Below are 55809 nucleotides of genomic sequence, written 5' to 3'. Positions count from 1 at the left end.
GCGCGCCGCATGAATCGTGGCATCCAGCGTGCGCTGGCCGGACGCAGCATCGAATCACTCTGATTGACGGAACACCGCGCAATGACCCAGATCGTCGTATTGCCCCATGTCGAGCTGTGCCCGGACGGTGCGGTGTTCGATGCCGAGCCCGGCACCACCATCTGCGACGCGCTGCTGGCCAATGGCATCGAAATCGAACATGCGTGCGAGAAGTCGTGCGCCTGCACGACCTGTCACGTCGTCGTGCGCGAAGGCTCCCGCAGTCTCGAGCCGGCCGAAGAGCTCGAGGAAGATCTGCTGGACAAGGCCTGGGGACTGGAGCCGAATTCGCGCCTGTCCTGTCAGGCGGCAGTGGCCGGCGAGCCGCTGGTGATCGACATTCCCCGCTACACGATCAATATGGTCAGTGAAGGAAAGAGGTGAGCACCATGAAATGGACCGATTCGCTCGAGATTGCGATTGCGCTGACCGAGGCACACCCCGACGTCGACCCGGGCAACGTGCGCTTCACCGACCTGATGCAGTGGGTGCTCGATCTGCCCGACTTCGATGACGACCCGAAGCGCTGCGGCGAAAAGATCCTCGAAGCCATTCAGCTGGCCTGGATCGACGAGGCGGACTGACGCCAGCCGAGGCAGCCCGGTCAGGGTCGTATTTGCCTGGCGGTCGGCTTCAAGCTGCGGGACTTTTCCGGTAAACTAGGAATTTCCCGCTGCAGTGCAATAAATGACAAAGTACGTGTTCGTCACCGGCGGTGTGGTGTCCTCGCTAGGCAAGGGCATCGCAGCCGCGTCACTGGGCGCGATTCTCGAATCGCGTTCCATCCGTGTCACCCATCTGAAGCTTGACCCCTACATCAACGTCGATCCGGGCACGATGAGCCCGTTTCAGCACGGCGAGGTGTTCGTCACCGAAGACGGCGCCGAAACCGACCTCGATCTGGGTCACTACGAACGCTTCACGCACGCCCGCATGGGCAAGCGCAACAACTTCACCACCGGCCAGATCTACGAGGCGGTGATCAAGAAGGAGCGCCGGGGCGAGTATCTGGGCAAGACGGTTCAGGTCATCCCGCACATCACCGACGAAATCAAGCTCTACATCAAGCGCGGCGCCGAAGGCGCGGATGTCGCCATCGTCGAGGTCGGCGGCACGGTCGGCGACATCGAATCGCTGCCCTTCCTCGAAGCCATCCGGCAGATGGGCATCGAAGAAGGCCGCGCCAACACCTGCTTCATCCACCTGACGCTGGTGCCCTACATCGCCACCGCGGGCGAACTTAAAACCAAGCCGACCCAGCACTCGGTCAAGGAATTGCGCGAGATCGGCATCCAGCCCGACGTGCTGCTGTGCCGCTCCGACCGCGTGGTGCCGGACGACGAGCGCCGCAAGATCGCGCTGTTCACCAATGTGCTGCCCGAGGCGGTCATTTCGGTGGTCGACGCCGACAGCATCTACAAGATTCCGGCCATGCTGCACGACCAGATGCTGGATGAAATCGTCTGCCACAAGCTGAACATCCTGGCCCGCGCGGCCGACCTGAGCACCTGGAAGCGCATGATCGACGCGCTGGAAAATCCGGAGCGCGACGTCGATATCGCCTTCGTCGGCAAGTACGTCGACCTGACCGAATCGTACAAGTCGCTTTCCGAGGCCTTGATCCACGCCGGCATCCAGACGCGCTCGCGCATCAACATCCACTACATCGATTCAGAAGCCGTCGAGCGGTCGACCGACGGCGGGCGAGCATTGCTCGATCCGATGGACGCGATCCTGGTGCCTGGCGGCTTCGGCCGGCGCGGCGTCGAGGGCAAGATCGGCGCCATCCGCTATGCGCGCGAAAACGGCGTGCCGTATCTGGGCATCTGTCTGGGCATGCAGCTGGCGGTGGTCGAATACGCCCGCAACGTGGCCGGTCTGACCGGCGCGCACAGCACCGAATTCGAGCGCGACACGCCGCATCCGGTGATCGGCCTGATCACCGAGTGGATGAGCGCCGAAGGCAAGCTGGAGCGGCGCGACGAGTCGTCCGACATCGGCGGCACGATGCGCCTGGGTGGTCAGAACTGCCAGCTGGGCGAAGACAGTCTGGCGCGGGAGATCTACGGCAAGGCACAGATCGTCGAGCGCCATCGCCACCGGTACGAAGTGAACAACCAGTATCTGGCGCAGCTGGAAAAGGTCGGCTTGCGCGTGTCCGGCCGTTCGCTCGATTCGGTCGACCCGCTGTGCGAAATGATCGAGCTGCCGGACCATCCGTGGTTCGTCGCCTGTCAGTTCCACCCGGAATTCACGTCCACGCCGCGCGCCGGACATCCGCTGTTCACCGCCTTCGCCCGTGCTGCGCTGGCCCGTCAGGACGCGCGCGGCATGGTCAAGCGCTCGTCGCACAAGGTGACCTCATGAAACTGTGCGGATTCGATGTCGGCCTCGACAAGCCCTTCTTCCTGATTGCCGGTCCGTGCGTGATCGAATCGCGCGACATGGCGTTCGACACCGCCGGCCAGCTGAAGGAAATCACCGCGCGTCTGGGTATCCCCTTCATCTACAAGTCGTCGTTCGACAAGGCCAACCGCAGCTCGGGTACCAGCTTCCGCGGCCCGGGCATGCAGAAGGGCCTGGAAATACTGGCCGACGTGAAGCGCGAACTGGGCGTGCCGGTGCTGACCGACGTGCACACCGCGGAAGAGGCGCCGATCGTTGCGCAGTATGTCGACGTACTGCAGACGCCAGCCTTCCTGTGCCGCCAGACCGACTTCATCCACGCCTGCGCCGCCACCGGCAAGCCGGTGAACATCAAGAAGGGCCAGTTCCTCGCGCCGGGCGACATGAAGCACGTCGTCGCGAAGGCTAAGGAAGCCAATGGCGGCGCTGACACCATCATGGTGTGCGAGCGCGGCGTGTCCTTCGGCTACAACAATCTGGTGTCCGACATGCGTTCGCTGGCCATCATGCGCGAAACCGCGTGCCCGGTCGTTTTCGACGCCACCCATTCGGTGCAGTTGCCGGGCGGGCAGGGTGCGTCGTCCGGCGGTCAGCGCGAATTCGTGCCGGTGCTGGCACGCGCTGCCGTGGCGGTCGGCATCGCCGGGCTGTTCATGGAAAGTCATCCGGACCCGGCCAAGGCGATGTCGGACGGGCCGAACGCCTGGCCGCTACCGATGATGGCCGCGCTGCTCGAGCAGTTGCGCGACCTCGACGCGGTCACGAAACGCTACGGCTTTCTCGAATCCGCGCTCGCCTGAGTGCGCGCCGATTATTCATAATTTGTCTTCTTACCCAGGAACCCAGCGACCATGAGTGCAATTGTCGATGTCGTCGCGCGCGAGATTCTAGATTCGCGCGGCAATCCCACCGTTGAAGCGGACGTGCTGCTGGAGTCCGGCATCATGGGTCGCGCCGCCGTGCCGTCCGGTGCCTCGACCGGTTCGCGCGAAGCGATCGAGCTGCGCGACGGCGACAAGGACCGCTACCTCGGCAAGGGCGTGCTGGCCGCGGTCGAAAACGTCAATACCGAAATTTCCGAAGCCATTATCGGTCTGGACGCCGAAGAACAGGCCTTCATCGACCGTACGCTGATCGAACTCGACGGCACCGAAAACAAGGGCCGCCTCGGCGCCAATGCGATGCTTGCGGTGTCGATGGCGGTGGCCAAGGCGGCGGCCGAAGAAGCCGGACTGCCGCTGTACCGCTATTTCGGTGGTTCGGGCGGCATGGCGATGCCGGTGCCGATGATGAATGTCATCAACGGTGGCGCGCACGCCAACAACAGCCTCGATTTCCAGGAATGCATGATCATGCCGGTCGGCGCATCGAGCTTCCGCGAGGCGCTGCGCGCCGGCGCGGAAATCTTCCATGCGCTGAAGAAGCTGACCGACAAGAAGGGTTTCCCGACCACGGTCGGTGACGAGGGCGGTTTCGCGCCCAACGTCGGCAGTGCCGAAGAGGCGCTGAACATGATTCTCGATGCGGTCAGCGCGGCCGGCTACGAGCCGGGCACCGACATCGTGCTGGCGCTCGACTGCGCAGCGTCCGAGTTCTACAAGAACGGCAAGTACCACCTCGAAGGTGCCGGCCTGACGATGGAATCGGCGCAGCTGGTCGATTACCTTGCGACGCTGGCCGACAAGTATCCCATCGTCAGCATCGAAGACGGCATGGCGGAAAACGACTGGGATGGCTGGAAGCTGCTGACCGACCGTCTGGGCAGTCGCGTGCAGATCGTCGGCGACGACCTGTTCGTCACCAACACCAAGATCCTGAAGGAAGGCATTTCGCGCGGCATCGCCAATTCCATCCTGATCAAGATCAACCAGATCGGCACGCTGACAGAAACCTTCGCGGCGGTCGAAATGGCCAAGCGCGCCAGCTACACCGCGGTCATTTCGCACCGTTCGGGCGAAACAGAAGACAGCACCATCGCCGACATCGCGGTCGGGCTGAACGCAATGCAGATCAAGACCGGTTCGCTGAGCCGTTCGGACCGCATCGCCAAGTACAACCAGCTGCTGCGCATCGAGGAAGATCTCGGTGATACGGCGTGGTATCCCGGTGCTTCCGCGTTCTACAACCTGCGCAAGTAGCCATGACGCGCCATTGGCCTGCCTTGATGCTGGTGGCGCTGATTGCGGTGCTGCAGTACCCGCTCTGGCTCGGCAAGGGCGGGTGGCTGCAGGCTTGGGAAGCCGGCCGCGCGCTGGACGCCCAGCGCGACCTCAACACCCGGCTGGAAGCGCGCAATGCCGCGCTTGACGCCGACGTGAAGGATCTGAAAACCGGCTTCGACGCGGTCGAAGAGCGGGCGCGCACCGAACTCGGGCTGATCAAGCCGGGTGAGGTGTTCGTGCAGATTCCGAACGACAGACCCTGACCCTCATCACCCCTCGCGCCTGAGCGTGCGCAGGCCGCTGATGCGTGCGGCAAACCAGCCGCTGTCCAGCCTGTCCGTCCGTACATATTTCCCGCGTGTGCTCGGTGCATGGATGAAACGCCCCTCGCCGGCGTAGATGCCCATGTGCGAATGCGGCGTGCCATTGGTGTTGAAGAACACCAGATCTCCGGGTGCCAGCGCACTGCGGTCGATCGGCCGCGCGATCTTCGCGATCTGCGCGGCATTGTGCGGCAGCCGCACGCCAGCGACCTGTTCGTAGATCCAGCTCACCATGCCGCTGCAGTCCAGCCCGCTGTCCGGATTGCGGCCGCCGAACTGGTAATGGTTGCCGATCAGGCCGAGCGCGTAGATCACCGCATCCTGCGCGTGCGTGTCGTCGGCGAGCTGTATCCGGCCGGCCGGGCGAGGCGGTACGGCGGGTTGTTCGGCCGGTGTGCCGGCCGTTTTTCCGGACGGCGGCAACGCCGCCTGTTCCGGCAGGCTGCCGCAGGCGGTGAGCAAAAACGCCAGCGATAGCGCAGTGAGCCTGCGATTACCGGCGTTCAATCTCGATCTGTCCGCTGATCGATACCGCCACGCGCGACTCGCCGGCTTCGACCGGCATGTCCGCCATCGCTTCGGCCATGACCGCCTTGCTGCGCATCATCATCGGACGCGGTGTCGGCATGCCGCCGGTGTGATTCACGTTCATGTGCAGGATGCGCCACGACTTGCCGAGGGAATCGGCGACGATTTTCGCACGTGCATTGAAGGCGGCGATGCCGTCGGCGATCGCGTCGTTCTCGGCCTGCCGCGAAGCCTCTTCGCTCGGCTCCAGCGTCAGCTGGCCGACCGCAAGCTGGCTCTGCAACTTGCCCAGCAGTTCGGAAATGGCGGCCTGATCCTTCGATTCGAGCAGCAGTTCCGAACGCATGCGCCAGCTTTCGATGCTGCGGCCGTTCTTGCCATAGACCGGATAGGTCGACGTATTGCCGCTGCGCACCTTCACACTCGAATAGGGCTTGGTGGTCGCAATGGCCGACTGCATGACCGCATTGACCTTCTTCGCCAGCGCGCTCGGCGTGGCGTCACCCATTTCGATGTAGGCCTGGGCGCGGGCAAGGTCATTCGGGGCGAGGCGGGAGGCTTCGGCATTCAGGTCAACCACGATGCCGGCGCGTTCGACGGCGGTGTGGTCGGCGGCCTGGGCGACCGAAAGCGTGGCGGCAAGCAGCAGCCAGAACGGATGTTTCATGGGGGACTCCCGCGATGTGATCAATGCGGGAGTATAACCAGCGCGCTGCGGGCGTCTGTCAGCGCTTGCGACGTACCGGCCGGTCGTCTTCGGTGTCGATGCGGATCGGCGCGCCGAGGTGTTCGCGGTCATCGGGCAGGTGACGCTCGTCGCCCATGGCCGATAGCAGAGCAGCGCCGATCAGCGCGAAGTAGACCAGTACGGCCAGTCCGGCCGCTTCGCTGTTGAAGGCGACCATGATGGCGGGCAGGGCGTGCGCGCCGGTGAAATAGAAGGTGGTGCGTTCGGCCATGTCGATCTCCGCGAGTGAAGTTCTCAGGGGAAATATCGACGCCGCCCGGCGGAACTGAAGTGCGATCAGTCGCGCGGCACGATGGTCAGACCCGATCGGTAGTGCCGCGCCTTGTCGACGTATTGCGCCGAGCCGGCCATCAGTGCCGCGACTTCTTCGTCGCTCAGTTCGCGCACGATGCGGCCGGGCGAGCCGACCACGAGCGATCGGTCGGGAATGACACGGCCTTCCGGAATCAGCGCATTGGCGCCGATCAGGCAGTTGCGGCCGACGACGGCACGGTTCATCACCACCGCCTTGATGCCGATCAGCGATCCGTCACCGATGGTGCAGCCGTGCAGCATGGCCTGATGACCGACCGTGACGTCGTCGCCGATGGTCAGCGGCACACCCTCGTCGATGTGCAGCACCGCACCGTCCTGCACGTTGCTGCGTTCGCCGACGACGATGCGGTCATTGTCGGCCCGGATGACGGCGCCGAACCACACGCTGCTGTCGGCCTTGAGTACGACTTCGCCGATCACGGTCGCGGTGGACGCGATCCACGCGGAAGGATGGATGTCGGGCTGCTGGTCGTCGATGCTGTAGATGGTCATGCTTGCTTCCGTTTGCCTGTGAAGGCGGTGAATCAGGACACTCTGGACAAGCGGATACGCCATCGCCGTCCGAACGCTGTTTGCGCATTACACTCTTGTTGCAATGCAAACAGGGCGCGATTGTAAGCGCAAGCGCACAGGGTCTTGCAAGCAAGGGGTAGTTTTACCGTCGTGCCGGAGAATGCAGATGAACGAAAAACTGGGCAGGTCGCTGGACGATTTCGAAGCCGGGCGCATCGACATGGATGCCCTGATCGCCACCTGGCGCCTCCACGGCGTCGAGGACGCGCATGTGCCGGCAAAGTGGCGCGAAGTGCTCGACGGCCTGCTGATGCGGCTCGAATCCGCCCGGTTGTTTTCGCAGGACAGCTGCTCGTTCAGCCGCAGCGAACTGCTCGCAACGATGCGCGAATGGCTCGCGCGGGCCCAGGCCCAGGCCCAGGTGCAGGCGCAGCAGTGAGGCGGGGCGGGAGTTTGGGGTGTTGGGCATCGCTGCGCTCACCCCAACCTACGGGTGAGGCGGTTTGAATGGGCGGGCTGTGTGCGCGGCGTGTGCGGGTGCGGCGTGCGGGTGTTGGGCATCGCTGCGCTCACCCCAACCTACGGGTGGGTGCGGTTTGAATGGGCGGGCTGTGGGCGGCGCGTGCGGGTGGGGCGTGTTGGTGTTGGGCATCGCGGCGCTCAGCCCGACCTGCGGGTGAGCAGCCGGAGTGTCTGGACTGTAGGTTGGGGTGAGCGCAGCGATGCCCAACATGGGCTCGTGATCGAGCGCCGACGACTTTCGCCCGCGCGCGAAAAAAAAGGGCGCCCGAGGGCGCCCCTTCATGAGCAGGCAGAAGCCTCAGAGCTTGCTCTTGACCACTTCGACCACGCGATCGGCTTCCGCCACCCACTTGGCCAGCAGCGCGTCGGTTTCGGCGCGACGCGATGCGGCGAAGTCGGCGTCCTTGATGCTGGGCACGTTGATGTCGACGTTCAGCGCCGCCGAACGCAGCGCCGCCTGGGCGGCCAGCGCCGCCACGCCGGCGTCTGACACGACGTTCCTGTTGCCCTTTTCCGCCGCGATCAGGCTCAACGCGATCACGTCGGCGCAGGCGCGGGCGCAGGCCAGCGGTGCGTCGGTGGCCATCTTCAGACCGTCCTGGATCGCGGCCGAGCGTGCAGCCTTCTGCTCGTCCGTGTCCTTGGGCAGGCCGTAGGCGGCCATCAGGCCGTCAAAGGCTTCGACGTCGGCGCGGATGAAATCGGTCAGCGTTGCACGCAGGCCTTCGGCTTGTGCCAGCAGGTCCTTCATGTCGCCTTCCACTTCCGCGTACGCCTTCTTGCCGATGGTCAGGTTGCACACCATGCTGACCAGCGCCGCGCCCATGCCGCCCATGATGGCCGCGGCACTGCCGCCGCCCGGCGTGGGTGCGCTGCTGGCCAGTTCGTCCAGAAAGGTGGTGACAGGCTTGTCCTTGATCATGGTCATCGCTCAGCCCACCATCGTCTTGGCCATCGCGTAGATTTCCGGCGCATCCAGCGTGATGTCGTTGCTTTCGAACAGCTTGGCCACGCAGGCGCGCTGCAGCGCGATCTTCAACGCACCGAAACCGATGGCGCCGAATACGATCTTGCCGTGCTTCACCGCGCCCTTGTCCATCATGTCGATGCCTTCGATGCCCAGCGGCGGTGTGGCATTGGCGTCAGCCATCATTTCCAGCGTCGGGTTGTCCTTCCAGTGACGCTCTTCGAGCAGCTGGATGCCGCCGGCGCCGGTCGCGATGACGATGTTCGCGCCTTCGATCGCTCGACCGCGCGCATCGTTGTCGGCCGCTTCGGCCACGCCGACGTCGAGGTTGAACGTGGCCTTCAGCTGCTTCGCCGCGTCTTCCGCGGTGGCCAGCTTGCGCGACACCAGCGTGACCGTCGCACCTTCGCTGGCCAGCATGACGGCGGCGCGCGTGCCCACCGGACCGGTGCCGCCGAGGATGACGACCTTCTTGCCCTTGAGCGGACCGCGGTGACCCAGCCACGCGACGCAGGCGGCCGCGGTGGTGTTCGAACCGTTGCTGTCGAGCATGACCGACACGCGGAAGTTGCTGAAGAACTTCTTCTTCACCGCCTTGAACAGGGCTTCGCCTTCGGCCATGTTGCTGCCGCCGATGAAGATCGCGGTGTTCTTCTTGTCCTTCGGTGCGCGCGTGAAGATGGCGCCATCGACCATGGCACCGACGTTGTGCGGATGCACGCCGCCGTAGCCGATCACGTGATCGGCGCCGCCGTCGTTGCACACCACGTTGTCGAACACCGACGGATGTTCGTCGGTATCGAATTGATAGAGCAGTTTTTTCATTGTCGTCTCTCGCTGTCTCGATGAACGCCGCGCCGCCGACAGGGGCGCGGCGAACGGTTTTCAGGTCACGGTGTTGACCGGGCTGCCCTTGACGTAGGCTTCCACATTGTCGATCAACTGGTCGGCCAGGAACTGCATGGCGCCGTCGGACGCCCACGCGACGTGCGGCGTCAGGATGAAGTTGGGCAGGCGCAGGTCAAGCAGCGGGTTGCCTTCCTTCGGCGGCTCCTTGGTCAGCACGTCGAAGCCGGCACCGCCGATGACGCCTTCCTTCAGCGCGGTCACCAGATCTTCCTCATGCACCAGGCCGCCACGCGCCGTGTTGATCAGGATGGCGCTGCGCTTCATCTTCCTGAACTGCGGCATGCTGAACATGTTGCGGCTGTCCGCGGTCAGCGGGCAGTGCAGCGAAATGATGTCGGACTCGGCCAATACCTGTTCGACCGGCGTGAATTCCACACCCGGCGCCTTCGGGCCTTCGTGGTCGGCGAACAGCACCTTCATGCCGAAGCCGCGTGCGATCTTCGCCGTGCCCTGGCCGAGCGCGCCTTCGCCGAAAATGCCGATGGTGCTGTCGAACAGGTCATGGATCGGGTGATCGAAGAAGCAGAACTGATCCACTTCCTGCCAGCGGCCGCGCTCCACGTCCTGCCGATAGGCCAGGATGCTGCGGCGCAATGCGAGGATCAGCGCGAACGCGTGTTCCGGCACCGTATGAACCGCGTAGTTGCGGATGTTCGACACCGTGATGCCACGCTCGCGGCAGGCCGGAACGTCGATGACGTCGTAGCCGGTGGCGGCGACGCCGATCATCTTCAGGTTCGGCAGCTGGGCCAGCACGTCGCCGCGCAACGCAACCTTGTTGGTGATGGCCACGGTCGCATTCTTGAGGCGCTCGACCACCTGGGCGGGGGAGGTGGTCTCGAATTCTTCCCAGGTGTGCTCGAACGACGGCCGACGCACGGTGGCTTTCAGCGTCGAACGGTCCAGAAACACGACGTGTTGCGACATGCTTTTTCCTCGCAGTGTTTGTAAATGCAAAAAAGGCCGGGCGAACCCGGCCGTTCAAGAGGGGTAAAACGGACGGCGGGCCCTTACTTTACCTGCTGCGTATGGGTACGCCAGTAGGTCGAAGCGGCCGCGACACCGGAACCCGGGGTCACGTTGATGCCGTTGTCGAGCATCGACATTTCGGCACCGGCGATCGCGCTCATCAGCGACAGCAGGTTCAGGTCACCGACGTGGCCGATGCGGAACACCTTGCCGGCGACCTTCGACAGGCCGGCGCCCAGCGACAGGTTGTAGCGAGCGTAGGCGTTGCTGATCACCTTGGCGGCGTCGAAACCTTCCGGCACCAGAATGGCGCTGACGGTGTTCGAATACCACTCGGGCGCCTTGGCGCACAGATTCAGCTTCCAGCCTTCGTGGATCGCGGCGCGCACGCCGTTGGCCAGATATTCGTGGCGGGCGAAGATGTTCTCAAGGCCTTCCTCGAAAATCGTGTCCAGCGCTTCACGCATGCCGTACAGCATCGGAATCGACGGCGTGTAGGGGAAGTAGCCGGTGGCGTTGTTCTTCAGCATGTCGCCGATGTCGAAGTAGCAGCGGCGCGAGGTCGCTCCTTCCATCGCCTTGATCGCCTTCGAGCTCATGCCCAGGATGCCCATGCCGGCCGGCAGCATGAAACCCTTCTGCGAACCGGACACGGTGCAGTCGACGCCCCACTCTTCCATGCGGAAGTCGATGCTGACCAGCGAACTGACCGTATCGACCATCAGCAGCGCCGGGTGACCGGCATTGTCCATGGCCTTGCGCACCTTGCCGATGTCGCTCGAGACGCCGGTGGCGGTTTCGTTCTGGCAGGCCAGCACGGCCTTGATCTTGTGCTCCTTGTCGGCGCGCAGGACTTCTTCGTACTTGTCGTACGGCACGCCGGTGCCCCATTCGGTGTCGATGACCTGCACCTCGAAGCCGAGGCGCTGCGCCATGTCTGCCCACAGGTGGCTGAACTGGCCGAAGCGCGAGCACAGCACCTTGTCGCCCGGCGACAGGGTGTTGGTCAGCGCGGCTTCCCACATGCCGGTGCCCGACGCCGGGAACGTGACGATGGTGCCTTCCGTGGTCTTGAACACCTTCTTCAGGTCGGCCAGAACCGACAGCGTCAGTTCCGGGAACTTGGGCGAGCGGTGATCTTCCTGTGCCACCACCATGGCACGCAGGATACGGTCCGGCGTGTTGGTGGGGCCCGGCACGTACAGATGGTTACGGCCTGCGATACGCATATGTCAATCTCCTGAAATGAATGTTTCTAAGTCTTGAAGGTTCTGAAATCGGGAATTCCCTGGCGGCGTTCATGGCGCTCACGCTCAGGCCTTATTTGCGTCCGTAGACCGGCAGTGCGGTGCACAACCGGGTGACGTCAGCGACGACACGCGCGATCACGGCGTCGTCGTTGGGTGCTTCGAGTACGTCGACGATCAGGTTGGCAACCTGCTTCGCCTCGGCTTCCTTGAAACCGCGGGTCGTCATCGCCGGGCTGCCGATGCGGATGCCGCTGGTGACGAACGGCTTCTGCGGATCGTTCGGGATGGCGTTCTTGTTCACCGTGATGTGGGCGCGGCCCAGTGCAGCTTCCGCTTCCTTGCCGGTCACGTTCTTGGCGCGCAGGTCGACCAGGAACAGGTGCGACTGGGTGCGCCCGGACACGATGCGCACGCCGCGCTCGACCAGGGTCTCGGCCATCACCTGCGCGTTGTTCAGCACCTGCTGCTGATAGGACTTGAATTCCGGCGTCGAGGCTTCCTTGAACGCGACGGCCTTGGCAGCGATCACGTGCATCAGCGGTCCGCCCTGGATGCCCGGGAAAATCATCGAATTGATCGGCTTTTCGAACTCGGCCTTGCCCATGATCACGCCACCGCGCGGGCCGCGCAGCGTCTTGTGCGTGGTCGAGGTGACGAAGTCGGCGATGCCGATCGGGCTCGGGTACAGACCGGCAGCGATCAGGCCGGAGTAGTGCGCCATGTCGACCAGCAGGTAGGCGCCGACCGAATCGGCGATTTCGCGGAAGCGCTGGAAGTCGATGTGCAGCGAATAGGCCGACGCGCCGGCGACGATCATTTTCGGCTTGTATTCGTGCGCCAGCATTTCGACCTGCTTGTAGTCGATGGCTTCGGTTTCCGGGTCCAGACCGTAGGCGACGCCCTTGTAGATCTTGCCGGAGAAGTTCACCGACGAACCGTGCGTCAGGTGACCGCCGTGGGCCAGCGACATGCCCAGGATGGTGTCGCCCGGCTGCAGCATCGACATATACACAGCGGCATTGGCCTGCGAGCCCGAGTGCGGCTGCACATTGGCGAATTCGGCGCCGAACAGCGACTTCAGGCGATCGATGGCGAGCTGTTCCGCGACGTCGACAAACTCACAGCCACCGTAGTAGCGCTTGCCCGGATAACCCTCTGCGTACTTGTTCGTCAGTACCGAACCCTGCGCTTCCATGACCGCAGGGCTGGCGTAGTTTTCCGACGCGATCAGCTCGATGTGGTGTTCCTGACGTGCGTACTCCGCTTCCATGGCGGCCCACAGTTCGGGATCGGAATGGGCGATGGTCTGTTTCGGGTCAAACATGGGATGCCTTTCGGGGAAGTGAGCGTCTGGCCCGGTTTCGGGCGTTGGCGCGTGAACTAAAACAAGACAAATCAACTATATCGTACGAATGCAAGCCCTCGTATCGGACTTTCTTATCGCCGAGATAAGTATAAGTGAAGCTTAATTCAAACAGCCTCACCCATAATCAAATCCATAGGTTTGCGTTTCGGACCTCCGTGCTGCCCGACGTCGGGGCGCCGGTGACGCGGCGGCAAACAGTCCTCTGAATTCAATCTGACGGAAGGTGGAGCATGGACATTCACGAATACCAAGCGAAAGAGTTGCTGGCCGGTTTCGGAGTTCCGGTGCCGCGCGGCAGCGTGGCCTACAGCCCGGATCAGGCTGTCTACACGGCGACCGAACTGGGCGGCTGGCACTGGGCGGTGAAGGCCCAGGTGCACTCCGGCGCGCGCGGCAAGGCAGGCGGCATCAAGCTGTGCAAGACCTATCACGAGGTCGATGCGGCGGCGCGCGAACTGCTCGGCAAGCGTCTGGTGACGGTGCAGACCGGCCCGGAAGGCAAGCCGGTGCAGCGTGTCTACGTCGAAGTCGCCGAGCCCTTCGAACGTGAGTTGTATCTGGGCATCGTGCTCGACCGCAAGGCCGAGCGCGTGCGCGTGATCGCTTCGGCCGAAGGCGGCATGGACATCGAGGAACTGGCCAACACCGCACCGGAAAAGATCATGCAGGTCGTGGTCGAACCGGCGGTCGGTCTGCAGGCCTTCCAGGCCCGGCAGATCGCCTTCGGCCTGAAGCTGAACATCAAGCAGGTGTCGCGTGCGGTCACCGCCATCATGGGTGCCTACCGCGCCTTCCGCGATCTCGACGCGACGATGGTCGAAATCAATCCGCTGGTCGTCACCAAGGACGACCGCGTGCTGGCGCTCGACGCCAAGATGTCGTTCGACGACAACGCGATGTTCCGCCAGCGTGCCGTGGCCGACATGCGCGACCCGTCGCAGGAAGATCCGCGCGAAGTGCAGGCGGCCGAGCACAACCTGAACTACGTGGGTCTGGACGGCGACATCGGCTGCATCATCAATGGCGCCGGTCTGGCCATGGCCACGATGGACACCATCAAGTACGCCGGCGGCGCACCCGCCAACTTCCTCGACGTCGGCGGCGGCGCCTCGCCCGAGCGCGTGGCCAATTCCTTCCGCCTCGTGCTGTCGGACAAGAACGTCAAGGCCATCCTGGTGAACATCTTCGCCGGTATCAACCGCTGCGACTGGGTCGCCCAGGGCGTGGTGCAGGCGTGCAATGACATCGATATCACGGTGCCGCTGATCGTCCGCCTGGCCGGTACGAACGAAGAAGAGGGGCAGCGCATCATCCGCGAAAGCGGCCTGCCCATCATCAGCGCCAGCTCGCTCACCGAGGCGGCGAAGAAGGCGGTCGAAGCGGCGCGCGCCCACGCGGCGAGCTGAGTCAAAGGATACCCACGCTCACTTCGTTCGCTGCCACCGAGGGCGGCACCCGCCCTCGGGGCGGCCTGGCGGGCGGCGCGTAGCGGATAACCGATGCACAAGAGGATTTAGATATGAGCATTCTGATCAACGAAAAGACCAAGATCATCGTCCAGGGTTTCACCGGCGACAAAGGCAGCTTCCACGCCAAGGAAATGATCGAGTACGGCACCAACGTGGTCGGCGGTGTCACGCCGGGCAAGGGTGGCTCGACCCATCTGGGCAAGCCGGTGTTCAACACGGTGGCCGAAGCGGTCGAGGCGACCGGTGCCGAAGCCAGCATCACCTTCGTGGCGCCGGCCTTCTGCGCCGACGCCATCATGGAAGCGGCCGATGCCGGCATCCAGCTGGTGTGTTCGATCACCGACGGCATCCCGGCGCAGGACATGATGCGCGTCAAGCGCTACCTGATGCGCTACCCGAAAGAGCGCCGCACGCTGATGGTCGGCCCCAACTGCGCCGGCATCATCAGCCCGGGCAAGGCCATGCTGGGCATCATGCCCGGCCACATCTACAAGCAGGGCACGGTCGGCATCGTGTCGCGCTCGGGCACGCTGGGTTACGAAGCGGCGGCGCAGATGAAGGCGCTCGGCATCGGCGTGTCGACCTCGGTCGGCATCGGCGGCGACCCGATCAACGGCTCGTCCTTCCTCGATCACCTGATGAAGTTCGAAGAAGATCCGGAAACCACGGCGGTCGTGATGATCGGCGAGATCGGCGGCCCGCAGGAAGCGGAAGCGTCGGCCTGGGTGAAGGAAAACATGAGCAAGCCGGTGGTTGGCTACGTCGCCGGCCTGACGGCACCGAAGGGTCGCCGCATGGGCCACGCCGGCGCCATCATTTCGGCCGCCGGTGATTCGGCTGCCGAAAAGTCGGAAATCATGCGTTCCTACGGTCTGTCGGTCGCCCCGAGTGCGGGCGAACTGGGCACCACCGTCGCCGCCATGATGGCCCGGCTCTGATCGAACGACGTCTGATCCCGGCGCCATCCGCTGCGCTGCGCTGTCCGTCGGGCCGCTGCGGCCCGGCGGATGGCGCCCAACCTCGACCAGCGAAAGTCCATCGTGGTGAGTGATCCCGTTTCCGTCCCGGCGTCGTCCGACGCTTCGGGGCACGATTTTTCAGAGAAGGCCGTCGACCTGCTGTTCGCGCTGCTGCGCGAGGTGGTCCAGCGCCATCATCCCGAATTGCTGAACGTGCTGTCCGGCGGCACCTCGGGCGCCGGGCTGTCGCCGCAGATGCTCGGTCGCGCCATCCAGGCGCAAGGCATCCTGTTCCAGCTGCTGTCGATCGCCGAACAGAATGGCGGCATGCGCAAGCGGCGTGAAGTCGAGCGGCTGCAGGGGCGCGAATGTCTGCCCGGCACCTTTGCCCATGTGTTCGCCGCCGCCCGCAAGGCGGGCCTGAACGCCGACGCGGTCCGCGCCGCATTTGCCGGCCTCAAGGTGCGACCGGTGCTGACCGCCCACCCGACCGAAGCCAAGCGGGTGACCGTGCTGGAGCGGCACCGCCGCATCTACCGCCTGCTGATCGATCTCGAATCGCCGCGCTGGACGCCGCGCGAGCGCACCGGGCTAGAAAGCACTCTGCGCAATGAAATAGAGCTGCTTTGGCTGACCGGCGAACTGCGGCTCGAAAAGCCCAATGTGTCGCAGGAAATCGCCTGGGGCCTGCACTTCTTCAACGAAACGCTGTTCGACGTCGCCCCCGATGTGCTGGCGCGCGCCGACGAGGCGATGGCCGAACACTTCGGCGCCGACGAAGCCGGGCTGCCCGGCTTTCTAGAATTCGGTTCCTGGATCGGCGGTGATCGCGATGGCAACCCCTTCGTCACCAACGCCATCACGCGCGGCGCGCTGACCGAATGCCGGCTGGCCGCGCTGCGCCGTCACCGGCAGAGCGTGTTCGATCTGGTGCGCAGCCTGTCGGTGACCGAAGCGGCGCTTGCGCTGCCGGACGACTTCCGCGACGCGCTGACGCTGGCGCTGGAAGAGCGCAGCGACGGCAATGCGATCGCCGCGCGCAATCCGGGCGAGCCGTTCCGCCAGTTCCTGGTGTGCATGCTGGCCCGGCTCGACGACAGCATCGCCGATGCGCTGGGCGAGCCGAATGACGCCGGTGCGCGCCACGGCTACGAATCGGCCGAACGCCTGATCGCCGATCTGCGCACGCTGGAAACCGGTCTGGCGGACTGCGGTCTGGCCGAGCTGGCCGGCAGCGAAGTGCGTCCGGTGCGCCGCCAGGTCGAGGTGTTCCGCTTCAGCACCGTGCGGCTCGACCTGCGCGAAAACTCCACCCGCGTCACCCAGACGCTGGAAGCGCTGTGGCGCGCCAGCCGCGGCGAGCCGGCCGATGCGCCGGCACCGGAGCAGACCGGCACCGAATGGCGCGACTGGCTGCTGGCCGAACTGGCGCAGCCGCGCAGCGGCCCGCGTGACTTCGACGAACTGCCGGCGGTGGCCAGCGAAACGCTGGGCCTGTTCCGGCTCATCGCCGAACTGCGGCCGCGCCTGGGTCGCGACGCCTTCGGCAGCTTCATATTGAGCATGACGCGCAATGTGTCGGACGTGCTCGGCGTCTATCTGCTGGCCAAGGAAGCCGGGCTGTACGCCGACCCGGGCGGCGTCGAGCGCTGTGCGCTGCCCATCATGCCGCTGTTCGAAACCATCGAGGACCTGCGCCGCGCGCCGGCCATCATGCGCGAACTGCTGGCCATGCCGCTGATCAAGCGCTCGGTGCGCGCGCTCGGCGGCGTGCAGGAAGTGATGATCGGCTACTCGGATTCGAACAAGGACGGCGGCTTCCTGTCGTCGAACTGGGAACTGTACAAGGCGCAGATGAAGCTGACCTCGGTCGGCGCGGAAGCCGGCGTGAAGATCGCCTTCTTCCACGGCCGCGGCGGCTCGGTCAGCCGCGGCGGCGTGCCGGCCGGGCGCGCCATTGCGGCGCAGCCGGCTGGTTCGATCCAGGGGATTTTCCGCCTGACCGAACAGGGCGAAGTCATTTCATCGAAGTACGCGAACAAGGGTACGGCCGCGTTCAACCTCGAACTGCTGGCCGCCAGCGTGTTCGACCATGCGCTGAAGTCCGGCCGCAGCGACGGCATCACGCTGGTGGCCGAATTCGACGACGCACTCGAAGCGCTGTCGGGCGCGGCGCACGCCGCCTACGCGAACCTGATCGGTCATCCCGGTCTGGTGAGCTACTTCCAGGAAGCCAGCCCGCTCGACGAAATTTCGCTGCTGAACATCGGTTCGCGCCCGGCACGCCGCTTCGGCGCGCGTTCGCTGTCGGAGTTGCGGGCCATTCCGTGGGTGTTCGCGTGGGCGCAGAACCGCCACCTGATCACCGGTTGGTTCGGCGTCGGCTCAAGCCTGGCCAATTTCACGCGCGTGCGCGGGGCGAGCGGCGAGGCGCTGCTGACGCGCATGTTCAACGAGTCGCCGCTGTTCCGGCTGATCGTCGACGAGGTCGAAAAGACGCTCGCCGTGGTCGATCTCGAACTGGCGCGCGAATACAGCCTGCTGGTGGCGGATGCCGGCGTGCGCGAAGAGGTGTTCGGCATGATCGTGCGCGAGCACGAAATCACCTGCAGCCAGATCCTGCGGCTGTCCGGTTCGCGCACGCTGGCCGAGCGCTTCCCGGACTATCGCCAGAAGCTGGGCCACCGCCTGCCGGTGGTCAATCAGGTCAGCCGGCAGCAGATCGGGCTGCTGCGCGCCTACCGCCAGACCGACGACGCGGCCCGCAAGGAGGAATTCCGCAAGGCGCTGCTGCTGTCGATCAACTGCGTGGCCGCCGGTTTCGGCGCCACCGGCTGACCGACGGACCGCCATCCATCGTTTTCACACCATTCATTCAACATTCGCACCATCACCGGAGGAGACATCCATGAGCTTCACGATCATCGAACAAGCCACACCGCGCCTGCACCGTTCCGAACTCGCCGTGCCGGGTTCCAACCCGGGCATGTTCGAAAAGGCCGCCAAGTCGGCCGCCGACATCATCTTCCTGGACTGCGAAGACGCGGTCGCACCGGATGACAAGGAACAGGCACGCAAGAACATCATCCAGGGCCTGAACGAGATCGACTGGGGCACCAAGACGATGATGGTGCGCATCAACGGTCTCGACACCCACTACATGTACCGCGACGTGGTCGACATCGTCGAAGCCTGCCCGCGCCTGGACATGATCCTGATCCCGAAGGCCGGTGTGGCGGCCGACGTGTACGCGGTCGACATGATGGTCACGCAGATCGAGGCGGCGAAGAAGCGCACCAAGCGCATCGGCTTCGAAGTGCTGATCGAAACCGCGCTCGGCATGGCCAACGTGGAAGCGATCGCCCAGTCGTCGAAGCGCCTGGAAGCGATGAGCTTCGGCGTGGCCGACTACGCCGCCTCGACGCGCGCCCGCACAACCGTGATCGGCGGCGTGAACAAGGACAGCGTCGTGCTGAGCGACAAGGACGAAGCCGGCAACCGCCAGGCCTTCTGGACCGACCCGTGGCACGCTGCGCAGACGCGCATGATGGTGGCCTGCCGCGCCTACGGCCTGCGCCCGATCGACGGCCCGTTTGGTGACTTCAACGATCCGGACGGCTATATTTCAGCCGCGAATCGCGCCGCGGTGCTGGGCTACGAAGGCAAGTGGGCCATTCACCCGTCGCAGATCGAACTGGCGAACACGGTGTACACGCCGTCGGCCGCCGAAGTGACCAAGGCCCGGCGCATCCTCGAAGCGATGGCGCAGGCGGCGAAGGAAGGTCGCGGCGCGGTGTCGCTCGACGGGCGCCTGATCGACATCGCCAGCATCCGCATGGCCGAAGCGCTGATCGCCAAGGCCGACAGCATCGCCGCAGCGACCTGATCGCTGCATATATATATAGAGGGGGCGCGCATCGTCACTCGCCGGTCGCGCCCGCATCCGATTCATGACCACATCTCGACTACACGGAAAAAACCGATATGGCATCCGATATTGAAATTGCACAGCAGGCCAAGATGTTGCGCATCAGCGAGGTCGTGTCCAAGCTGGGCATCCCGGAAGACGCGATCGAGCCGTACGGCCACTACAAGGCCAAGGTGTCGCTCGAATACCTGAACACGCTGAAGGACCGCCCGGACGGCAAGCTCATCCTGGTCACCGCGATCAGCCCGACGCCGGCCGGCGAAGGCAAGACCACGACCACGGTCGGTCTGGGCGACGCGCTGAACCGCATCGGCAAGAAAACCATGATCTGCCTGCGCGAACCGTCGCTCGGGCCGGTGTTCGGCGTGAAGGGCGGGGCGGCCGGCGGCGGCTACGCCCAGATCGTGCCGATGGAAGATATCAACCTGCACTTCACCGGTGACTTCCACGCCATCGGTGCCGCGCACAACCTGCTGTCGGCGCTGATCGACAACCACATCAACCACGGCAACGAGCTGCGCATCGACCCGCGCCTCATCCAGTGGAAGCGTGTGGTCGACATGAATGACCGCGCACTGCGCAAGATCACCATCGGCCTGGGCGGCACCGCCAACGGCTTCGTGCGCGAAGACGGCTACGACATCGTGGTGGCCTCGGAAGTGATGGCCATCCTGTGTCTGGCCGGTTCACTGTCCGACCTGAAGGAACGCCTCGGCCGCATCATCATCGGCTACACGATGGGCGACAGGAAGCCGGTGTATGCGAGCGACCTGAAGGCGCAGGGCGCCATGGCGACGCTGCTGAAGGACGCGATCAAACCGAACATCGTGCAGACGCTGGAAAACAACCCGGCCATCATCCACGGCGGCCCGTTCGCCAACATCGCGCACGGCTGCAATTCGGTCACCGCGACCAAGGCCGGCCTGAAGATGGCCGACTACGTCGTGACCGAAGCCGGCTTCGGCGCCGACCTGGGTGCCGAGAAGTTCATCGACATCAAGTGCCGCATGGCCGGGCTCAACCCCGCCGCCGTCGTGCTGGTCGCCACCATCCGCGCGCTCAAGTTCCACGGCGGCGTTAAGAAGGAAGAGCTGAACCAGGAAAACCTGGCCGCGCTCGAAAAGGGCATCTGCAACATCGAGCGCCACCTGAAGAACATCAAGGAGCACTACGGCCTGCCGTGCGTCGTGTCGGTCAATCACTTCACCTTCGACACCGACGCCGAAATCGCGCTGCTGAAGAGCCGCATCGAAGCGCTCGGCGGCAAGTTCGTCATCGCGCGTCACTGGGCGAGCGGCGGTGCCGGCGCAGAAGAGCTGGCCCGCATGGTCGCCGACATCTGCGACAACGCGCCCGGCAAGCACACCTTCGTGTACGACGCCAACGCCACGCTGCAGGACAAGATCACGACCATCGCCACCAAGATATACGGTGCCGGTGCAGTGACCTTCGCCGACGCCGCGCGCAAGCAGCTAGAGGGCTGGAATGCCGACTACGGTCACTTCCCGGTGTGCATGGCCAAGACCCAGATGTCGTTCTCGGCCGACGCCAACGCCAAGGGTGCCCCGAGCGGCCACACCCTGAACGTGCGCGAAGTGCGCCTGGCCAACGGCGCCGGCTTCGTCGTCGCCGTCTGCGGCGACATGATGACCATGCCCGGCCTGCCCAAGGTGCCGAGTGCAGAGAAGATCGACATCGACGACAACGGCAAGGTGTCGGGGTTGTTCTGATAGTTGTTTCCGGATGGAAAACGCCGCCTTCGGGCGGCGTTTTTTTTTGGAGAGGCGGGTCAGTCGTTGCAAGGCACGAGCTGCCTCCGAGTGACGTGGCTGCGTATCGAGCACGTCACCCTGACGACATATGATCTTCTGGTATGGACGCTATCGTCCGGCAGGCTGATGGTGTGTTGCCGTTGGATCACTCAGCATCAATGCCTTGCGGCCCTGCCTCTACGGAACGCGTTGTTCGGTTTCGGGACGGAGGCAAAGAGAGGCGAGTAGGGGACAGAGGCAGGTAGGGACAGACCACGAATAAATACTCTGCGTTCGAACGAGTATTCGAGTATTCGTAGTCTGCCCCTGTTTTTTTCTAAACAGGATTTGATGGTGCGATGTCATGCATATTGATTCGGTCTGCACAGTGGTGAAAAAATTGGTCATCGCTTCGTCGGCATTAATCTATCTGAGTGCTCTGAGCGGGTGCATGACCGGATTCGCTTTAGTTACATCACCTCATATCGCGACGTTGGAAAAAAGTGCTGACCACTACATGGTGATGGAAACCGACGTTGAGATTGAAGGGGCGTTGAGAAAAATCGAAGTTGATTGGCGGTGTTTTCAAAGCCCATCCTTTTCGGCAAACGCTGGTTGGTACATGCGATGGCAGAGTGATCCGCAGATTGGCTTTGTTGCGAAAGCGTTGCCATCGGGGAAATACCTGGTCATGGGCGTGGGCGGTATTCACTGCTCGAATCTGAGTTCCCCTGAATTTGATCATGGTCAGAACGTAGGAATCCTGGATGCGGATTTCTCCACCTTGGAGATATTGTCGAACAAGGAATATGGAAAAGCGCGTGACGAACGCATAAGAAGAAGCATTATTCGCGTAATTTCGGCCCCAGGAGAAATTTCGCGTTCGCCAGATGAATTGGATGTGGCCGAGAAGTTTTTGAGTGATAGCCCTTCCTATGCAACGATTCCGGTCAATGTCTGGGAGGCCGACGTCTGGGGGAGAGACCCTTCTGCAACGGCAAGGGTAAAACCTATAGATAGTTTGGCCTTTGCAAGTGATCTTCGTTACCCGACGAGCATCAATGGCGGCGGGTTCGGTTCCTTTGCTAACCGCGATGGGCTGCTTCCGGGTTTTACCACTCTTCCCATCGTTAATGGTAAGTTAGATTTAAATGGCAATGAACTCATACGACCTGGAAAGAGAATCTTTGGTCGTACTCCAGGAAGAGGGCGTAATTTCGAGAACTTCGAGGTTTGCTACAAAGGTGAGTGTTGGAAATTAAAAATAGGGAGCGGTGGAGAGGATCAAATATATGACCCTGAAACCAAGAGAGTCATCCAGATCGGTTGGCCGATTACCTCGATCGGCCGAAACCTGAACCAGTTTCTCGAATAGAGTTTAATCGGGGGCAGACCACGGTTGCTGCCTCTGCTGAAGCACTGAAGCAGGAAACGTGGTCTGTCCCCTATTGATCCATGTCGCGCAGTCCGCAGCACCCGGAAGACAAGCAGATCGCCGCCATCGCACTGATCCATGACCTGACGCTCGTCACGCGCAACACCGCAGACTTCGCATCGACCGGGGTACGGCTGCTGAATCCGTTCGTGGGCTGACTCTGCCGTCGTACCATTGTTCGCCCCCTTCACCCGCGAGCGTCGCCATGACTTATCAGATCGTGTATTCCTCCCAGGCCACCGGGCCGATGACGGCGGCGGAGCTGGAGCAGATCCTGGTCGATGCACGCGCTGGCAACGCCGCCCGCAACGTGACCGGTGCGCTGGTGTTCGTCGATGGCGTGTTCCTGCAGATTCTCGAAGGCGACGAGGCCGTCGTGCGGACGCTGATGGCGAGCATCGCCCTCGATACGCGGCACGATACGGTCACCGTCTTCCACGAGGCCGAGGTGGACGCGCCGACCTTCGGCACCTGGCGCATGGCCTACGTCAGTGCGACGCCGGAAGAGATGTCGGCCTGGGCAGGGCTGCCCGGCACCGCGACGGTCGATGCGCTGCTGCAGGACATCGGCCGCGACCCGCAGCGCGTGCCGCAGATTCTGGCCAGTATCCTGCGCCACCTGGCGGGATGACGCAGGCGCGTCAGCGGTGGCGCCGGCCCGGCCTCGCTCGCGACAGACCGGCGACCAGCGCGAGGCCGGACATCATCATCATGATCGACGCGGGCTCGGGCACCGGGGCGGCGAACAGTTGCGTGCCAGATGAATTGGTGACCACATAACCCGCGGGCAACTGCAGCGACACCGACGCCGTGTTGTAGAAGTCGATGCTCCCTTCGAGCAATCCGGGAACCGACATCGACAGTTCGACTACTGCCCGCAGCGGCCGTCCGGCTGAGTAGGGCAGCACGATGCTGCCGCTGAAGCTCTGGCTGTAATTGCCAACGGTGGTCAGGCGCCCCGTCGCCTGGAACACATTGAACGAGAAGGGCTGACCGAAGTTCAGGCTGTAATCCAGGAAACGGCCGAAACCCGGGTTGAACACGGCGCCCGGCGAAATGCTGCCGTCAAGCTGCAGCGTGACCGGGATGGTGATCGATCCGGACGGCGTGCCCGCAGCGACGGAAATGTCCCAGAAGTCGCGCAGGCTCACCGAGGCGGCAGTCTGGCTGCTGCCGCCCGCGCTACCGGACGCACTGGCCTTCAGTCCGATCGAGGCGCTGGCCGCATCGCCCTTGATGTCGGCGCTGGCCGAGCCGCCGGCACAGGCCGTGGCGCCGCCCAGCACGAAAACATCCTGCGCGGTGCTCTGCGGAATGATCCGGCTGTCGCTGCAGCTGCCCTGACCCGAATTCATCGAAACCGCGCCACCCGTGGTGGCGACGGCGGCGGCGTTTCCTGCCATCAGGAGCGCGCTCAAGGCGAATCCGAGCGACTGCAGGGTGCGAATGGGTTTCAAGGGGGCGCACCGGGGTATCGAGGAGAATCGAGTCTAGGCGCCGGCAATGCTTCGCGACACGAAGATGAGTGCGATAAGTAAAATACGTTGGCGTGCGTGACGCTTACGCGAGCGCGGTCGGCGCAATCAGCCGGCCACGCTGTCAGCCCGCCATGTTCCGCATGTGGTCGGCAAGGTCGGACAGCGCGCCGTACAGCTGGGCGTTGGAATCGTCCGGCGGCAGCACTTCTTCCATCGCCATGCGCATGCACATGAGCCACTGGTCGCGTTCCGCCTCGCCGATGGTGAAGGGCAGGTGGCGGGCGCGCAGGCGCGGGTGACCGTAGGCTTCGATGTACAGTTGCGGGCCGCCGAGCCAGCCGGACAGGTACATGTAGAGCTTTTCGGCCGAGCCCGACAGGTCGGCCGGGTGCAGCTTGCGGATGCCGTAGGCCTCGGGCAGCGTGTCCATCAGTTCGTAGAAGCGATCGACCAGCGTGCGCACGGCGGGCGCACCGCCGATGTGGTCGTAGAAGGTGGTGCTGGCGGAGTGGGTCTGTGTCATGGGGTGGTGAGCGTGTTCAGTCGGCTACCGGTGGTGGCCTCAAAGCGTGATTTTATATCGCTCCGGCCCGCCGGACTTTGGGCATCGCGCGGTCGTTTTTCGCGCGGACGACGGAGCGGGCGGCATAGAATCTGCCCCGGCGCACTCCCATCCACCGGAAGGATTTCAATGAAAACGCTGCTTTTCTACGACAGTGTGGTCGTCCTGAACCGCGACACCCATCGCGACCTGCACCTGAAGCCGCAGGACAACCTGCGTTTCGCCGCGAGCACCAATTGCGTGCCGCTGGCGCTGGTCGAGTTTGGCGACGTGGCGCGCGAGTATCCGATCGTGTTCGCGCGGCTGCCGGGTGGCCTGGTACCGGTGGCGCTGCTCGGTCTGCGCGATGCGGAAAACCTCTATCTGAACGACGAAGGCAAGTGGGACGCACGCTACGTGCCCGCCTTCGTGCGCCGCTACCCCTTCGTCGCGGTGCAGGACAACACGGCACCCGACAAGCTGCTGGTGTGCATGGACGAGCAGTTTCCCGGCTTCAACAAGGAAGAGGGCGAGCGACTGTTCGACGAGAACGGCGCCGAAACTCCCTTCCTGAAGAATGCGCTGGCGTTCGTGCAGGGCTACCAGAACGAGGCGCAGCGCACGGCCGAATTCTGCCGCGAGGTCGAACAGCTCGGGCTGCTGAACGAAATGAGCGCGATGGCCGAACTGAAGGACGGTCGCAAGTTCCGGCTAGACGGCCTGTGGGTGATCGACGAGGCGAAGCTGCAATCGCTGTCGGCGGCGGCGGCGGTCGATCTGTTCCGCCGCGGCTGGATGGGTCTGGTGTATGCGCAGCTGCTGTCGCTCGGTCACCTGCGTGTGCTGCTCGACCGCACGGCGCAGCGCAGCGGCGAGGCGCCGGCGGCGCCGGCTGATGACGCGGCGGTCGCAGCGGCCGAATCAGGCAGCGTTCACTGACCCTGTCTGTCGCGGCTGGCCGCTGCCGGTGGGGCGAGCGGCAGCCGCAGGCGGGCGACCAGCCCGCCGCCCTCGCGCGGCAGCAGTTCGAACCGGCCGCCGTGCGCGCGCAGGGTGCGTTCGACGATGGCCAGACCCAGCCCTGCGCCGCTCTGGCCGGTGCGCGCGTTGTCCAGGCGCGTGAAGGGCCGCTTCAGGCGGTCGATCTGCTCGGGCGGTATGCCCGGGCCACGGTCGCTGACGTCGATGCAGGCGTCCGGTCCGTCGATCACGCATGACAGTTCGACCGGCTTGTCTTCACCGGCATGGCGCAGTGCGTTGTCGACCAGATTGTTCAGGCAGCGGCGGATGGCGAGCGGACGAAATCGCATGGCAGGCACCGGATCGAGCCGCGCGGCGCTGACCGCGAAGCCGTGCCGCGTGTAGGCCTGGGCTGCTTCCAGCACGAGGCTGGCCAGATCGCCTTCGACCGGTTCCTCGCCGGTGGTCATGCGGGCGAAGTCGAGAAACTGGCCGATGATCTTGTCCATGTCATCGATGTCGGCGCTCATGTCGCGCACCGTGTCCGGGTCGAGCCCGGCCATTTCCATGTCGAGCCGCAGCCGCGTCAGCGGCGTGCGCAGGTCGTGCGAAATGCCGGCCAGGATGAGCGCGCGCTCGTCTTCCATGCGAGCCAGATCGTCGGCCATCTGGTTGAACGCGTGCGCCACCTCGGCGAGTTCTTCCGCACCGTGCTCGGGCAGCGGCGCCGGGCGCTCGCCGCGGCCGATCGCTCGGGCTGCGCGCTTCATCGCTGACAGCGGCCGGGTCACCCGGCGCACGATCAGGAAGGCGCCGCCGAGCGCGAGCAGCAGCGCGGCGGTACCCCAGCCGACCACTTCGAGCGCCAGCGGGCGCTCGATGCGGTTGCGCGGCAGCATGAGCCAGTAATCGTCGATGCCTTCGCCGTCGGAAATGCTGAAGCTGACGAACAGCCCGGTCTGGATGCCGCGCGACACGACGATGCGGGTGCGCGGGTCGAACCGCTTGCGCAGTTCATCCTCGATGGCGGCCAGCGAGCGGTCGCCGGGGATGGGGTCGAAACCCGGAATGTCGCCGTCGAGATAGATGCGCAGACCTTCGCGCATCGACAGGTCGGTCAGCAGTTCGACGCGTCGCTGCGGGTCGGCGCTGACCAGCGAAGCACGGGTGAGATTGATGACGCTGATGATGATCTGCGCGGCCTGCTGCGCGCGCGGCGCGCGTTCCAGCCACGCGTAGATGCCGGACCAGGCGAGTACCGAGGCGGTCAGCAGGCCGGCCAGCAGCAGGAAGGTGCGGGCGAGCAGTGTGCGGGGCAGCAGCGGAAAGCTGCGCAGCGGCGCGCGCAGGGCCTGACCGGTCAGACGGGCGAACCTTCCGCGGCGACGCGCGCGCTTTACCACGGGTGAAACGCCGGCGCACAGCCGGTCGAAGTGTGACCGGCCGCCGCAGGGGCGTGATCAGGCATGCCGTGTACCGTCAGGTACGAATACATAGCCGAAGCCCCACACCGTCTGCAGGTAGCGCGGCTTGGCGGGGTCGTCTTCGACCAGCTTGCGCAGGCGCGACATCTGCACATCGATCGAGCGATCGAAGGCGTCGTATTCGCGGCCGCGCGCCAGTTCCATCAGCTTGTCGCGCGACAGCGGCACGCGCGGCGACTCGAGCAGCACCTTGAGCAGCGAGAATTCGCCGGTCGTCAATACCTGTTCCTGGTTGTCGCGCGTGAGCGTGCGGGCGGCCAGGTTGACCTCGACCTGACCGAAATGCACGACCCTTTCATCGAGGGCGGGTGCGCCCGGCGGCGGTTTCGGCGCCTGACGACGCAGCACGGCGTTGATGCGGGCGACCAGTTCGCGCGGATTGAAGGGCTTGGGCAGATAGTCGTCGGCGCCCATTTCGAGCCCGACGATGCGGTCGACCTCGTCGCCCTTGGCGGTCAGCATGACCACCGGAATCGTGTTGTCCTGGGCACGCAGCCGGCGGCAGATGGCGAGGCCGTCTTCACCGGGCAGCATCAGGTCGAGCACCATGAGGTCATACAGTTCGCGCGCCAGGGCACGGTCCATCTGCGTGCTGTCGGCCACGGCCTTGACCGCGAACCCCTGTTCTCCGAGGTAGCGCTCCAGCAGGGCGCGCAGGCGGGCGTCGTCATCGACGACCAGGATCTTGCGTTTTTTTTCTTCCATGTCGCGATGCTACCCGAGCGTGTCTGCAGTATTCAATCTGCCGGTGAGCGCATGTAAGCGGCACGGCTGGCGTTAACGTGCGCTTACAAACCCTGCGGGTCTGCTCACATCCGGCTAACAGCGGTTGTTCAGGCTTCGTCCATCAACCAGTCAAGGCGGGAAACGCCACAGGGAGGCAGTGATGAAAGGGTTCGGAATGATGGTCGGGGCGTGTCTCTGCAGCGCATCGTTTGCCGCGTCGGCGGCCAGTGCGGTGTCGCCCCCGGTGCAGACGGGCGGTGCGGCGAAAGTCGGAGCGCAGACACCCTTTGAATCGATTCCGGCCCGGGCTTCGGATACCCTGAGTCGTGATGGGGCAGGTACTGCATCGTCGGACGTGGCTCAGGGCAAGGATCAGGCAGCACATCTGGCGCGGCAGTACGCACTTCACCGCGCCAGTCTCTACCTCTACAATCCGGGGCGCATCGGGCCGATGGCGCGAGCGCCCGGCGGTGCCGCAGTTGAACAGTAGCGACGGCAAGGAGCGAACACGAATGATGGGTGCAGATCTGACCAGCGTACGACGGCGACGCGCCGTGCTGTGCTCCTGTATGGGCGCGGCGGTCATTGCCTCGACGACAGTCGAGGCCGCGGGCGGCGACCCGGTCGGGCGACGCGACTTCGTCGGTGGCCAGTACATGGAACGCATCATGCCCGCCAGTGGCGAATTGCCGCCGATGCGCCGCTTCGACGGCGAAGATCCGACAGCGGCGCGCCGTGCCAACTACGGTGACCAGCGTGGCCCCGGGCTGACGCCGGAAGAGCGCCGGCAGCTGCGGCGCGACATCCGCGACGCATCGCGCGAGCTCTATCGCGACGCGCCGGATCGTTAGTCACTCACCCCCGCAGACCTGCCCGACAATCGATGGACAGACGCCATTTCCTGCAGTGCGCTGCGGCAGCGCCGCTGGCAGGGGGGCGCGTCGGGGCTGCCGAAGCGGCCCCGCTCGGCCGACTGCTGATCGTCATCGATCTGGTCGGTGGCAACGACGGTCTCAATACCGTCATCCCCGTTTCCGATCCACGCTACACCGCGCTCAGGCCGACCATTGCGATCGACCGCAACAGCGCGCTGCCGCTCGATGACCGCAATGCATTGCATCCGTCGCTTCGGCCATTGATGCCGCTGTGGTCGGCCGGCGAACTGGCGGTCATGCATGGCGTGGGCAGTGCCGACGCCAGCCTGTCGCACTACCGTGCGGTCGAGCTGATGCAGGCTGCGTTGCCTGACTTTCCGGCAGCGGATGCCGCCGACACACTTCAGTCGCTTTCCTTTCCGCCGCCTGCATCCGCCCCGTCCTCACTCGCGCAGGCGCTCGAGCAGATCGCATCCGGTGCGCCGCTGCATTCGTTGCACCTCGCGCTGCACGGCTTCGATACGCACGAACGCCAGCCCGAGCTGCATGGCCGGCTGTTGGCGCGACTCGCCGCAACGATGTCAACGCTGCGCGCGTCGTTGCAGGCGTCGGGTCGCTGGCCCGACACCGTGCTCATGACACGCTCGGAATTCGGTCGTCGCGCGGCGGAAAATCTGAGTGTCGGCACCGATCATGGCTGCGCCGGTGTCCAGTTCGTTGCCGGTGGTCGATTGACCGGCGGCGTATTTGGCGCGCAACCTGACCTCGATCGGCTCGATGGCCGCGGCAATCCGGCGCCACAGATCGAGATCGGCGCGCTGAATCGCTCGGTGGGTGCGTGGTGGTCAGGGGCGCAGGCTCGTTTTGTCCCCGACGCGGCGTCTTCATCTGCCTGAGCGCGCCGCTGCAGCGCCCTCTCGCCTTGCCGCAACCCCCTGCCAACCCGGCCTGCGGCGCTGATCAACCGAGATTTCCCTGTTCAATCCGGACTGCTCGCCCGCGCCGTCGGCTTGTGCCGGTCAAAGCCGTGTTTCTGCGCCACCCGGTTGTAGTGGATGTGCGCATCGATGACGCTGCGCTCGCGCGGAGCGAGCGTGAAGGCGTCGATCAGGATGTTGCGCGCGTCCGCTGCGAGCGCGTCGTCCCAGGTCACATCCAGTCGCTTGATCAGTGTGCCCAGCCGCGTCAGTTCGGCCTCGATGTGGTCGAGGTCGGGACCTTCGGCGCGCTCGGCTTCGAGCTGCGCCGCTGCCGCCCTGGCACGATCACGTGCCGACTGTGACTGGCGTTTCAGCCGGTTCGGCAGCACGCCGGGCGCGTCGGGCAATGTGCTGATCAGTTTTTCGGCGGCGTCCTGGCGGTCGGTTTGCAGGCATGCTTCAGCAAGCTCCGTCGTGGCCAGCGTGTCCGGCGTGCGCAGTTGTTCATGGGTCTTGAGTGCCTGATCGATGGCGCGACGCGCGCCTTCTTCGTCACCATTGCGACTCAGCCGGCGTGCCTCGATGACGTCGGACAGCACGGCGGCACGTTCGCTGTCGCCCAGCATGGTGCGCATTTCCTGCATGCGCTGGTTGATTTCGGCATCCGTATCGTCAAGCCCGACCAGGCTTTTGATCAGCGTCAGGTGGTCTTCGGTACAGCTCAGCGAAGTGCCTTCGGTGCGGTCCACCACCCGCCGCATGACGGTCGCGGCTTGCCCGACGTCACCCAGTTCGAGACAGATTTCGCCCAGGCTGCGCAGCCGCCGAAGGTTGTCCGGCGCGATCGAATCGGCGCGTTCGTAATAGGTGCGTGCCTCGGCAAGCTCACCGTTGCGTTCGTGCAGTTCGCCGAGGAAATCATAGACGCCCATGAAATCCGGGAATTCCTCGCTGATCTGCGCCGCCAACTCGGCGGCTTCGCGCGCCTCGCCACGCTCGCGCAGCACCATCGCATAGCCGATGCGCGCCCAGGGTACGGAATTGCGGGCGATGATGGCCTGGTAGATTTCGCTCGCTTCATCCAGCCGGCCCAGCGCAATCAGCGCTTCGGCGCGAATGCGCAGCGCGTCCAGTGCGTAGCGCGGCGTACGTTCGACCACCCGGTCGCATTCGAGAATCACGCCGGGCAGGTTGCGCTGGGCCATTTCCACAAAGACCGCCTTCAATGCGAGCTTCTTTTCGACCGCCCGTTCCAGCCGCTCGGCCAGCTGGCCGGAGGTGAAGGGCTTGAGCAGGTAATCGTCCGGTGCGAATTCGGCTGCCGACACGACGCGCGCGCGCAGGCGCTCGCCGGTGACGATGATGAACACCGACGACAGCGGCAGAATGTTGTTCAGCCGGAGTTCTTCGAGGGTGCGCAGGCCGTCGTGCTTCTCGCCGAAGTTGTGGTCGCACAGCACGACGTCCGGTGTCGTGCCGGCGCACTGGCGCAACAGGTCGCCGGCGGTTCCGGCCATGGCGACATGCTTCACGCCGGCCTGCGACAGTTGCGTGCGCAGCCACGTACGGACGACCTGATTCGCGTCGGCAATGACGACGCGCATCTTGTCCAGTCCTTCGGTCGGCAGAAACATGACTAAAAGCCCCTTCCGGGGTTAACGATAACGCCGCAATGAACGGCTCGGAAAGCGCTTTTCTTGAAGTGGCCGAAGGCGCCGGACGCGCCGGAACACCCTACAATCACGCGCTTCGACATCGAATCGCCGTACGGAATGAAGCTGCTTGCGATTGAAACATCATCCGAAACCGCCTCGGTCGCCCTGTTGCTTGATGACGAAGTGCGCGTGCGCGAAGGCGGTACGCCTGGCACGCACGCGCGCTTCGTGCTGCCATGGGTGACCGAACTGCTGGGCGAAAGCGGCCTGGCGCTGCCGCAGCTCGACGGCATCGCGTTCAGTGCCGGGCCGGGCAGTTTCACCGGTCTGCGGCTTGCCGTATCGGTGGCCCAGGGGTTGTCGGTCGGCAGCGGCGTCACGCTGGTGGCCGTTCCGACACTCGAGGCACTGGCGCTGTCGGCGGGAGACGGATTCAAGTGTGTCTGTGTCGATGCGCGCATGAGCGAGGTCTACAGCGCATGTTACGAAGTGCGTGGCGATGGCGTGACAGCGCTGTCGAACGTCCGGGTGAGCCCGCCGGCAGGCGTGTGCAGACCGGAAGGTGAGCTGGCGTCATGGCAGGGCTGCGGCAGCGGATTTGCGCTTGCCGGGGTTGCCGAACTGCCCTGGGTCGCCGATCTCGGTTCGATCGACACCGGGCTGAACGCGCATGCGCGGCAGATCGGCCGTCTGGGCTGCCTGCGCCTGGCGGCTGGCGAAGGCATCGACGCCGCGCTGGCGTCGCCGATCTATGTGCGCGACAAGGTGGCGCAGACGACCGCCGAACGTCTGGCCGCGGGTGGCCGCGCCTGATGGAAATGTCTGCCGCATCCGTACAGCCCGCCGATCAGGCGCAGCGCGCTTTTGCGCCGATGCGTGAAAGTGATCTGGATGAGGTTGCCCGACTGGAAAGCACGCTGTACGACTTTCCGTGGACGCGGGTGAACTTCGCTGATTCGCTGATCGCCGGCTACTGCTGCCGCGTGCTCTTTCAGGACGGCGTGCTGGTCGCCTATGCGGTGATGATGTGCGTGCTCGACGAAGCGCATCTGCTCAATCTGAGCGTCGCGGGCTCCATGCAGCGGCGCGGGCTGGGCCGCCTGATGCTCGATCATCTGGCGCGCGAAGCGGCCTTGTATGGTGCCGAGCGCATGTTTCTCGAAGTCCGTCCGTCCAATGTGGCGGCGCGCGCCATGTACGACGCCGCCGCCTTTCAGCCCATCGGCCGTCGCCCGCGCTATTACCCGGCGCTCGACGGGCGCGAGGACGCCATCGTGATGAGTGCCGAGTTGGGAGAGGGCTGGCGAGCAGGTTTTCGAGCGGGATCGAATGAGGCAATGAACGAAGGCACGAACGAGCGGTGGCGTCGATGAATCGGCGTGCATCCGTGCTGAGGGAGATGGGTCTGGCGCCGCTCTGGCGTCTGCGCGATGCGCCGGGCGCGCGCGCAGACAGCCCGCCGGCAGAACAACACGCGGCGGTCGCCGGCGTGTCCGATACAGCGGCCTTGGCAGCACCTGTTCGCGCGCCCGCCGCCGCAGCGCGACCGGCCGCGATGCCGGCCGCTGCGCCGCTCGTGGCGCCAGCTCCGGCGCACGTGGCGACTGACGGCCTCGACTGGGAGGCACTGGAAGCCGCGATTGGCGCCTGCCGCGCCTGCCCGCTGCATGAACGGCGCACGATGGCGGTGCCGGGCGTCGGCGACCGCGCAGCCGACTGGCTGTTCGTCGGCGAAGGGCCGGGCGCTGAAGAGGACCTGCGCGGCGAGCCCTTCGTCGGTCAGGCCGGCAAGCTGCTCGATGCGATGCTCGCCGCCATCGGTCTGGCGCGCGGGCGGAATGTGTACATCGCCAATGCGGTGAAATGCCGGCCACCGGGCAATCGCACGCCGGAAGCGGCCGAGATGGCCACCTGTCAGCCCTATCTCGAGCGGCAGATCGCGCTGATCCAGCCACGCATCATCGTTGCACTGGGCCGGCCGGCCGCGCAGACCCTGCTTGGCGGCGAAGTGAAGATCAACGCGGCGCGCGGACGCCTGTTCGACCGTGCAGGCATTCCGGTGGTCGTCACCTATCACCCGGCCTACCTGCTGCGCAGCCCGCAGGACAAGGCCAAGGCATGGGAAGACCTGTGTTTCGCGCGGGCGGCGCTGGCTGCGCGCTGAGCCGTCGGGGCGGGCCAGAAGAGGTCAGTGGCTGAAGCCGTCGTCGAGCAGCGACACGTCGTCGCGCTTGCGCTGGTTGGCCTTGTGCCATTTGCCGACCATGAACATCGTCGCGGCGACGAACAGGCCGAACATGACCATCACCACGAACACCGACAGGCCGGCGGCCAGCAGCGCGGCGTACAGCCCGGTCATGATCAGGATGGACAGGTTTTCATTGAAGTTCTGCACGGCAATCGAGTGACCGGCGCCCATCAGCATGTGGCCCCGGTGCTGCAGCAGCGCATTCATCGGCACGACGAAGAAGCCGGCACAGGCGCCGATCAGGATCAGGATCGGTACCGCCACCCACAGCTGCGTGACGAAAATCATCAGCGGCACCAGCAGCCCCATCGCAATGCCCAGCGGAATGACCCGTACCGAGCCGCGCAACGTGATGCGGCGTGCCGCCATCACGGCGCCGATGGCAATGCCCACCGCCACCACGCCCTGCAGTTTCGACGCCTGCGACAGACCCATGCCGAGCGCGCGGTCAGCCCAGTCGATCACGATGAATTGCAGTGTCGCGCCGGCACCCCAGAACAGCGTGGTCACCGCGAGTGAAATCTGCCCCAGCTTGTCCCGCCACAACCCCTTGAAACTGTGGCTGAAATCGGCGATCAATGCGGCCGGACTGCTGTTCAGCGGTTTCAGCGGTACGCCGGTGTCCGGAATGAACAGGTTGAAGATGGCAGCCAGCACATAGAGCAGGCCGACCAGCATCAGGCTGATTTCAACGGTGGTGTCGAGCCCGGTATCGACGAAAGGCAGGTCGATCGCCAGCAGGTGCGCGCTCAGCGACGGGTCGATCAGCAGACCGCCCAGCAGCACGCCGACGATGATGGCGCCGACCGTCAGGCCTTCGATCCAGCCGTTGGCGACCACCAGCAGACGGTGCGGCAGGTATTCGGTCAGGATGCCGTACTTGGCCGGCGAGTAGGATGCGGCGCCCAGACCGACCACGGCGTAGGCGAGCAGTGGATGCACATGCCAGAACATCAGCGCACAGCCCACCACCTTGATGCCATTGCTGATCAGCATCACGCGACGCTTGGCCATCGAATCGGCGAGCGCACCGACGAAGGCGGCCAGCAGCACGTACGAAATGGTGAAGAACAGCTTGAGAAGGGGGATCTGCCAGTCGGGTGCCAGTGCGTCTTTCAGCACGAAGATGGCGACCACGAGCAAAGCATTGTCGGCGAGCGCAGAAAAGAACTGCGCGGCCATGATCATGTAGAAGCCAAGAGGCATCGGGCGTTGTGTGCCGGAACTGCACGCCGGCCCTGCGCAAAAAGTGCGCCTTTATACCACGAAGCCCGCACTGTCCAGATGACGTGACACGGCGCTGCTACACTGCTTTGCGCTGATGCAATGCAGCACCGGGGAGGGCCGCAGTGGTCGTCCTGGAAAGCCGCCAGACCTTACATTTTGGTTGACCTGCAAACGTCAACTTGGTCTATAACCACGAGGGCGAGCGTCACTTATAAAGAGGGAAAAATGCCTGATAGAAGGCTGGAGGTGTTTCACGCAGCGGCGAGCCAGATGTCCTTTACCCGCGCCGCCGAACTGCTGCAGATGACGCAACCCGCAGTCACCTTCCAGATCAAGCAGCTTGAGGAACACTTCGGCACCCGGTTGTTCGAGCGCGCGCACGGCCGCGTGACGCTGACACCAGAAGGTCTGAAGGTGAAGGATTACGCCGACCGTATCCTCGACCTCTTCGCGACGCTCGAAAACGAGCTGCAGGAAATGGCAAGTGACCTGCGTGGTCACCTGCTGATCGGTGCCACGCCGACGGTGGCTGAATATCACTTGCCGCCGGTACTGGCAGAGTTTCGCATCGCGCATCCGAACGTGGTGCCACGGCTTACCGTCGACAACCCGGGCGTGATCGAGGACATGGTGGACGAGCGCGTGCTCGACATCGGCATCGTCGAAGGTCTGGGCCGCGGTGGCGCACAGGTGATGGTCGAACCGTGCGCCGAAGACGAGCTGGTGGTTGTCTGCGCGCCAGATTTCCCGCTGGCCGGGCTGGACGCGGTCACGCCCGAGCACCTGCTTCAACACCCCTGCGCCGGCCGCGATGCCGGCAGCGTGCGTGCGCTGCTTGAAGACTATCTGTCACGGGGTGGTGTCGATCCGGCCAAGCTTCCTCTGGCGTTCGAACTTGACCGGCTGTCGTCGGTGAAGGGCGTGCTCGAGCGCGGGCTGGCCTATGCCATCCTGTCGCGCGCGGCCATCCGGCATGAAATCAGCCTCGGTCTGCTGGTGGCCGTACCGTTGCGTCCCCGACTGGTGCGTCACATGGCGCTGCTCTATCCGTCGGAGCGCTTCCGCACCTATATGGCCAAGCAGTTCGGCGAATTTGCGTCGGCGCGTCTGGCGAGGCAGAGCGGACGCTGAAACCCGGCACGGCATCTGTTCGGTACAGTCGAAACGGGTGCCGGCCAGCGCCGGATAGTAGAATTGGCGGCTTCGCGGACTTCCCGCCATCCCTTGCCCTTCATGTCGCGCCCGTCCCACACCGCTCCCTTTCCGCTGTTCCGCCCGATCCACGCGCGCATCGATTTCGACGCCTTGCGCCACAACTATCTGCGCACCCGCGAACTGGCCGGCGGCGCGAAAATGTGGGCCGTCATCAAGGCCAACGCCTACGGTCACGGCATCACGCGCATTGCGCGCGGGCTGAGCACGCTGGCCGACGGCTTCGCGCTGCTCGATCTGGAAGACGCGGTGCGGCTGCGCGAAGCCGGCATCCGGCAGCCCATCCTGCTGCTCGAAGGCTTCTTCAACCCGCATGACCTGCCGGAGATCGCGGCGCGCCGGTTGTCGGTCGTGGTGCACACGATGGAACAGCTGGACTGGCTGGAGTCGGTTGCGCTGCCGGCCGATGCGCGCATTCCGCTGTTCCTGAAGGTGAATACCGGCATGAACCGGCTCGGCATCACGCCCGAGCGCACGATCGCCGCGCTGGATCGGCTGCGCGCCTGGCCGCACGCCGGCACCATCGGACTGATGACCCACTTCGCCGACGCCGACGGCGAACGCGGCGTCGACGCGCAACTGGCGCGCTTCGCGCCGCTTGTTCGCAACTTCGACGGGCCGGTGTCGCTGGCCAATTCGGCGGCGCTGCTGCGCTTTCCGCAGACGCATGCGACCTGGGTGCGCCCGGGCATCCTGCTGTATGGCGCCAGTCCGGCCACCGCGTACGCCAGCGCAGCGGACATCGGACTCAAGCCGGTGATGCGATTCGAGGCGCGCATCATTTCGGTGCAGCACCTGCAGCCGGGCGAACGTATCGGCTATGGCGGCATCTTCGCCGCCGAGCGTGCGATGCGCATCGGCACGATTGCCTGCGGTTATGCAGACGGTTACCCGCGTCATGCGCCCAGCGGCACGCCGGTGGCGGTGGACGGCGTGCGCAGCCGGCTGGTCGGCCGCGTGTCGATGGACATGATTGCGGTCGATCTGACCGATCTGCCGGCCACCGGGCTGGGCAGCGTGGTCGAACTGTGGGGCGAACACGTGACGCTGGACGAAGTGGCCGCCGCGGCCGGTACGGTCAATTACGAACTCGTGTGCGCGCTCGCACTGCGCGTGCCGGCGGTCGAGGTCGGCGTGGCCGACCTGTCGGAAGCCGGAAGCGAGCCCGGCAAGGCGCCGCCTCTGGCTGCGGTGCGCTGAGTCGCGATGGCCAAGGCAAAGAGCGTCTATTCCTGCACCGAATGCGGCGCCACCAGCCCGAAGTGGGCGGGCCAATGCCCGGGTTGCGCCGGCTGGAACACGCTGGTCGAAACCGTTGCCGAGCAGGGTGCCGGTGCGCACCGCTTCGCTTCGCTGGCCGGAACCGCGCAGGTGCAGACGCTGGCCGACATCCGGCCGCGTGACGAACCGCGTCTGGCCACCGGGCTGGAGGAATTCGACCGCGTGCTGGGCGGCGGCCTGGTACCCGGCGGCGTGGTGCTGATCGGCGGTGACCCCGGCATCGGCAAGTCGACGTTGCTGCTGCAGGCACTGGCCCAGCTCGCTTCGAGGGTCAGCACGCTGTACATCACCGGTGAAGAATCGGGCGAGCAGGTTGCGCTGCGCGCGCAGCGCCTCGCGCTTGACCCGTCCGGGCTGCAGCTGCTGGCGGAAATCAATCTGGAAAAGATCGGCGCCGTGCTGAACGACACTCGACCGCGCGTCGTGGTGGTCGATTCGATCCAGACGGTCTATTCCGAACAGCTCACCTCTGCGCCCGGTTCGGTGGCGCAGGTGCGCGAATGCGCGGCGCAGCTCACGCGGGCGGCAAAGCAGGCTGGGCACAGCCTGATTCTGGTCGGCCATGTGACGAAGGAAGGCACGCTGGCCGGGCCCCGCGTGCTGGAGCACATCGTCGACACGGTGCTGTATTTCGAAGGTGAAACCAGTTCCAGCTTCCGCCTGATCCGGGCGTTCAAGAACCGCTATGGCGCGGTGAACGAACTGGGCGTGTTCGCCATGACCGAGCGCGGCCTGCGCGGCGTATCCAATCCATCGGCGATGTTCCTGTCGCAGCATGGCCAGCCGGTGTCGGGCTCGTGCGTCATGGTGACGCAGGAAGGCACGCGGCCACTGCTGGTCGAGATCCAGGCACTGGTGGATAGCGCACACGGTAATCCGCGCCGACTGACGGTCGGTCTGGACGCGGCGCGGCTGGCCATGCTGCTGGCGGTGCTGCATCGGCACGCCGGCGTGGTGTGTGCCGATCAGGACGTGTTCGTCAATGCTGTGGGGGGTGTGAAGATCGGCGAACCGGCGGGTGATCTTGCGGTGCTGCTTGCCATCGTGTCATCGCTGAAGAACCGTCCGCTGCCGCAGAAACTGGTCGCCTTCGGCGAGGTCGGCCTGGCCGGCGAAATCCGTCCGGCACCGCGCGGACAGGAGCGCCTGCGCGAAGCCGCCAAGCTGGGTTTCACGCATGCGCTGATCCCGAAGGCCAACGCCCCGAAACAGAAGATCGACGGCCTGACCATCATTCCGGTCGAGCGCATCGAAGAAGCGTTCGCAAAATTGCGCGAACTGGAGTGAATCACTGCTCGCTCGGTGGCAGCGGCGTACCTGGAACCACGGTCCGTCCTTAAGCGCAGGGCCTGCGGGAGCGGTGACCTGTGGGAGCGGCGGCCTCGCCGCGATTGATGCCGCGATGATCGTTGATCAACGCGCCGATCGCGGCGAGGCCGCCGCTCCCACAGCAAATCCCACAGCAAATCCCACAGCAAATCCCACAGCAAATCCCACAGCAAATCCCACAGCAAATCCCACAGCAAATCCCACAGCAAATCCCACAGCAGGCTGCTAGTTCGTGCGCAGTGCCTGCGCGACCTTGCCGTGCAGATAGAACAGCGCGCCGACGTCGCTGCTCAGTTCGAAATCATCCGCGTCGGCGTGGGCATAGTCGTACTCGCCGGCGCGCAGCAGGGCGTCGCCGACAAATCCTTCGCCCTCGATCACCAGGTATTCGCCCTCGGCCGCGGCAAGCGCCTTCGGCACGCGGGCACCGGGTGCGACGCGCAGCAGCATCGATGCTTCGTCGGTGCCGTCGAACAGGTGCTTGGCCTGCACGCCCGGTGACAGGTCAGACCACAGGCCTTCACCGGCACGGATCGTGTGCGGGGCGCTGCCGCGGGTCGGCAGCCAGGCGGTGACCATGTCGCGGATCACCCGTCCGGTGTGGCCGAGCGATACACCGCGCAGATAGATCAGCGCGCCGCCGGTTGAGCGCACGCGCCCGTGCCGGCTGCCGGCCGGTGCTTCGTGATAGTCGCCGGCGCGGATGTCGAGGTCGTCCATCTGCAGGTCACCGCGGAGCACCAGACATTGTTCGTGTTCGTGATGACGATGCATCGGCAGGGCGGCGCCCGGCTCGAATTCGACCAGCACCGAGCGCGTGCTCGCGCCTTCGTTCAGCAGCTTGGCGCGCACACCATCGACCACGCGCGCCCAGCCGTCTTCGCTCGCCCGTATCCGGGTGTGGCGTGCCCGTGCCTGCACGCTGTCGCGGGCGCGTGCCAGCAGGCGGCTGCGCAAGGCGTCGCTGCGTGCCGGTTCGAGTGCCACCGGCTTGAGCGCAGCGGCCAGCAGCTGCTGCAGCGTGTCGCTGGCTTCGTCGTCGGGTGAAAGCGGCGGCGTGCTCATGCGTGGGTATCCAGTGCGGCCATGTCCGGCGGAAGTACCTTTCCCAGCGCGGTCAGCGCGCGCCGGATGTGTGATTTGACGGTGCCGAGCGGCAAGGAGGACTGAACGGCAATCTCCTCGTGCGTCAGTCCTCGGAAAAAGGCCAGTGACAGCAATTGTCGCGGAAGCGCATCCAGCGATTCCAGCGCGGCGTGCAGCGCGTGCTGCCGCTGAACGGCTTCGAGCAGGTTCTGCGGATTGCCTTCGCAGGCCGCTTCCACAGCCACAAGTACTTCCGGCTCGGGATGCAGCTCCGCGTCATCGGTGCGGCGCAGCGCGTCGAGTGCCCTGCTGCGCGTCATCGTCATGAGCCAGGCCATCGGATTGCCGCGCGCGGCATCAAAACGCAGGGCCTGTCGCCAGGCCTGCCAGAAAACCTCCTCGGCGACTTCCTCGGCGATCTGCGGGTGGCGCGTGATGCGCAGCGCGAGACCGTACACGCGGCGCACCGTGCGGTCGTACAGCTGGCCGAGTGCCGCCTCGTCGCCGTCGGCCATGCGCCCGATGAGCGCGCACAGCAGCGCCTCGTCGTCGGACGAAGAGCTACGCGCTGCGGTGTCGGATGACATCGGGTTCATGGGGACGAATGCCGACAGGACGACGATCGGGAATGTCTGCGCAAACGGTGCGCTGCGGCCCATGATCCTTCCCTGATTGCCCTGTTGAACACCTTACGCGGCGCGTCGCGGTCCGGATGCAGTGCGGTGCTGGCGGTGCATCAGTCGAGCATCAGGCGCATCGCCTTCATGTCCGAGACTGCGAATCCGTGCTGGCGGTAGAAGCGCTGCGCATCGAGGTTGTGGCCATCGGTCAGCAGCGTGATGCGGCGGCACCCGCGCTGCCGCGCGCACTCGACCGCGGCCTTGAGCAGCCGGCTGCCGCAGCCGCGGCCGCGCTGGCCGGGCTGCACCACCATGTCTTCCAGCAGCGCGACGCGGCTGCCGAGCGCGGTGCTGGTCAGGTAGAGCAGGCTCACCATGCCGACCGGACGATCATCTTCTGCGAGCACCAGGATGTCGCCGCTGTCCGGCGCCTCGAAGATGCGCTGCAGACCGCGCGCCTGCGTTGCCGCGTCGGCGACGAATTCGACTTCCTGCCCGAACAGCTGCGCGAGCAGGGCGCACAGCTCGGGAATGTCGGCGAACGTGGCGTGACGCAGCGTGTGCATGGTCAGTGCGTACCTTCTTCGGCTGCCAGCTTGCGCCGCATGCGGCGCAGACCGAGCGCGGCCAGCCCGGCGATGACCGGAATCGAAATCGCGGTGATCGCTTCCGGACTGACCGGCAGCCAGGCATGCAGGCCCTTCGCGAGGTACTGCACCAGTTGCGACGCGTAATACGTGATGGCGACGATGGACAGGCCCTCCACCGTTTCCTGCAGCCGCATCTGCAGTTTCGCGCGCCGGTTCATCTGCCCCAGCAACTCCTGGTTCTGGCGCTCCAGTTCGATGTCGACCCGGGTGCGCAGCAGTTGCGAGTTGCGGGCAATCCGCCCAGACAGCTCTTCCTGCCGCCGTGCAATCGCCTCGCAGGTGTTGATCGCGGGTGCCAGCCGGCGGTCCATGAATTCGCCGATGGTGGGAAAGCTTTCGACCCGCTGTTCGCGCAATTCGCCGATCCGGCTGGTCACCAGCCGGTAGTAGGCCTGCGCCGCGCCGAAGCGGAAAGTGGAACGCGCCACCGAGCGTTCCACCTCGGCGGCGAGCCGGGTCAGGTGCGACAGTACATTGCGCTCGTCTTCCGGCGTCGTCGCCGTGCCCATGCTGTCCATCAGGTCGGCGAGTTCGCCTTCGGCGCGGCCGAGCAGGCGCCCGACATCCTTGGCGACCGGAAAGGCGAGCAGGGCCATTACGCGATAGGTTTCGATCTCGAGCAGGCGCTGCACGGTGCGACCCGCCTGGCGGGGCGTCAGGCGCTCGTCGAGCACCAGATAGCGGGACCAGCCATCGGTCAGCATGAAGTCGGTGAACACCCACGCCGCACCGTCGGCCACCTGGGCGGCGACACCCTGGCGCCCGCTGGAGATCAGGCCGTCCATGACGGATTTCGGGCCGAGCGCCGAGGTGGATTGCAGCTCGATGTGCGTGGCCACGATCACCGAGCCGGGCAGCGCTTCGAGCCAGCCGGGCGGCACGCGCGGCAGTGCGCCGTGACGCGCATCCGTTTCGTCGGCGCGCGGCGTGCAGAAGAAGGCGTAGCTGGAAAACTCGTTGTGCCGCTCCCACTTCAGCAGGAAGTCGCCGACATCAAGCTGCAGGTGACCGCCGTCAGCCTCCGGCAACGGCCGGGCAAAGGCATCCGCCAGAGCTCGCAGCTGCTGCAGTTCGCCGTCTTCCGTCGTCCCGTCATGGATCAGCGCGAGGTAGGAAACGCGCTTCGGATGGGTGAGCGATACCGGCGGCCGGGCGTGCACCTCGTTGTTCAGCTTGTAGCGGAGCGGGTGCTGGGGCAGGTGGCCGAGTGTTCGGGCGGGGCTGTCTTGATCGGGCATGGGGCAGGTGCGGGGGCGGCATGATCGGGTTGGACCGACCGGATTGTGCAGCACGCTGCGTGATGGCGATACAAGCGGGTGATGCAGGCCGGTGACGGAATCCTGCAAAACGCGCCTGATTGTGCAGGCCCGTAATCGAGGCCCGCCTGATGTGCCGCGCCGGCATGTGGATAGGTGACGGCGTGACGGATGTCACGGCGACCGGCCTCGGCGGCGCCGTTCGGGCACCGCTTCCTGCCGTTCGTCATTGGCGGCTCGCGCCGGACGGTCGTCTTGACGTAAGTTGAGATCAGAAATCCTTTTCCGGTCCAGCCTGTCCATGACGCGTTTCCGCCCTGCGCACGCCGGCTTCACGATGATCGAACTGATGATCGTGGTCACCCTGTTGGCCGTTCTGGCAGCGTTCGCCTTTCCGTCCTTCCAGAGCTTCATCGCTTCGAACCGCCTCACGGCCGAATCGAACGAGCTGCTGTCAGGCATGAATCTGGCGCGCTCCGAAGCGGTCCGGGTCCAGCGGCGCGTGCTGCTGTGCCGGGCGGCAGCAGCAGATGGCGTCGTGAATTTCAGTGCGACCAACGGATGCGTGACGACGGCAAACAGCGAGCCCTGGCAGGCCTGGGCGGTGTTCGTCGACGAGAACAGCAATGGCGCCATCGATGGCACCGAGCGCATCCTGCGGATGCAGGCCATCACCGGCAACGCACTGGAACTCATTTCGAACGATGACCTTGCCGCCGCCGGCAATCGCATCGCGTTCCGTCCCGACGGGATGGCGCGTGGCCAGGGATCTTTGGCTCTTCAAACAGCACAGATCAGGGTGTGCGATCGCAGCGGCGCGCTCGGCGGTAGCAACATGCGGGTGGTGTCGCTCGTGTCGGGCAGTCGCATGTCGATCGCACGCGGGAGTGACGCGAATTGCGGGGTGACCGTGGCGCCGGTGGAAGAAGGCGGTGGCGGCAGCACGCCGGTGGAGGGAGGCTGATGAAGCATCAATCGAGACCGATGCAGCGGGGGGTGTCGCTGATCGAGGTGCTGGTCGCGCTGTTCGTGCTGGCCTTCGGCATGCTCGGCATTGCCGGCATGCAGACCATGGCGATGAAGGCGAACCATAGCGCCTTCGAGCGGAATGCTGCGGTGATCGCGGCCTACTCGATGGCCGACCGCATGCGCAGCAACCAGGTGCTGGCGCGCAACGGCACCTACAACCGCGATCTGCCGGCTTCCGGGTGCGAGATACCGACCGGTACCGAGCCGGCGACGATAGACATCAACCAGTGGCTGACCGGGCTGGCGAACAATCTGGGCGCCGGTTCGTGCGGTGGCATCACCTGCTCGGGCACCCCCGTGTCCTGCCGCATTACGGTCCGCTGGGACGACAGCCGGGTGACCAACGGGGCCAGCGATCACACATTCCAGGTGGATGTCCGCATATGAATACCTTCCATTCTTCCCAGCGCGGTACATCGCTGGTCGAGGTGCTGGTCACCCTGGTGCTGGGGCTGGTGGTGTCGGCCGGTGCCATCGCCATGGTGATCAGCAACCGCGAGGCTTACCGTTCTACCGAAGCGCTGTCGCGCATCCAGGAATCGACCCGCATGGCGTTCGAACTGATGTCGCGCGACCTGCGCGCCGTCGGCATCAATGCCTGCAACGGTGGCCGCTCCCGCGTGTTGAATCTGCTGGCCAATCCGACCACCAACTGGTGGTCGAACTGGTCCGACACGACACGCGGCCTGCGCGGCTTCAACAACACGGAAGCGTCGCTGGCCGCCATCATCGGTACCGAAGAGAGGCAACGGGTGACTGGCACCGATCTGGTCGAGACGATGCACGGCGGAACGGCAGCCATGTCGGTCAGCGTGCACAACGACGCGACATCCACCATCACGCTTGCCTCGCCGCACACGCTGGCCAGCGGTGATCTGGTCGTGCTGTGCGACTTCGAGAACAGCGCCATCTTCCAGGTCAGTGCGGTCGATGCGTCGACCAATTCGCTGGGTCACGGTATCTACGCAGGCTCGCCGGGCAATTGCTCCAGCGGCCTCGCTTTCCGCACGCCGCTGACCTGCGACTTCGGTACCGGCGTGCGCAAGGTGTTTCCGCCCGGCTCGCAGTTGATGCGGCTGCAGGCGGCCGCCTGGTTCGTCGGCAACAACGCGCGCGGCAGCAACACGAACAGCCCGACTTCGCTGTATCGCGTCAGTGTCGGCAACAACGGCGCCGGTAGCGCGGAGCCGGTGGCAGAGGAAATTGTCGAAGGCGTGCGCGACATGCAGATCACCTACCGGCTGCCGGGCGGCGATTACCTGAGCGCCACCGACATCACGGCGCTCAATCGCTGGAACGAGGTGGTGGCCATCCAGATCGAGCTTGTTATCGACGCGCCGGAAACCGGCACGGCGACCAATGCCGCAGGCGCGCGGCTCACGCGGCGCATTTCCCATGTCGTGAATCTGAGGAACCGCGTGTCATGAGTGCGCGACAACCGAATCTGCGCACGCAACGCGGCGCCACCCTGCTGGTCGCGCTGGTGATGTTGATCGTCATGACCCTGCTCGGGCTTGCGAGTATCCGCGGCACCAGCATGCAGGAGAAGATGGGTGCGAACATGTATGACCGCAGCCTGGCTTTCCAGGCGGTCGAATCAGCGCTGCGCGAAGCGGAAGCGAGCATTACCGTCACGACGACGGTCACCAACAGCAACGGGCTGTACTGTCTGCCCGGCGGCACGCCGCCGCTGTGCGCCATCGCGGCGCCGACGCCGCCCAGTGGCGGTGGTGGTGGCGGTTCGGAAGAAAGTACACCGGTGACCCCCGCGTACGCCGAGCGGTGGAACGATTCCACGACCCAGTGGCGACAGGCCACCACTTGGTGGGGCCAGATCGATTCCACCATGAAGGCTCGCCTCAGCGACAACAGCAACACTCCGCCGGAATTCATCATCGAATACATGGGTGAATTCGAGGACGGCACGGGCTGCGGTCGCCGCGGCAGTACGGCTTGCCGTGGGCCGCGCTATCGCATCACCGCGCGCATGCCGCCGGTCGAAGGGCGGCCGAACGTCGCCTTGCAGACCACCTACCGTCCATAGAATGAACCGGGAGTTCCGATCATGAGTGCTGTTCGTTCTTTCGCCTCGGCCGGCCTGCGTGCTGCCTGCGCAAGTCTGTTAGGGGTCTGGCTGGCGTGTTCGCCGGCGCAGGCGCAGGTGCCCATTTCCAGCAATCCGCTGATCCTGAATGTGACGGCGGCGCCCAACGTATTGATGATCCTCGACAATTCGGGCTCGATGGTGTGGGAGGCGTTGCCGGACAGATTCGTCACTCTGTGGGATTTTGAGTTGTCGGTTCGCGCAGGCACTGGAAACAGAACCGCCTACATGCCCGATTACGACAACGCAAACATCCTGAATGTCGCGTTGCGCACCAGCCAGATAAACCGAATCTATTACAACCCTGCAGTGACCTATCGCCGCTGGACCGGCCCGGAGGGCACGCAGTACGCGGCTTCTGACCCGACCAATGCAAAGTACACGCCGGCCGACACGTCGGGCATCGACCTTACGGCGGAACAATCGGCGCGCGTCCGCTGGGTCACCAATACGACTGCTACCACGTTCTCTTTCAGCAGGACCAATGTACCGCGAAGCCCGTCGGCGCCCTGCACCGCTACCGACGAGGTCAACGATAATCCCAACCTGATCGACACGCGCAACTGCGAGAAATTCTTCTGGCCGATGACCTGGTATGTCTACAAAGGCACCGGGTCGGATCTGGAACGCATCAACTACTACCGTTACCAGATCCGCGGCAATGACGCCGACCGCGTCGATCTTGCCGATGGCTCGGTGACGGCCGTCACGAGCTTCAACTGGGCCGGCGGTGTCACCCGCACCATTGCAGAGGAAAAGCAGAACTTCGCCAACTGGTTCACCTACAGCCGCAGCCGTCGTGACGCAGCGAAGAATGGCGTGAGTGCGGCGTTTTCGACGTTGGGCGAGAATTATCGCATCGGTTACAGGCCACTGAACGGCACCACGGGCCAGATGGACATCCCGCTGACCGGGGGTTTCGCCGGCACCAATCGCGTAACCTGGTTCAACAACATGTTTGCCTCTAGCGGTTCCGGTGCGACACCGCTGCGCGTTGCACTGGCCCGCGCTGGCGAGTACTACCGCACGACGACCGGTGACAACGATCCGTGGGGGCCGGCGGAGCCGGATGGCCTGCTCAGCTGCCGCCAGAGCTTTACGATTGTCACCACCGATGGCTACTACAACGATTCGAATACCGATCTCGGCAACGTCAATAGTTCGATCGGCAATGCCGATGGAACGGAGGGTGCGCCTTACGCGGACACCTACTCCAATACACTCGCCGATGTCGCGATGTACTACTACAAGAATGATCTGCGCACCGACATCGCCAACCGTGTGCCGACCACGGATTCCGACCCGGCAGACTGGCAGCACATGGTCACCTTCGGCGTGGCGCTGGGTCTGCAGGGTTCGCTGAATCCGGATACCGATCTGCCGCGGCTTGCATCGGGCGAGCTGTCGTGGCCCAGCACGTCCACAGACAGCGGCAAGCTGGACGATCTGTGGCACGCAACGGTGAATGGGCGCGGCAAGTTCGTCAGCGCCGCGACACCGGAAGAATTCGCGAACGGTCTCAAGGGCGCGCTGGACACGATCGTGCAGCGCACGGCGTCGTCGTCCAACCTCGGCGTGTCGTCGACCGAATTGCGCGAAGGCAGCAAGGTGTTCCAGGCCCGCTTCACCAGTGAGGTCTGGACCGGCGACCTGTGGGCCTACACGGTGACCTCCGGCGGCCTGGGCACGACGCCGCAATGGAAAGCGTCCGAGCAGCTGCCGGCAGCGGCCAGCCGCAACATCTACACCCGCAACGGGTCACTGGGCATCAGCTTTCTGTGGGACAACCTCAGCGACACTCAGAAGACGCAGCTGGGCGACGACAGCACGGTGCTCGATTACCTGCGCGGCGTGCGTACCCAGGAGGTCGATCAGGGCGGTCCTTTCCGCAACCGCCTGTCGATACTGGGTGACATCGTGCATTCGTCGCCGGTGTTCGTGGCCGCGCCGGATAACCTGTCATATGAACGTTTCACCTGGGAAGGTGCGTCGACTTACCAGGCATTCCGCCAGAGCCTGATTGCTGATTCCACCGTGGAACCGCCGGTCACCGCGCGCACGGCAATGGTCTATGTCAGCGCGAACGACGGCATGCTGCACGCTTTCGACGCCGCCACCGGTGTCGAGCGTTTTGCCTATGTACCCAGTGCGGCCTTGCCGGCAATGAGGACCCTCACGTCGCCCAACTACACGCACCGCTTCATCGTCGACGGTTTCCTGCGCGCCGCCGATGTCTTCCAGAGCGGCGACGGCGGCACCGGTCAGTGGCGCAGCGTGCTCGTCGGCACACAGGGTCGGGGCGGCCGCCAGGTCTTTGCACTCGACATTACCAACCCTGACGCCTTCGGCACCAACAGCATCCTTTGGGAATTCACCGATGCGGATCTGGGCCAGTTCATCGGCAATCCGGTGCTGACGCGGCTCAACAATGGCCGCTGGGCGGTGCTGATCGGCAATGGCTACAACAGCGACCAGAACCGCGGCTTCCTGTTCGTGATCGATGCAGTGACCGGTGCGCTGATCCGCAAGATCGATACCGGCGATTGCGTGACGACCGACAATCCCTGCCTCAGCAACGGCCTTGCCGACGTGACGCAGTGGGACAATGACGGTGACGGTACGGCGGATTACGCGTACGCAGGTGATCTGCGCGGCAACGTATGGCGCTTCGACCTGTCGTCGACGGTGGCCAGCGAGTGGAAGGTCGCTTTCGGAACGACCGAGGCGCCGATGCCGCTTTACCGCGCACTGGATGCATCGGGCGAACCGCAAGCCATCACGTCGAACATCGAAGTGCTGCTGAATCCGGCGGACGGTGTGCGCTGGATCAGCTTCGGCACCGGCCGCTTCCTTGCCGGCACCGATCGCGCCGATACCTCAACGCAGACCTGGTACGGTCTGTACGACAACTACACCGGAAACACGCTGACTTCGCCGGTGACCGGGCGCAGCAACTTCGCGCAGCGTGTCGTGCTGTTCGAAACCGCGCTATTCACGCCGGAGACGACGGACATCAATCCGAATCGTGTCCGTGTCATTTCGGCGCCGGGGGACACCTCGGGTGGTGCAGCCATGACCGATGCCGACGGCAATTACGTGAAGCAGGGCTGGTATCTCGATCTGCTGCCGCCGAGCGGCACCCAGCAGGGCGAGCGGATGTTCTATGGTGTGCAGGCCTTCAGTACAGCCCTGTTCGCAACCACCGCGATCCCGGCCGACGATCCCTGCAGTCCGGGTGGCAACGGTTGGCTGCTGACGCTCGATCCCTATACCGGTGGCCGGCTGCAGGACAATGTATTCATCAACCGCGAACCGGTGACCGTCAGCGTGGAAGGTCAGCCGTCGGTCAATTACAACGTCAGCGGTGTCGGCCTGCTGTCCATCCCGTCGCGACCCATCCTGGTGCGCAACGACGCGCCGGTCGGCGACGGTTCGGTCAGCGGTGGCGGCAGCACCGGCGGCACCGGTGGGCAGCCGCTTGGGTCGCCCTGCACGACGCTCAGCGGTCAGGCCGGCGTGCTGATCGGTCTGGCCAATGGCGAAACGGTGTGCGAAAGCCTGAATCTGCCGGACATCTTCGGCCGGCTGTCGTGGCGCGAACTGATCAATGACTGATACCGGAACCTACAACGTGCGCATGAACATCCACCACAGCATCCAGCGCGGCTTCACGCTGATCGAACTGATGATCGTCGTGGCGATCATCGGCATCCTGGCGGCCATCGTGTATCCGAACTACACGCAGTACGTCATCGACAGCCGGCGCGCGACGGCGGCGGCCTGCCTGTCAGAGCGTGCCCAGTTGCTGGAGCGCATCTACACCACGACGCTCACCTATACCGGTGCCACGATTCCAGCCCAGCAGTGCGCCACCGATCTGGCGGGCTTCTACGACTTTCCCGCCCCGACGCTCGCGGCACGCACCTACACGGTCACCGCCGTGCCGCAGGGCGGGCAGGCGAGCAGCGACGGAAAGTGCGGCTGCACGCTCAGCCTGAATCAAACCGGCACGAAGGCTGCGACTGTCGTCGGAGCGACGACAGTCTGCACAAAACCCGTGGCGGCCTGCTGGCGCTGAACCGACACACAAGTTTGCGCCACCCCGACCGGGGCGTACTCAAGCTTCAAGGCCTGTGGCCGTAACAGAGGGATCGCCTTCCCTTTGTCCGCCGATGTTTCGCCGTTCGCCCGCTTCGGGCTTCACGCTGATCGAACTGATGATCACCATCGCCATCCTGGCGGTGGTGACCACCTTTGCCGTGCCCTCGTTCCAGAGTCTGGTCGTGATGAATCGACTGACTGCCGAAGCCAATGAATTCATTGCCGGCATGAACAGCGCGCGTGCGGAAGCCATTCGCGGCAACGCGCGCAGCGTGCTGTGCCGGGCAGCGGTGACGGCCGGGCAGATCGATGCTGCAGGCGGCTGCGTCACCGATGCCACCGGCACCTGGGCAGGCTGGATGGTGTTCATCGATGCCGACGGCAGTGGTGCCTACAATCCGGATGCCGCCACCAACCCGGTCGAGGTCGTGGTGCGAACCCATGTTTTTCTGGGCGACCAGGTCAGGGCGCTCGCGAGCCCCGCGCTGGCAGCCAGCGGCAACCGCGTGGTCTACCGTCCCGATGGCCTGGCGCGGGCACCAGGACAGACGATGCTGCAGTCAGGCACCCTGCGTCTGTGCACGGTCATCGATGGCATGACCAGCAATGCGCGCGATGTACGTCTGGGTGGCGGCAGTCGCATCGGAGTGGCACGCAGCACGTCGGCCAGCTGCGCGGCACCGGGAGATACCTGATGAAGGCGCAGGCGGGTGTATCGCTGATCGAAGTCGCCGTTGCGCTGTTCGTGCTGTCGGTCGGCATGCTCGGCATGGCGGCGCTTCAGATGGCCTCGCTGCGTTCCAACCAGAGTTCCTACGAACGCAGCGCCGCCGTGCTCGGTGCCTATACGATGATCGACCGGCTGCGCGCCGATGTGGCTGCTGCCCGCAGCGGAAGCTACAACCTTGCGCTGGCAGATGGCGCCTGCACGCCGCCGGCCGCCGGATCATTTGCCGACACGCAGCTTGCCAACTGGATCGCAGACCTGCAGACCAGCATGGGCAGTTCGGCCTGTGGCGGGGTGGCCTGCACCGGTGGTGCGACCGGCAGCTGCATGATCACCGTGCGCTGGGACGACAGCCGCGCCCGTGGCGGCGCCACCAATCAGCTGTTCCGGATCGAGGCCCGCCTGTGATGCGCCTTCAGGCACAGCATGGACGCACGCTGATCGAGTTGATGATTGCGCTCGCCATCGGCCTGTTCATCACCGGTACCGCGATCGGGCTGGTGCTGTCGAACCGGCAGACCTACAACATGACCGAAGGCCTGTCGCGTATTCAGGAGGCCGCCCGCACAGGCTTCGAACTGCTGGCGCGCGACATCCGCGATGCCGGCCTGAATTCCTGCGGCGGCGCCCTGCAGTTCGTCAACGTGCTGAACAATCCCTCGTCGCTGTGGTGGACGCAATGGAACGGCGGTCTGCGCGGTTACGGTGGCAGCGAGGCCTTTGCCGGCGCGCCGTTCGGCAGCGCTGCCGGTCAGCGCGTGGCCGGTACGTCGGCGCTGCAGGTCATGCGCACCGGCAGCCAGCCGCAGACGGTATCGGCGCACGATACCGCGACGCAGACGCTCACGTTCAGCCCGGCCAACCGGGCGCTCGCCACCGGCGATCTGGCCATCGTGTGCAACTTCAGTCAGGCCAGCCTGTTCCAGGTGACCGGCGCCAATGGCACTCAGGCCGAACACAGCAACGCTGGCTCGCCGGGCAACTGCTCGCGCGGACTGGGCTTTGCCAACCCGCCCGACTGCAGCGCCACCGGCCAGACCTATCGCTTCGAGGCCAACGCGGTCGCGATGCGGCTTGAATCGCTCGCCTGGTACGTCGGCAACAACGGGCGCACCACGACCACGTCGCGCTCGCTGTATCGCGTGGCGCCGCAGAACAACGCGGGTACCTTGTCGCTGGTCGCCGAAGAGGTGATCGACGGTGTGGTCGACCTGCAACTCGACTATCTGGTGGAAGGCACGACCGCCTACGTCGCCGCGACGGCGGTGACCGACTGGAATGCCGTGCTTGGCGTGCGCCTGCAGCTGATCATCGACGAACCTGACCGCCCATCGACCGCGGCCGACCGCGTGCGACGCACGATGACCCACGTGGTCATGCTCAGGAACCGCATGTCATGAAAGCGATGCTGCCCGCCCGGCAACGCGGCGTGACGCTGGTCGTCGCGCTGATGCTGCTGCTCGCCGTGACGCTGCTGGGTCTGGCCAGCATGCGCGGCACCGGCATGCAGGAGCGCATGAGCGCCAATCTGTACGACCGTGCGATCGCCTTCCAGGCGGCCGAATCGTCGCTGCGCGAGGCGGAAACCCTGCTGGCGAACGGCACAGCGGGGCCGTTTGACGGGACCGTAAGCGGCCTTTACGCCAAGCCGACACCGGGTGCTAACTCATTCCTGAACCGCTGGGAGGATCCGGCCGCCGTGTGGGCGTCGGCGACCGTCTGGTGGGAAGCAGCCGACGCCGATACCCGTGCCAAGGCGGCCGGCGTTCCGCAGTATCTCATCGAGGACCTCGGTCTCTGGCCATCCACGCCCGATTGCGACACGGTCACGACGATCGCCGCCGATTGCCTCAAGCCACGCTACCGCATCACGGCCCGCAGTGCGCCGGTTGCCGGTCGGCCCGCCGTGCTGCTGCAGACCACGTACAGACCATGATCACCTTCCATCGAATGCTCTACTTCCTGCTGGTCGCCTCAGTGCAGGTCGCCATGCTCCTGGCAAGCGCGCCGGCCCGCGCCGCGGTCGACATCGCCGACGCACCGCTGGTGGTGGGCAGCGCGGTCGCACCCAACCTCATGTTCCTGCTCGACGACTCGGGCTCGATGCAGTGGGAGGTGATGCCGGACGAAAACCTGTACTTCTCGTACTACCTGTTTCCGCCTCCGAACAGTCTGTACGGCGGCGACACGTATGAGCGGCGAGCCCCGACCTTCCAGGACAACAACATCCACAATTTCTTCGGCCGCTCGCCGGACAACAATGCGGTGTTCTACAACCCGCAGGTGGCTTACCGCCCATGGCTGACGCACACCGGCGCATCGTTCGGCAATGCGAGTACCACTGCTGCGCCCTACAACCCGGCGGATACGACGCTCGGTACGCTGAATCTCACAGCGGAACAGACACAGTCGGCACGCTGGTTCGCCAACACCACGAATACCAATCTGAACTCGGCTGCCTACAGTTGCCTGGGTGCGTGCAACCAGAACTTCTGGCCGATCACCTTCTACATCTATCGCGGTAATGGCTCACGCGCCTCGGCGGCCAACTACACCAAGTACCAGATCCGCGGCACGCGCGCCTACAAGCGTGACCCGATCACAGCGGGTGAAGTCGAGGTCACGAGCTTCACCTGGCCCAATGGGGCGACGCGTACCGTGGCGGAGGAGACGCAGAATTTCGCCAACTGGTTTTCCTACTACCGCAGCCGCATCCTGACGGCCCGCGCAGGCGCGTCGATCGCGTTTGGTCAGCTCGGCGAGAATTACCGCGTCGGCTTCCGCACGATCAACGGTTCAGGCGAATTGCTGATTCCGACCGACGGCGGCTTCACCGGCACCAATCGGGAAACCTGGTTCAGTCGCCTGCTGGACACCGACATCGGTACCAGCGGCACGCCGCTGCGCACCGCGTTGAACTGGGCCGGCAACTACTTCGAGAACAAGACCGGTACCGGGGACCCCTGGCTGCAGACCGGATATGCGAATCCGCTGACCTGCCGGCAATCCTTCACCATCCTGACGACGGACGGTTACTGGAGTGACGCCTTCGCGTTGACGGCGATCGGCAACGCCGATGGCACCGAAGCGCGTCCGTATCGTGACACGCACAGCAATACGCTGGCCGATATCGCGATGTACTACTACAAGCGTGACCTGCGCACCGGCATTGCGAACAACGTTCCCACCAGCGCACGCGACAGCGCCAACTGGCAGCACATGGTGACCTTCGGTCTGTCGCTGGGCGTCAGCGGCACGCTGGATCCGGCGACCGACCTGCCGGCGCTCACCGCGGGCACCAAGAGCTGGCCCGATCCGGCGAACAGCTCGCCCGCCAAGCTCGACGACCTGTGGCACGCCACGCTCAACGGGCGTGGTGCGTTCGTGAATGCCGCCGATCCGCAGCAATTCACCGATGGCCTGTCGGCCGTGCTGACCGACATCAGCGAACGGGTGGCCTCGACAGGCAACGTCACGGCCACCAGTACGTCACTGACCAGTAACACGCTGCTGTTCCAGTCGCGCTTCGTCGGCGGCAACTGGACCGGCGACCTGGTCGCCACGCGCATCAATACCGATGGAACGATTGCGGCAACGCCGTCCTGGAAGGCGTCTGAGCACATCCCCGCAGCGGCCAGCCGCAACATCTACACCTGGTCCGGTACTGCAGGCATCACGTTTCAGTGGGCCAATCTGAGCGCGGCCCAGCGCACCGCAATCGGCTCGTCGGCCACGCTGGATTACCTGCGTGGGGCGACCACGGGCGAAGCTCGCAACGGCGGCACCTTGCGCAACCGCACCAGCGTGCTGGGCGACATCGTCAATTCGCTGCCGGCCTATGTCGGTGCGGTCACCGACCTGCGCTACGAACGCTTCGGCTGGACCGGCGCAAGCACCTATCAGGCGCATCGCACCGCTGTCGCCAGCCGGCGCGAAATGGTTTATGTCGCGGCCAATGACGGCATGCTGCATGCCTTCGATGCGCGCACCGGTGAAGAGCGTTTTGCCTACGTACCGACGGGTGCCTTCAGCACGATGAAGTTGCTGGCCAATCCGGAATACGTCCACAAGTTCATCAACGACGGCTCTCCTGTCGTGGCCGAGGTCTATTTCTCCGGGGCCTGGCGCACCGTGCTGATCGGCACCCAGGGGCGCGGCGGCAAGACCGTCTATGCGCTGGACGTGACGAACCCGGACAGCTTCGCGGCGAACAAGGTGCTGTGGGAATACACCCACGCCGACCTCGGCCAGACCGTCGGCAATCCGGTCATTGCGCGCATGAATGACGGCAACTGGGCGGTGGTGATCGGCAATGGCTACAACAGTGCCGACGAGCGAGCCGTATTGCTCGTGCTCAACATCGCCAACGGCGCCCTGGTGCAACGCATCGACACGATGCAGGGTTCGAGCACCTCGCCCAATGGTCTGGCGGCACCGGAAGGCGTAGACGTCGACCGCGACGGCGACTTCGATTACTTCTACGCCGGCGACCTGCTGGGCAATCTGTGGAAGTTCAACCTGAGCAACAGCGATCCGGCGCAGTGGCGCACCGGCTACGGTACCGTCGCCGCGCCGCGGTCATTGTTCACGGCGCGCAGCTCGACCGATGCGGTGCAGCCGATCACCGGCGGCGTCAGCATCGGTTTCAATCCGGCCGACCGGAAGTTGTGGATATTTTTCGGTACCGGCCGCTATCTGGCGACGTCCGATCCAGGCAGTACCGCCGCGCAGACCTGGTATGGCGTGAACGACACCGGCACCCGGATCGGCAGTCGCAGCAATCTGGCCGCGCGTGTCATCCTGCAGGAGGGCTCGACCGGGCAGGGCGACAATTACCGCGTGATCTCCAAGCCGGGTGACACCACCGGCGGCACCAGCATGAGCGCCAAGCGCGGCTGGTACATCGATCTGCAGTCGCCGACGGCCGGTGCCGAAGGCGAACGCATCATCAACCCGCCGGTACTGGGTGCCACAACCTTGTTCGCCAGCACGCTCATTCCGAGCAGCAATCCATGCGAACCTGGCGGCCGTGGCTGGGTGATGGGCGTGAATCCCTTCACCGGCGGCCGGCAGGATTTCGATGTGTTCGATTTCACCCGCAATGGCGTCGTCGATGCGAGCGACCAGGTGACGCATACCGAAGGCAGCACCAGCCGCCGTGTCGTCGGCAGCGGCTACAGCACAGACAGCCTGCCCGGCAGCCCGCTGCAGATCGGCAAGCAGCAGATCGTCGGCGGCTCGGATGGCACTGCACGCTCGCGCGCGGTGTCGGACGGCTTGCGCGCCGGCCGGGTGTCGTGGAAAGAAATCATCGGAGACTGAACATGAATATGACCATCCGCCACATCCTCGCCGCTTCGCTGTGCGGCGCAGTCACGCTGCCACTGCAGGCGGCCGAGCCGCTGCATCCGTTATCGAATCCGTCGCTGTACGAGCAGCAGGGCTACGTCAGCAACATCGATACGGCTACCGGCGCGATGACGATCAACGGCAAGCGCTACAAGGGAAACGCCAATACCGTCATCTTCATCGTCGATAAACAGGGTCGGCTGGGCAAGGGCCGGACCCTTGCCGACATTCCGGCCAACACGCCGGTCAGCTTCGCCACCAGCGCCGACGGTACCGTCACCCAGGTGCTGGTCGGCAACGGCATCATGCCGATGGGGCAGTAGTGTGTCGCTGGTGCTTCAGTGGCTGGCGAACATCAGGCCCGCATGTTCGCGCATGGCGTGGAATTTGAT

Annotated in this window: 57 protein-coding genes (2 of these 57 running past the window's edge); 37 read left to right on the top strand and 20 right to left on the bottom strand. The window is 64.9% G+C overall.

Annotated features, from left to right (window positions below):
- The 7 genes from hscA to ftsB all read left to right on the top strand — a co-directional run.
- A protein-coding gene (gene hscA / locus BSY238_RS01335; protein WP_069037563.1) for a Fe-S protein assembly chaperone HscA crosses the window boundary here: on the top strand, positions 1-63 show its end. 1800 nt of this gene lie to the left of the window's left edge; 63 of the gene's 1863 nt are visible here — the last part of the coding sequence; its start codon lies off the left edge, out of view; its stop codon occupies positions 61-63.
- Positions 64-81: 18 nt separating this feature from the next.
- On the top strand, positions 82-423 hold the full coding sequence (gene fdx, locus BSY238_RS01330) for an ISC system 2Fe-2S type ferredoxin (protein ID WP_069037562.1): 342 nt from the start codon (positions 82-84) through the stop codon (positions 421-423).
- Positions 424-428: 5 nt separating this feature from the next.
- Complete coding sequence (gene iscX / locus BSY238_RS01325; RefSeq protein ID WP_069040369.1) at positions 429-623, top strand: Fe-S cluster assembly protein IscX; 195 nt, start codon at positions 429-431, stop codon at positions 621-623.
- A 103-nt stretch (positions 624-726) separates the two neighbouring features.
- Positions 727-2406, top strand: a complete 1680-nt coding sequence (locus BSY238_RS01320) for a CTP synthase (RefSeq protein WP_069037561.1) — start codon at positions 727-729, stop codon at positions 2404-2406.
- On the top strand, positions 2403-3245 hold the full coding sequence (gene kdsA / locus BSY238_RS01315) for a 3-deoxy-8-phosphooctulonate synthase (protein WP_069037560.1): 843 nt from the start codon (positions 2403-2405) through the stop codon (positions 3243-3245). Before BSY238_RS01320 ends, kdsA begins: the two co-directional genes overlap by 4 nt.
- A 51-nt stretch (positions 3246-3296) precedes the next feature.
- Positions 3297-4583 carry a phosphopyruvate hydratase gene (gene eno, locus BSY238_RS01310; protein ID WP_069037559.1) on the top strand — a complete coding sequence of 429 codons (1287 nt, stop codon included), beginning with the start codon at positions 3297-3299 and terminating at the stop codon, positions 4581-4583.
- Positions 4584-4585: 2 nt separating this feature from the next.
- Positions 4586-4870 (top strand): cell division protein FtsB, encoded by a 285-nt coding sequence (gene ftsB / locus BSY238_RS01305; protein WP_069037558.1) that lies wholly within the window; start codon positions 4586-4588, stop codon positions 4868-4870.
- Between the two features lie 6 nt (positions 4871-4876).
- Here ftsB and BSY238_RS01300 read toward each other — a convergent pair whose 3' ends face one another.
- The 4 genes from BSY238_RS01300 to BSY238_RS01285 form a co-directional block, all read right to left on the bottom strand.
- Positions 4877-5437 (bottom strand): C40 family peptidase, encoded by a 561-nt coding sequence (locus tag BSY238_RS01300; RefSeq protein ID WP_069037557.1) that lies wholly within the window; start codon positions 5435-5437, stop codon positions 4877-4879.
- Positions 5424-6125, bottom strand: a complete 702-nt coding sequence (locus BSY238_RS01295) for an SIMPL domain-containing protein (protein WP_069037556.1) — start codon at positions 6123-6125, stop codon at positions 5424-5426. Before BSY238_RS01295 ends, BSY238_RS01300 begins: the two co-directional genes overlap by 14 nt.
- Positions 6126-6183: 58 nt before the next feature.
- Positions 6184-6417 carry a hypothetical protein gene (locus tag BSY238_RS01290; RefSeq protein ID WP_069037555.1) on the bottom strand — a complete coding sequence of 78 codons (234 nt, stop codon included), beginning with the start codon at positions 6415-6417 and terminating at the stop codon, positions 6184-6186.
- Positions 6418-6482: 65 nt separating this feature from the next.
- Positions 6483-7013 carry a gamma carbonic anhydrase family protein gene (locus tag BSY238_RS01285; protein WP_069037554.1) on the bottom strand — a complete coding sequence of 177 codons (531 nt, stop codon included), beginning with the start codon at positions 7011-7013 and terminating at the stop codon, positions 6483-6485.
- A 187-nt stretch (positions 7014-7200) separates the two neighbouring features.
- Between BSY238_RS01285 and BSY238_RS01280 the strand changes: the two genes are divergently transcribed.
- Entirely contained in the window at positions 7201-7473 is a 273-nt protein-coding gene (locus BSY238_RS01280; protein ID WP_069040368.1) for a hypothetical protein, read from the top strand.
- A 381-nt stretch (positions 7474-7854) separates the two neighbouring features.
- On the opposite strand, the gene fchA is transcribed toward BSY238_RS01280, so the two are convergent.
- The 5 genes from fchA to glyA form a co-directional block, all read right to left on the bottom strand.
- Positions 7855-8478 (bottom strand): methenyltetrahydrofolate cyclohydrolase, encoded by a 624-nt coding sequence (fchA, locus tag BSY238_RS01275; protein ID WP_069040367.1) that lies wholly within the window; start codon positions 8476-8478, stop codon positions 7855-7857.
- Positions 8479-8487: 9 nt separating this feature from the next.
- Positions 8488-9348 (bottom strand): NADP-dependent methylenetetrahydromethanopterin/methylenetetrahydrofolate dehydrogenase, encoded by an 861-nt coding sequence (locus BSY238_RS01270; RefSeq protein ID WP_069037553.1) that lies wholly within the window; start codon positions 9346-9348, stop codon positions 8488-8490.
- A gap of 60 nt (positions 9349-9408) precedes the next feature.
- Entirely contained in the window at positions 9409-10359 is a 951-nt protein-coding gene (locus BSY238_RS01265) for a D-2-hydroxyacid dehydrogenase (protein WP_069037552.1), read from the bottom strand.
- An 83-nt stretch (positions 10360-10442) separates the two neighbouring features.
- Positions 10443-11630 (bottom strand): aminotransferase class V-fold PLP-dependent enzyme, encoded by a 1188-nt coding sequence (locus BSY238_RS01260; RefSeq protein ID WP_069037551.1) that lies wholly within the window; start codon positions 11628-11630, stop codon positions 10443-10445.
- A 91-nt stretch (positions 11631-11721) separates the two neighbouring features.
- Positions 11722-12975 (bottom strand): serine hydroxymethyltransferase, encoded by a 1254-nt coding sequence (gene glyA, locus BSY238_RS01255; RefSeq protein WP_069037550.1) that lies wholly within the window; start codon positions 12973-12975, stop codon positions 11722-11724.
- A 272-nt stretch (positions 12976-13247) separates the two neighbouring features.
- Here glyA and BSY238_RS01250 point away from each other — a divergent pair, with 272 nt between their 5' ends.
- The 8 genes from BSY238_RS01250 to BSY238_RS01225 all read left to right on the top strand — a co-directional run bounded on the left by BSY238_RS01250 (position 13248) and on the right by BSY238_RS01225 (position 23190).
- Positions 13248-14423, top strand: coding sequence for a malate--CoA ligase subunit beta (locus BSY238_RS01250; RefSeq protein WP_069037549.1), 1176 nt, complete (start codon positions 13248-13250; stop codon positions 14421-14423).
- A gap of 113 nt (positions 14424-14536) precedes the next feature.
- Positions 14537-15424 carry a succinate--CoA ligase subunit alpha gene (gene sucD / locus BSY238_RS01245; RefSeq protein WP_069037548.1) on the top strand — a complete coding sequence of 296 codons (888 nt, stop codon included), beginning with the start codon at positions 14537-14539 and terminating at the stop codon, positions 15422-15424.
- A 69-nt stretch (positions 15425-15493) separates the two neighbouring features.
- Entirely contained in the window at positions 15494-18283 is a 2790-nt protein-coding gene (locus BSY238_RS01240) for a phosphoenolpyruvate carboxylase (protein WP_069037547.1), read from the top strand.
- Between the two features lie 70 nt (positions 18284-18353).
- A complete protein-coding gene (locus BSY238_RS01235; protein WP_069037546.1) occupies positions 18354-19331 on the top strand; it encodes an HpcH/HpaI aldolase/citrate lyase family protein in 978 nt (325 codons plus the stop codon).
- Positions 19332-19429: 98 nt separating this feature from the next.
- Positions 19430-21103, top strand: a complete 1674-nt coding sequence (locus BSY238_RS01230; RefSeq protein WP_069037545.1) for a formate--tetrahydrofolate ligase — start codon at positions 19430-19432, stop codon at positions 21101-21103.
- Between the two features lie 385 nt (positions 21104-21488).
- Positions 21489-22499 carry a hypothetical protein gene (locus tag BSY238_RS18240; RefSeq protein WP_150123854.1) on the top strand — a complete coding sequence of 337 codons (1011 nt, stop codon included), beginning with the start codon at positions 21489-21491 and terminating at the stop codon, positions 22497-22499.
- 80 nt (positions 22500-22579) lie between these two features.
- Positions 22580-22717 (top strand): hypothetical protein, encoded by a 138-nt coding sequence (locus tag BSY238_RS17890; protein WP_223300223.1) that lies wholly within the window; start codon positions 22580-22582, stop codon positions 22715-22717.
- Positions 22718-22764: 47 nt separating this feature from the next.
- Positions 22765-23190 (top strand): BLUF domain-containing protein, encoded by a 426-nt coding sequence (locus tag BSY238_RS01225; protein ID WP_069037544.1) that lies wholly within the window; start codon positions 22765-22767, stop codon positions 23188-23190.
- A gap of 10 nt (positions 23191-23200) precedes the next feature.
- On the opposite strand, the gene BSY238_RS01220 is transcribed toward BSY238_RS01225, so the two are convergent.
- Both BSY238_RS01220 and BSY238_RS01215 read right to left on the bottom strand, forming a co-directional pair.
- Positions 23201-23977, bottom strand: coding sequence for a PEP-CTERM sorting domain-containing protein (locus BSY238_RS01220; RefSeq protein ID WP_150123853.1), 777 nt, complete (start codon positions 23975-23977; stop codon positions 23201-23203).
- A 181-nt stretch (positions 23978-24158) separates the two neighbouring features.
- Complete coding sequence (locus BSY238_RS01215) at positions 24159-24560, bottom strand: group II truncated hemoglobin (RefSeq protein ID WP_069037542.1); 402 nt, start codon at positions 24558-24560, stop codon at positions 24159-24161.
- Between the two features lie 168 nt (positions 24561-24728).
- Between BSY238_RS01215 and BSY238_RS01210 the strand changes: the two genes are divergently transcribed.
- Positions 24729-25517 (top strand): SapC family protein, encoded by a 789-nt coding sequence (locus BSY238_RS01210; RefSeq protein ID WP_069037541.1) that lies wholly within the window; start codon positions 24729-24731, stop codon positions 25515-25517.
- Here BSY238_RS01210 and BSY238_RS01205 read toward each other — a convergent pair.
- On the bottom strand, positions 25511-26941 hold the full coding sequence (locus BSY238_RS01205) for an ATP-binding protein (RefSeq protein ID WP_083223863.1): 1431 nt from the start codon (positions 26939-26941) through the stop codon (positions 25511-25513). The genes BSY238_RS01210 and BSY238_RS01205 overlap by 7 nt on opposite strands.
- A gap of 57 nt (positions 26942-26998) precedes the next feature.
- Positions 26999-27727, bottom strand: a complete 729-nt coding sequence (gene ompR / locus BSY238_RS01200; RefSeq protein ID WP_069037540.1) for an osmolarity response regulator transcription factor OmpR — start codon at positions 27725-27727, stop codon at positions 26999-27001.
- Between the two features lie 533 nt (positions 27728-28260).
- Between ompR and BSY238_RS01195 the strand changes: the two genes are divergently transcribed.
- Positions 28261-28599, top strand: a complete 339-nt coding sequence (locus BSY238_RS01195; protein ID WP_069037539.1) for a hypothetical protein — start codon at positions 28261-28263, stop codon at positions 28597-28599.
- Positions 28600-28631: 32 nt separating this feature from the next.
- Entirely contained in the window at positions 28632-29519 is an 888-nt protein-coding gene (locus BSY238_RS01190) for a DUF1501 domain-containing protein (RefSeq protein ID WP_069037538.1), read from the top strand.
- Between the two features lie 83 nt (positions 29520-29602).
- Here the strand turns inward: BSY238_RS01190 and BSY238_RS01185 are convergent, their stop codons facing one another.
- Positions 29603-31177: a tetratricopeptide repeat protein gene (locus BSY238_RS01185; RefSeq protein WP_069037537.1), complete on the bottom strand. Its 1575-nt coding sequence runs from the start codon at positions 31175-31177 to the stop codon at positions 29603-29605.
- A gap of 63 nt (positions 31178-31240) precedes the next feature.
- On the opposite strand from BSY238_RS01185, the gene tsaB reads away from it, so the two are divergent.
- From tsaB to BSY238_RS01170, 3 genes are read left to right on the top strand one after another with little or no spacing between them, the layout of a single operon-like run.
- On the top strand, positions 31241-32011 hold the full coding sequence (gene tsaB / locus BSY238_RS01180; RefSeq protein WP_223300222.1) for a tRNA (adenosine(37)-N6)-threonylcarbamoyltransferase complex dimerization subunit type 1 TsaB: 771 nt from the start codon (positions 31241-31243) through the stop codon (positions 32009-32011).
- Between the two features lie 5 nt (positions 32012-32016).
- Positions 32017-32571, top strand: a complete 555-nt coding sequence (gene rimI, locus BSY238_RS01175) for a ribosomal protein S18-alanine N-acetyltransferase (RefSeq protein ID WP_083224103.1) — start codon at positions 32017-32019, stop codon at positions 32569-32571.
- Positions 32568-33362 (top strand): uracil-DNA glycosylase, encoded by a 795-nt coding sequence (locus BSY238_RS01170; RefSeq protein WP_069037536.1) that lies wholly within the window; start codon positions 32568-32570, stop codon positions 33360-33362. The genes rimI and BSY238_RS01170 overlap by 4 nt, the downstream gene beginning before the upstream one ends.
- Before the next feature lie 24 nt (positions 33363-33386).
- Here the strand turns inward: BSY238_RS01170 and lplT are convergent, their stop codons facing one another.
- On the bottom strand, positions 33387-34652 hold the full coding sequence (gene lplT, locus BSY238_RS01165) for a lysophospholipid transporter LplT (protein WP_069037535.1): 1266 nt from the start codon (positions 34650-34652) through the stop codon (positions 33387-33389).
- 291 nt (positions 34653-34943) lie between these two features.
- Here lplT and BSY238_RS01160 point away from each other — a divergent pair, with 291 nt between their 5' ends.
- The 3 genes from BSY238_RS01160 to radA all read left to right on the top strand — a co-directional run bounded on the left by BSY238_RS01160 (position 34944) and on the right by radA (position 38453).
- Positions 34944-35804, top strand: coding sequence for a LysR family transcriptional regulator (locus BSY238_RS01160; RefSeq protein ID WP_236952605.1), 861 nt, complete (start codon positions 34944-34946; stop codon positions 35802-35804).
- Between the two features lie 102 nt (positions 35805-35906).
- A complete protein-coding gene (alr, locus tag BSY238_RS01155) occupies positions 35907-37085 on the top strand; it encodes an alanine racemase (RefSeq protein WP_069037533.1) in 1179 nt (392 codons plus the stop codon).
- Positions 37086-37091: 6 nt separating this feature from the next.
- Positions 37092-38453 (top strand): DNA repair protein RadA, encoded by a 1362-nt coding sequence (radA, locus tag BSY238_RS01150; protein ID WP_069037532.1) that lies wholly within the window; start codon positions 37092-37094, stop codon positions 38451-38453.
- A 267-nt stretch (positions 38454-38720) separates the two neighbouring features.
- Here radA and BSY238_RS01145 read toward each other — a convergent pair whose 3' ends face one another.
- The 4 genes from BSY238_RS01145 to BSY238_RS01130 all read right to left on the bottom strand — a co-directional run bounded on the left by BSY238_RS01145 (position 38721) and on the right by BSY238_RS01130 (position 42089).
- Positions 38721-39560 carry a cupin domain-containing protein gene (locus tag BSY238_RS01145; RefSeq protein ID WP_069037531.1) on the bottom strand — a complete coding sequence of 280 codons (840 nt, stop codon included), beginning with the start codon at positions 39558-39560 and terminating at the stop codon, positions 38721-38723.
- A complete protein-coding gene (locus BSY238_RS01140; protein WP_190295041.1) occupies positions 39557-40177 on the bottom strand; it encodes a sigma-70 family RNA polymerase sigma factor in 621 nt (206 codons plus the stop codon). The genes BSY238_RS01145 and BSY238_RS01140 overlap by 4 nt, the downstream gene beginning before the upstream one ends.
- 140 nt (positions 40178-40317) lie before the next feature.
- On the bottom strand, positions 40318-40767 hold the full coding sequence (locus BSY238_RS01135; RefSeq protein ID WP_069037530.1) for a GNAT family N-acetyltransferase: 450 nt from the start codon (positions 40765-40767) through the stop codon (positions 40318-40320).
- 2 nt (positions 40768-40769) lie between these two features.
- Entirely contained in the window at positions 40770-42089 is a 1320-nt protein-coding gene (locus BSY238_RS01130) for a DUF3422 family protein (protein WP_069037529.1), read from the bottom strand.
- A 319-nt stretch (positions 42090-42408) separates the two neighbouring features.
- On the opposite strand from BSY238_RS01130, the gene BSY238_RS01125 reads away from it, so the two are divergent.
- The 12 genes from BSY238_RS01125 to BSY238_RS01070 all read left to right on the top strand — a co-directional run bounded on the left by BSY238_RS01125 (position 42409) and on the right by BSY238_RS01070 (position 55740).
- The gene (locus BSY238_RS01125) at positions 42409-43071 is read left to right on the top strand and encodes a GspH/FimT family pseudopilin (protein WP_069037528.1); all 663 of its coding nucleotides are present in this window, start codon (positions 42409-42411) and stop codon (positions 43069-43071) included.
- Positions 43071-43523: a type IV pilus modification protein PilV gene (gene pilV / locus BSY238_RS01120; RefSeq protein WP_069037527.1), complete on the top strand. Its 453-nt coding sequence runs from the start codon at positions 43071-43073 to the stop codon at positions 43521-43523. The genes BSY238_RS01125 and pilV (BSY238_RS01120) overlap by 1 nt, the downstream gene beginning before the upstream one ends.
- Positions 43520-44563, top strand: a complete 1044-nt coding sequence (locus BSY238_RS01115; RefSeq protein ID WP_069037526.1) for a PilW family protein — start codon at positions 43520-43522, stop codon at positions 44561-44563. The genes pilV (BSY238_RS01120) and BSY238_RS01115 overlap by 4 nt, the downstream gene beginning before the upstream one ends.
- Positions 44560-45180 carry a pilus assembly PilX family protein gene (locus BSY238_RS01110; protein ID WP_069037525.1) on the top strand — a complete coding sequence of 207 codons (621 nt, stop codon included), beginning with the start codon at positions 44560-44562 and terminating at the stop codon, positions 45178-45180. Before BSY238_RS01115 ends, BSY238_RS01110 begins: the two co-directional genes overlap by 4 nt.
- Positions 45181-45201: 21 nt before the next feature.
- Positions 45202-48855: a pilus assembly protein gene (locus tag BSY238_RS01105; RefSeq protein WP_069037524.1), complete on the top strand. Its 3654-nt coding sequence runs from the start codon at positions 45202-45204 to the stop codon at positions 48853-48855.
- Positions 48848-49318, top strand: a complete 471-nt coding sequence (locus BSY238_RS01100) for a type IV pilin protein (protein ID WP_269465911.1) — start codon at positions 48848-48850, stop codon at positions 49316-49318. The genes BSY238_RS01105 and BSY238_RS01100 overlap by 8 nt, the downstream gene beginning before the upstream one ends.
- A gap of 94 nt (positions 49319-49412) precedes the next feature.
- On the top strand, positions 49413-50036 hold the full coding sequence (locus BSY238_RS01095; protein WP_069037523.1) for a GspH/FimT family pseudopilin: 624 nt from the start codon (positions 49413-49415) through the stop codon (positions 50034-50036).
- A complete protein-coding gene (gene pilV / locus BSY238_RS01090; protein WP_069037522.1) occupies positions 50036-50476 on the top strand; it encodes a type IV pilus modification protein PilV in 441 nt (146 codons plus the stop codon). Before BSY238_RS01095 ends, pilV (BSY238_RS01090) begins: the two co-directional genes overlap by 1 nt.
- Positions 50476-51468 carry a PilW family protein gene (locus BSY238_RS01085; protein ID WP_069037521.1) on the top strand — a complete coding sequence of 331 codons (993 nt, stop codon included), beginning with the start codon at positions 50476-50478 and terminating at the stop codon, positions 51466-51468. The genes pilV (BSY238_RS01090) and BSY238_RS01085 overlap by 1 nt, the downstream gene beginning before the upstream one ends.
- Entirely contained in the window at positions 51465-52004 is a 540-nt protein-coding gene (locus tag BSY238_RS01080) for a pilus assembly PilX family protein (RefSeq protein WP_069037520.1), read from the top strand. Before BSY238_RS01085 ends, BSY238_RS01080 begins: the two co-directional genes overlap by 4 nt.
- The gene (locus BSY238_RS01075) at positions 52001-55390 is read left to right on the top strand and encodes a pilus assembly protein (protein ID WP_083223861.1); all 3390 of its coding nucleotides are present in this window, start codon (positions 52001-52003) and stop codon (positions 55388-55390) included. Before BSY238_RS01080 ends, BSY238_RS01075 begins: the two co-directional genes overlap by 4 nt.
- A gap of 2 nt (positions 55391-55392) precedes the next feature.
- Positions 55393-55740, top strand: a complete 348-nt coding sequence (locus BSY238_RS01070) for a hypothetical protein (RefSeq protein ID WP_069037519.1) — start codon at positions 55393-55395, stop codon at positions 55738-55740.
- Between the two features lie 15 nt (positions 55741-55755).
- Here the strand turns inward: BSY238_RS01070 and BSY238_RS01065 are convergent, their stop codons facing one another.
- A protein-coding gene (locus BSY238_RS01065) for a peptide chain release factor 3 (RefSeq protein WP_069037518.1) crosses the window boundary here: on the bottom strand, positions 55756-55809 show its 3' portion. It continues 1548 nt past the right edge of the window; the window shows 54 of its 1602 coding nt (coding positions 1549-1602); the start codon falls outside the window, past its right edge; the stop codon is at positions 55756-55758.

The sequence above is a fragment of the Methyloversatilis sp. RAC08 genome (genome assembly GCF_001713355.1).
Lineage (GTDB): Bacteria > Pseudomonadota > Gammaproteobacteria > Burkholderiales > Rhodocyclaceae > Methyloversatilis.
Note: the sequence above shows the minus strand (reverse complement) of the source record. Positions and strands in the feature narration are given on the sequence as shown.

Excerpts from the sequence above, each read along its gene's own strand:
- fdx (WP_069037562.1), top strand. The coding sequence starts at position 82 with ATGACCCAGATCGTCGTATTGCCCCATGTCGAGCTGTGCCCGGACGGT.
- iscX (WP_069040369.1), top strand. The coding sequence starts at position 429 with ATGAAATGGACCGATTCGCTCGAGATTGCGATTGCGCTGACCGAGGCA.
- BSY238_RS01320 (WP_069037561.1), top strand. The coding sequence starts at position 727 with ATGACAAAGTACGTGTTCGTCACCGGCGGTGTGGTGTCCTCGCTAGGC.
- kdsA (WP_069037560.1), top strand. The coding sequence starts at position 2,403 with ATGAAACTGTGCGGATTCGATGTCGGCCTCGACAAGCCCTTCTTCCTG.
- eno (WP_069037559.1), top strand. The coding sequence starts at position 3,297 with ATGAGTGCAATTGTCGATGTCGTCGCGCGCGAGATTCTAGATTCGCGC.
- ftsB (WP_069037558.1), top strand. The coding sequence starts at position 4,586 with ATGACGCGCCATTGGCCTGCCTTGATGCTGGTGGCGCTGATTGCGGTG.
- BSY238_RS01295 (WP_069037556.1), bottom strand. The coding sequence starts at position 6,125 with ATGAAACATCCGTTCTGGCTGCTGCTTGCCGCCACGCTTTCGGTCGCC.
- BSY238_RS01290 (WP_069037555.1), bottom strand. The coding sequence starts at position 6,417 with ATGGCCGAACGCACCACCTTCTATTTCACCGGCGCGCACGCCCTGCCC.
- BSY238_RS01285 (WP_069037554.1), bottom strand. The coding sequence starts at position 7,013 with ATGACCATCTACAGCATCGACGACCAGCAGCCCGACATCCATCCTTCC.
- BSY238_RS01280 (WP_069040368.1), top strand. The coding sequence starts at position 7,201 with ATGAACGAAAAACTGGGCAGGTCGCTGGACGATTTCGAAGCCGGGCGC.
- fchA (WP_069040367.1), bottom strand. The coding sequence starts at position 8,478 with ATGATCAAGGACAAGCCTGTCACCACCTTTCTGGACGAACTGGCCAGC.
- BSY238_RS01270 (WP_069037553.1), bottom strand. The coding sequence starts at position 9,348 with ATGAAAAAACTGCTCTATCAATTCGATACCGACGAACATCCGTCGGTG.
- BSY238_RS01265 (WP_069037552.1), bottom strand. The coding sequence starts at position 10,359 with ATGTCGCAACACGTCGTGTTTCTGGACCGTTCGACGCTGAAAGCCACC.
- BSY238_RS01260 (WP_069037551.1), bottom strand. The coding sequence starts at position 11,630 with ATGCGTATCGCAGGCCGTAACCATCTGTACGTGCCGGGCCCCACCAAC.
- glyA (WP_069037550.1), bottom strand. The coding sequence starts at position 12,975 with ATGTTTGACCCGAAACAGACCATCGCCCATTCCGATCCCGAACTGTGG.
- BSY238_RS01250 (WP_069037549.1), top strand. The coding sequence starts at position 13,248 with ATGGACATTCACGAATACCAAGCGAAAGAGTTGCTGGCCGGTTTCGGA.
- sucD (WP_069037548.1), top strand. The coding sequence starts at position 14,537 with ATGAGCATTCTGATCAACGAAAAGACCAAGATCATCGTCCAGGGTTTC.
- BSY238_RS01240 (WP_069037547.1), top strand. The coding sequence starts at position 15,494 with ATGGCGCCCAACCTCGACCAGCGAAAGTCCATCGTGGTGAGTGATCCC.
- BSY238_RS01235 (WP_069037546.1), top strand. The coding sequence starts at position 18,354 with ATGAGCTTCACGATCATCGAACAAGCCACACCGCGCCTGCACCGTTCC.
- BSY238_RS01230 (WP_069037545.1), top strand. The coding sequence starts at position 19,430 with ATGGCATCCGATATTGAAATTGCACAGCAGGCCAAGATGTTGCGCATC.
- BSY238_RS18240 (WP_150123854.1), top strand. The coding sequence starts at position 21,489 with ATGCATATTGATTCGGTCTGCACAGTGGTGAAAAAATTGGTCATCGCT.
- BSY238_RS17890 (WP_223300223.1), top strand. The coding sequence starts at position 22,580 with ATGTCGCGCAGTCCGCAGCACCCGGAAGACAAGCAGATCGCCGCCATC.
- BSY238_RS01225 (WP_069037544.1), top strand. The coding sequence starts at position 22,765 with ATGACTTATCAGATCGTGTATTCCTCCCAGGCCACCGGGCCGATGACG.
- BSY238_RS01215 (WP_069037542.1), bottom strand. The coding sequence starts at position 24,560 with ATGACACAGACCCACTCCGCCAGCACCACCTTCTACGACCACATCGGC.
- BSY238_RS01210 (WP_069037541.1), top strand. The coding sequence starts at position 24,729 with ATGAAAACGCTGCTTTTCTACGACAGTGTGGTCGTCCTGAACCGCGAC.
- ompR (WP_069037540.1), bottom strand. The coding sequence starts at position 27,727 with ATGGAAGAAAAAAAACGCAAGATCCTGGTCGTCGATGACGACGCCCGC.
- BSY238_RS01195 (WP_069037539.1), top strand. The coding sequence starts at position 28,261 with ATGATGGGTGCAGATCTGACCAGCGTACGACGGCGACGCGCCGTGCTG.
- BSY238_RS01190 (WP_069037538.1), top strand. The coding sequence starts at position 28,632 with ATGGACAGACGCCATTTCCTGCAGTGCGCTGCGGCAGCGCCGCTGGCA.
- BSY238_RS01185 (WP_069037537.1), bottom strand. The coding sequence starts at position 31,177 with ATGTTTCTGCCGACCGAAGGACTGGACAAGATGCGCGTCGTCATTGCC.
- rimI (WP_083224103.1), top strand. The coding sequence starts at position 32,017 with ATGTCTGCCGCATCCGTACAGCCCGCCGATCAGGCGCAGCGCGCTTTT.
- BSY238_RS01170 (WP_069037536.1), top strand. The coding sequence starts at position 32,568 with ATGAATCGGCGTGCATCCGTGCTGAGGGAGATGGGTCTGGCGCCGCTC.
- lplT (WP_069037535.1), bottom strand. The coding sequence starts at position 34,652 with ATGCCTCTTGGCTTCTACATGATCATGGCCGCGCAGTTCTTTTCTGCG.
- BSY238_RS01160 (WP_236952605.1), top strand. The coding sequence starts at position 34,944 with ATGTCCTTTACCCGCGCCGCCGAACTGCTGCAGATGACGCAACCCGCA.
- alr (WP_069037533.1), top strand. The coding sequence starts at position 35,907 with ATGTCGCGCCCGTCCCACACCGCTCCCTTTCCGCTGTTCCGCCCGATC.
- radA (WP_069037532.1), top strand. The coding sequence starts at position 37,092 with ATGGCCAAGGCAAAGAGCGTCTATTCCTGCACCGAATGCGGCGCCACC.
- BSY238_RS01145 (WP_069037531.1), bottom strand. The coding sequence starts at position 39,560 with ATGAGCACGCCGCCGCTTTCACCCGACGACGAAGCCAGCGACACGCTG.
- BSY238_RS01140 (WP_190295041.1), bottom strand. The coding sequence starts at position 40,177 with ATGAACCCGATGTCATCCGACACCGCAGCGCGTAGCTCTTCGTCCGAC.
- BSY238_RS01135 (WP_069037530.1), bottom strand. The coding sequence starts at position 40,767 with ATGCACACGCTGCGTCACGCCACGTTCGCCGACATTCCCGAGCTGTGC.
- BSY238_RS01130 (WP_069037529.1), bottom strand. The coding sequence starts at position 42,089 with ATGCCCGATCAAGACAGCCCCGCCCGAACACTCGGCCACCTGCCCCAG.
- BSY238_RS01125 (WP_069037528.1), top strand. The coding sequence starts at position 42,409 with ATGACGCGTTTCCGCCCTGCGCACGCCGGCTTCACGATGATCGAACTG.
- pilV (WP_069037527.1), top strand. The coding sequence starts at position 43,071 with ATGAAGCATCAATCGAGACCGATGCAGCGGGGGGTGTCGCTGATCGAG.
- BSY238_RS01115 (WP_069037526.1), top strand. The coding sequence starts at position 43,520 with ATGAATACCTTCCATTCTTCCCAGCGCGGTACATCGCTGGTCGAGGTG.
- BSY238_RS01110 (WP_069037525.1), top strand. The coding sequence starts at position 44,560 with ATGAGTGCGCGACAACCGAATCTGCGCACGCAACGCGGCGCCACCCTG.
- BSY238_RS01105 (WP_069037524.1), top strand. The coding sequence starts at position 45,202 with ATGAGTGCTGTTCGTTCTTTCGCCTCGGCCGGCCTGCGTGCTGCCTGC.
- BSY238_RS01100 (WP_269465911.1), top strand. The coding sequence starts at position 48,848 with ATGACTGATACCGGAACCTACAACGTGCGCATGAACATCCACCACAGC.
- BSY238_RS01095 (WP_069037523.1), top strand. The coding sequence starts at position 49,413 with ATGTTTCGCCGTTCGCCCGCTTCGGGCTTCACGCTGATCGAACTGATG.
- pilV (WP_069037522.1), top strand. The coding sequence starts at position 50,036 with ATGAAGGCGCAGGCGGGTGTATCGCTGATCGAAGTCGCCGTTGCGCTG.
- BSY238_RS01085 (WP_069037521.1), top strand. The coding sequence starts at position 50,476 with ATGCGCCTTCAGGCACAGCATGGACGCACGCTGATCGAGTTGATGATT.
- BSY238_RS01080 (WP_069037520.1), top strand. The coding sequence starts at position 51,465 with ATGAAAGCGATGCTGCCCGCCCGGCAACGCGGCGTGACGCTGGTCGTC.
- BSY238_RS01075 (WP_083223861.1), top strand. The coding sequence starts at position 52,001 with ATGATCACCTTCCATCGAATGCTCTACTTCCTGCTGGTCGCCTCAGTG.
- BSY238_RS01070 (WP_069037519.1), top strand. The coding sequence starts at position 55,393 with ATGAATATGACCATCCGCCACATCCTCGCCGCTTCGCTGTGCGGCGCA.